General features: G+C 34.7%; 48 protein-coding genes (1 of these 48 running past the window's edge). 44 read left to right on the forward strand and 4 right to left on the reverse strand.

Features of this window, described 5'->3' with window-relative positions; translation table 11 throughout:
• Positions 1-477 precede the first annotated feature (477 nt).
• Both QQZ16_RS07630 and QQZ16_RS07635 read left to right on the forward strand, forming a co-directional pair.
• The gene (locus tag QQZ16_RS07630) at positions 478-1,797 is read left to right on the forward strand and encodes a CBS domain-containing protein (RefSeq protein WP_031534921.1); all 1,320 of its coding nucleotides are present in this window, start codon (positions 478-480) and stop codon (positions 1,795-1,797) included.
• A 15-nt stretch (positions 1,798-1,812) separates the two neighbouring features.
• Positions 1,813-2,745 (forward strand): DHH family phosphoesterase, encoded by a 933-nt coding sequence (locus QQZ16_RS07635; protein WP_284561238.1) that lies wholly within the window; start codon positions 1,813-1,815, stop codon positions 2,743-2,745.
• Between the two features lie 154 nt (positions 2,746-2,899).
• Here the strand turns inward: QQZ16_RS07635 and ytrI are convergent, their stop codons facing one another.
• Complete coding sequence (gene ytrI, locus QQZ16_RS07640; protein ID WP_284561239.1) at positions 2,900-3,409, reverse strand: sporulation membrane protein YtrI; 510 nt, start codon at positions 3,407-3,409, stop codon at positions 2,900-2,902.
• A 1-nt stretch (position 3,410) separates the two neighbouring features.
• A complete protein-coding gene (locus tag QQZ16_RS07645; RefSeq protein WP_284561240.1) occupies positions 3,411-3,743 on the reverse strand; it encodes a YtrH family sporulation protein in 333 nt (110 codons plus the stop codon).
• A gap of 535 nt (positions 3,744-4,278) precedes the next feature.
• Here QQZ16_RS07645 and dnaE point away from each other — a divergent pair.
• From dnaE to QQZ16_RS07770, 26 genes are all read left to right on the forward strand, one after another.
• Positions 4,279-7,641 carry a DNA polymerase III subunit alpha gene (dnaE, locus tag QQZ16_RS07650; RefSeq protein ID WP_284561241.1) on the forward strand — a complete coding sequence of 1,121 codons (3,363 nt, stop codon included), beginning with the start codon at positions 4,279-4,281 and terminating at the stop codon, positions 7,639-7,641.
• Between the two features lie 158 nt (positions 7,642-7,799).
• Complete coding sequence (locus QQZ16_RS07655; protein WP_284561242.1) at positions 7,800-8,420, forward strand: FadR/GntR family transcriptional regulator; 621 nt, start codon at positions 7,800-7,802, stop codon at positions 8,418-8,420.
• A 69-nt stretch (positions 8,421-8,489) separates the two neighbouring features.
• On the forward strand, positions 8,490-9,359 hold the full coding sequence (gene accD, locus QQZ16_RS07660) for an acetyl-CoA carboxylase, carboxyltransferase subunit beta (RefSeq protein ID WP_284561243.1): 870 nt from the start codon (positions 8,490-8,492) through the stop codon (positions 9,357-9,359).
• The gene (gene accA, locus QQZ16_RS07665) at positions 9,353-10,306 is read left to right on the forward strand and encodes an acetyl-CoA carboxylase carboxyl transferase subunit alpha (protein WP_284561244.1); all 954 of its coding nucleotides are present in this window, start codon (positions 9,353-9,355) and stop codon (positions 10,304-10,306) included. Before accD ends, accA begins: the two co-directional genes overlap by 7 nt.
• 546 nt (positions 10,307-10,852) lie before the next feature.
• Entirely contained in the window at positions 10,853-11,818 is a 966-nt protein-coding gene (gene pfkA, locus QQZ16_RS07670) for a 6-phosphofructokinase (protein WP_284561245.1), read from the forward strand.
• A gap of 121 nt (positions 11,819-11,939) precedes the next feature.
• On the forward strand, positions 11,940-13,700 hold the full coding sequence (gene pyk, locus QQZ16_RS07675) for a pyruvate kinase (RefSeq protein ID WP_031534903.1): 1,761 nt from the start codon (positions 11,940-11,942) through the stop codon (positions 13,698-13,700).
• Between the two features lie 366 nt (positions 13,701-14,066).
• A complete protein-coding gene (locus tag QQZ16_RS07680; protein WP_031534901.1) occupies positions 14,067-14,456 on the forward strand; it encodes an FxsA family protein in 390 nt (129 codons plus the stop codon).
• 179 nt (positions 14,457-14,635) lie between these two features.
• Positions 14,636-15,070, forward strand: a complete 435-nt coding sequence (locus QQZ16_RS23170; RefSeq protein WP_342395197.1) for a hypothetical protein — start codon at positions 14,636-14,638, stop codon at positions 15,068-15,070.
• Positions 15,071-15,103: 33 nt separating this feature from the next.
• A complete protein-coding gene (locus QQZ16_RS07685) occupies positions 15,104-16,384 on the forward strand; it encodes a sensor histidine kinase (RefSeq protein ID WP_342395198.1) in 1,281 nt (426 codons plus the stop codon).
• Positions 16,381-17,166, forward strand: coding sequence for a response regulator transcription factor (locus QQZ16_RS07690; RefSeq protein WP_284561246.1), 786 nt, complete (start codon positions 16,381-16,383; stop codon positions 17,164-17,166). Before QQZ16_RS07685 ends, QQZ16_RS07690 begins: the two co-directional genes overlap by 4 nt.
• Before the next feature lie 111 nt (positions 17,167-17,277).
• Entirely contained in the window at positions 17,278-18,597 is a 1,320-nt protein-coding gene (locus QQZ16_RS07695; protein WP_031534894.1) for an extracellular solute-binding protein, read from the forward strand.
• 206 nt (positions 18,598-18,803) lie between these two features.
• Positions 18,804-19,682: a carbohydrate ABC transporter permease gene (locus tag QQZ16_RS07700; RefSeq protein WP_284561247.1), complete on the forward strand. Its 879-nt coding sequence runs from the start codon at positions 18,804-18,806 to the stop codon at positions 19,680-19,682.
• Between the two features lie 15 nt (positions 19,683-19,697).
• Positions 19,698-20,594, forward strand: a complete 897-nt coding sequence (locus QQZ16_RS07705) for a carbohydrate ABC transporter permease (RefSeq protein WP_284561248.1) — start codon at positions 19,698-19,700, stop codon at positions 20,592-20,594.
• 19 nt (positions 20,595-20,613) lie between these two features.
• Positions 20,614-22,734, forward strand: a complete 2,121-nt coding sequence (locus QQZ16_RS07710; protein WP_284561249.1) for a glycoside hydrolase family 52 protein — start codon at positions 20,614-20,616, stop codon at positions 22,732-22,734.
• Positions 22,735-22,904: 170 nt separating this feature from the next.
• Positions 22,905-23,540: a YesL family protein gene (locus tag QQZ16_RS07715; protein ID WP_284561250.1), complete on the forward strand. Its 636-nt coding sequence runs from the start codon at positions 22,905-22,907 to the stop codon at positions 23,538-23,540.
• Between the two features lie 127 nt (positions 23,541-23,667).
• A complete protein-coding gene (locus tag QQZ16_RS07720; RefSeq protein ID WP_284561251.1) occupies positions 23,668-24,459 on the forward strand; it encodes a Nif3-like dinuclear metal center hexameric protein in 792 nt (263 codons plus the stop codon).
• Positions 24,460-24,767: 308 nt separating this feature from the next.
• Positions 24,768-25,730 carry an ABC transporter permease gene (locus QQZ16_RS07725; RefSeq protein WP_031534882.1) on the forward strand — a complete coding sequence of 321 codons (963 nt, stop codon included), beginning with the start codon at positions 24,768-24,770 and terminating at the stop codon, positions 25,728-25,730.
• A 13-nt stretch (positions 25,731-25,743) separates the two neighbouring features.
• Entirely contained in the window at positions 25,744-26,613 is an 870-nt protein-coding gene (locus QQZ16_RS07730; protein WP_031534880.1) for a carbohydrate ABC transporter permease, read from the forward strand.
• A gap of 122 nt (positions 26,614-26,735) precedes the next feature.
• Positions 26,736-28,358 carry an ABC transporter substrate-binding protein gene (locus QQZ16_RS07735; RefSeq protein WP_235251683.1) on the forward strand — a complete coding sequence of 541 codons (1,623 nt, stop codon included), beginning with the start codon at positions 26,736-26,738 and terminating at the stop codon, positions 28,356-28,358.
• 107 nt (positions 28,359-28,465) lie between these two features.
• The gene (locus QQZ16_RS07740) at positions 28,466-29,173 is read left to right on the forward strand and encodes a DUF624 domain-containing protein (protein WP_284561252.1); all 708 of its coding nucleotides are present in this window, start codon (positions 28,466-28,468) and stop codon (positions 29,171-29,173) included.
• Between the two features lie 30 nt (positions 29,174-29,203).
• Positions 29,204-29,881 (forward strand): GntR family transcriptional regulator, encoded by a 678-nt coding sequence (locus QQZ16_RS07745; protein ID WP_284561253.1) that lies wholly within the window; start codon positions 29,204-29,206, stop codon positions 29,879-29,881.
• Between the two features lie 158 nt (positions 29,882-30,039).
• Entirely contained in the window at positions 30,040-31,452 is a 1,413-nt protein-coding gene (uxaC, locus tag QQZ16_RS07750; RefSeq protein ID WP_235252677.1) for a glucuronate isomerase, read from the forward strand.
• Between the two features lie 33 nt (positions 31,453-31,485).
• Positions 31,486-32,601: a mannonate dehydratase gene (uxuA, locus tag QQZ16_RS07755; RefSeq protein ID WP_235252676.1), complete on the forward strand. Its 1,116-nt coding sequence runs from the start codon at positions 31,486-31,488 to the stop codon at positions 32,599-32,601.
• Positions 32,585-33,430, forward strand: a complete 846-nt coding sequence (locus tag QQZ16_RS07760; protein WP_235252675.1) for an SDR family oxidoreductase — start codon at positions 32,585-32,587, stop codon at positions 33,428-33,430. The genes uxuA and QQZ16_RS07760 overlap by 17 nt, the downstream gene beginning before the upstream one ends.
• Before the next feature lie 155 nt (positions 33,431-33,585).
• Positions 33,586-35,100 (forward strand): GH39 family glycosyl hydrolase, encoded by a 1,515-nt coding sequence (locus QQZ16_RS07765; protein WP_284561254.1) that lies wholly within the window; start codon positions 33,586-33,588, stop codon positions 35,098-35,100.
• Positions 35,101-35,119: 19 nt separating this feature from the next.
• Entirely contained in the window at positions 35,120-36,250 is a 1,131-nt protein-coding gene (locus QQZ16_RS07770) for a glycosyl hydrolase family 8 (RefSeq protein WP_235252673.1), read from the forward strand.
• 57 nt (positions 36,251-36,307) lie between these two features.
• On the opposite strand, the gene QQZ16_RS07775 is transcribed toward QQZ16_RS07770, so the two are convergent.
• Positions 36,308-37,483, reverse strand: a complete 1,176-nt coding sequence (locus tag QQZ16_RS07775) for an ROK family transcriptional regulator (protein WP_035415958.1) — start codon at positions 37,481-37,483, stop codon at positions 36,308-36,310.
• 355 nt (positions 37,484-37,838) lie between these two features.
• Between QQZ16_RS07775 and QQZ16_RS07780 the strand changes: the two genes are divergently transcribed.
• Positions 37,839-38,822 (forward strand): aldo/keto reductase, encoded by a 984-nt coding sequence (locus QQZ16_RS07780; RefSeq protein WP_031534859.1) that lies wholly within the window; start codon positions 37,839-37,841, stop codon positions 38,820-38,822.
• Positions 38,823-38,894: 72 nt separating this feature from the next.
• On the opposite strand, the gene ytvI is transcribed toward QQZ16_RS07780, so the two are convergent.
• On the reverse strand, positions 38,895-40,019 hold the full coding sequence (gene ytvI / locus QQZ16_RS07785) for a sporulation integral membrane protein YtvI (protein WP_031534857.1): 1,125 nt from the start codon (positions 40,017-40,019) through the stop codon (positions 38,895-38,897).
• Positions 40,020-40,212: 193 nt separating this feature from the next.
• On the opposite strand from ytvI, the gene QQZ16_RS07790 reads away from it, so the two are divergent.
• From QQZ16_RS07790 to ytxC, 15 genes are all read left to right on the forward strand, one after another.
• Positions 40,213-40,680 (forward strand): DUF441 domain-containing protein, encoded by a 468-nt coding sequence (locus tag QQZ16_RS07790; protein ID WP_031534855.1) that lies wholly within the window; start codon positions 40,213-40,215, stop codon positions 40,678-40,680.
• A 484-nt stretch (positions 40,681-41,164) separates the two neighbouring features.
• Complete coding sequence (gene citZ, locus QQZ16_RS07795) at positions 41,165-42,280, forward strand: citrate synthase (protein WP_031534853.1); 1,116 nt, start codon at positions 41,165-41,167, stop codon at positions 42,278-42,280.
• Between the two features lie 205 nt (positions 42,281-42,485).
• Positions 42,486-43,754, forward strand: a complete 1,269-nt coding sequence (icd, locus tag QQZ16_RS07800) for an NADP-dependent isocitrate dehydrogenase (RefSeq protein WP_031534851.1) — start codon at positions 42,486-42,488, stop codon at positions 43,752-43,754.
• A gap of 189 nt (positions 43,755-43,943) precedes the next feature.
• Entirely contained in the window at positions 43,944-44,879 is a 936-nt protein-coding gene (mdh, locus tag QQZ16_RS07805; RefSeq protein WP_284561255.1) for a malate dehydrogenase, read from the forward strand.
• Positions 44,880-45,111: 232 nt separating this feature from the next.
• A complete protein-coding gene (locus QQZ16_RS07810; protein ID WP_031534847.1) occupies positions 45,112-45,828 on the forward strand; it encodes a response regulator transcription factor in 717 nt (238 codons plus the stop codon).
• Positions 45,829-47,583, forward strand: a complete 1,755-nt coding sequence (pnpS, locus tag QQZ16_RS07815) for a two-component system histidine kinase PnpS (protein ID WP_284561256.1) — start codon at positions 45,829-45,831, stop codon at positions 47,581-47,583. It abuts the gene before it with no gap.
• A 1,169-nt stretch (positions 47,584-48,752) separates the two neighbouring features.
• Positions 48,753-51,377, forward strand: a complete 2,625-nt coding sequence (gene polA, locus QQZ16_RS07820; RefSeq protein WP_031534844.1) for a DNA polymerase I — start codon at positions 48,753-48,755, stop codon at positions 51,375-51,377.
• A 75-nt stretch (positions 51,378-51,452) separates the two neighbouring features.
• Positions 51,453-52,298, forward strand: a complete 846-nt coding sequence (gene mutM, locus QQZ16_RS07825) for a DNA-formamidopyrimidine glycosylase (protein ID WP_284561257.1) — start codon at positions 51,453-51,455, stop codon at positions 52,296-52,298.
• Between the two features lie 59 nt (positions 52,299-52,357).
• Positions 52,358-52,993 carry a sporulation membrane protein YtaF gene (gene ytaF / locus QQZ16_RS07830; protein WP_031534840.1) on the forward strand — a complete coding sequence of 212 codons (636 nt, stop codon included), beginning with the start codon at positions 52,358-52,360 and terminating at the stop codon, positions 52,991-52,993.
• 161 nt (positions 52,994-53,154) lie between these two features.
• The gene (gene coaE, locus QQZ16_RS07835; protein ID WP_031534838.1) at positions 53,155-53,760 is read left to right on the forward strand and encodes a dephospho-CoA kinase; all 606 of its coding nucleotides are present in this window, start codon (positions 53,155-53,157) and stop codon (positions 53,758-53,760) included.
• A 108-nt stretch (positions 53,761-53,868) separates the two neighbouring features.
• Positions 53,869-54,324, forward strand: coding sequence for a transcriptional regulator NrdR (nrdR, locus tag QQZ16_RS07840; protein WP_031534836.1), 456 nt, complete (start codon positions 53,869-53,871; stop codon positions 54,322-54,324).
• A gap of 245 nt (positions 54,325-54,569) precedes the next feature.
• On the forward strand, positions 54,570-55,988 hold the full coding sequence (locus QQZ16_RS07845; RefSeq protein WP_031534834.1) for a replication initiation and membrane attachment family protein: 1,419 nt from the start codon (positions 54,570-54,572) through the stop codon (positions 55,986-55,988).
• A gap of 15 nt (positions 55,989-56,003) precedes the next feature.
• Positions 56,004-56,933, forward strand: a complete 930-nt coding sequence (gene dnaI, locus QQZ16_RS07850) for a primosomal protein DnaI (protein WP_031534832.1) — start codon at positions 56,004-56,006, stop codon at positions 56,931-56,933.
• A 44-nt stretch (positions 56,934-56,977) separates the two neighbouring features.
• On the forward strand, positions 56,978-57,286 hold the full coding sequence (locus QQZ16_RS07855; RefSeq protein ID WP_031534830.1) for a hypothetical protein: 309 nt from the start codon (positions 56,978-56,980) through the stop codon (positions 57,284-57,286).
• Positions 57,287-57,479: 193 nt separating this feature from the next.
• Positions 57,480-57,671, forward strand: partial view of a sporulation protein YtxC gene (ytxC, locus tag QQZ16_RS07860; RefSeq protein ID WP_048717213.1) — the 5' end (the start) only. Its footprint extends 654 nt past the window's final position; the window shows 192 of its 846 coding nt (coding positions 1-192); its start codon is at positions 57,480-57,482; its stop codon lies beyond the right edge, outside the window.

The following is a 57,671-nucleotide window of genomic DNA, read 5'->3' on the forward strand; positions in this document are numbered from 1 at the left end:
AATCTCTTTTGTATATACAGTTTTTTTGCCCACGCAAAAACACCTCCGAATAATGTCACAATACTTATCTCAAGTATTGCCATTTTGGAGGTGTTTTATATTGTCTCACTATTTTAGGTTAGTCCAGTGAACCTTCTACTAGCTTTTGCTTTTTATAATAATTGTTGATTAAAGTAAAATCTTTCAATCCACACCATCCCCCCTTTAACTTCCATATATGTTGGAATGTTTTATACCGATTAGTCGAGAAGTCATTGAATACCCTAGTAGTTCACTCTATAATAAAGATATGTAAGCTTTTCAATAGTTGAATGATAATAATTTCAGATAAATAGAAAAAAAGGTATTAAAATGTCTAGTGCAAGTCGTTCTCGTCTAGCCTAAACTTCAAGAAGTTTCCTTTCCTTATCAAAAGAACAGGACTTTTTAAAGGTTAGATTGGATGCAATGCGCTGTTCTTAAAAAGAGGGTGGTAATTTGGCTACAAAACATGAGCAAATATTAAACTATATTGATGAATTACAAGTAGGAGAGAAAATCTCTGTCCGTCAAATCGCAAAAGCATTGAATGTAAGCGAAGGTACTGCTTATCGAGCAATTAAAGAGGCAGAAAATAAAGGATATGTAAGTACAATTGAAAGAGTCGGTACGATTAGAATTGAACGGAAAAAGAAAGAGAATATTGAGAAATTAACATACGCTGAAGTAGTAAATATTGTCGATGGACAAGTTCTTGGCGGAAGAGCTGGTTTACATAAAACATTGAACCGTTTTGTTATCGGAGCGATGAAATTAGATGCAATGATGCGTTACACGGGTGCTGGTAATCTTTTGATTATTGGGAATCGAGTCCGTGCACAGGAGCATGTTTTAAAAGCAGGAGCAGCGGTTTTAATAACGGGCGGATTTGATACAGAGGATCATGTGAAAAGATTAGCAGATGAATTGCAGCTGCCCATTATTTCAACAAGCTATGATACATTTACTGTTGCAGCAATGATAAATCGAGCAATCTATGATCAGCTAATAAAAAAAGAGATTGTTTTAGTGGAAGACATTTTAACGCCACTTAAAGATACAATCTATTTAAAGACAACAGATAATGTTGCATTGTGGCATCAATATAATAAAGACACTTTGCATGGACGCTTTCCAGTAGTTGATCAAAGCTTTAAAGTGCAAGGAATGATTACTTCTAAGGATATTATCGGAAAATCGATGGATATGACTATTGATAAAGTCATGACAAAGCATCCAATGACTGTTAGTGGGAAAACAAGTGTTGCTTCTTGTTCTCATATGATGGTATGGGAAGGTATCGAAGTACTACCTGTTGTAGATGAAGCAAATAAGCTAGAAGGAATCATAAGTCGACAAGATGTATTAAAGGCATTGCAAATGAACCAAAGGCAGCCTCAAATCGGGGAAACAATTGATGATATTGTAACAAAGCATGTATTGTTGGCAAAAGGGAAAAATAAGGGGGAAACTACCTTTTCCTGTGAAGTGACACCGCAAATGACAAATCATTTAGGCACTATCTCATACGGGGTTTTTACAACAATTGTATCAGAAGCAGCGAATAGAATACTAAGAGGTTTTAAAAAAGGGGATTTAGTTGTAGAAAATATGACAATCTATTTTATCAAGCCTGTTCAAATGGATAGTGTTATTGAAATTTCCCCAAAAATTCTAGAAGTTGGACGAAAATTTGGGAAGGTAGATGTGGAAGTATTTAACCATGGGATCCTTGTAGGAAAAGCGATGATGATGTGTCAATTAATTGACCGTCATTAAGGAAGGGAGAAATAAATGAAACAGCAAATACTAGATGCAATTAAAGTGTTTGATACAATCATTATTCATAGACATGTACGTCCAGATCCTGATGCATATGGATCTCAAGGGGGATTAGCTGAAATCATTAAAGCCTCTTTTCCGGAAAAAAACGTGTACACCGTAGGGAAAGAAGAAATCTCATTAAACTTTCTTAGAAGATTAGATGAGATTGATGATAGTACATTTAAAGATGCTTTAGTCATTGTATGTGATACAGCTAATCAAGAAAGAGTTTGTGACCAGCGATATCAAACAGGTAAAATGCTAATTAAGATAGATCATCATCCAAATGATGATGCATATGGGGATATTGCTTGGGTAGAGACTACAGCTAGTTCAACTAGCGAGTTGATTTATGAGCTTTATTTGTTTGGAAAAGATCAAGGATTAAAGATGAGTGATGAAGCTGCTAGGCTTCTTTATGCTGGAATTGTTGGAGATACAGGGAGATTTCTATATCCTAGCACATCAGAAAAAACATTTCATTATGCTGGAGAATTAATCAAGTATTCGTTTTCGCGTACAGATATATATGACCAAATGTACGAACTTGACCCTTCTATTGTAAAGCTGAGTGGATTTGTGCTCCAGAATTTTAATGTTCATGAAAATGGTGTTGCAAGCATGATGATTAACAAGGAGATACTAGATCAATTTCATGCTACTCCAGCACAGGCTTCTTTACTTGTTAGCAGTCTTGGAAGTGTAAAAGGTTTAAAAGCATGGGCCTTTTTCATAGAGGAGTCTGATCAAATACGAGTAAGGCTGCGTTCGAAAGGACCAGTTATTAATGGTATTGCAAAAAAGTATAATGGTGGAGGGCATCCTTTAGCTTCAGGTGCAACAATATATCATTGGGATGAAGTAGGTACAGTAATAAGAGATTTAGAGGAAGTTTGTAAATAAATTTTACTAGTAAAGAGGTGCTGTCTCATTTTTATGGAGCAGCACCTTATTTCAAAAGCTAAGTAAGTGTCGTTTTTTAGTGAACTATCTTCATTTACTTCATGAACGGAACAATTCTTTGGTAAGGAAAGGTTGCTCCTTCTCGTGCTGCTTTTTAATCGGCAAAGGTAACACTTAATTCAACATGAACTGTTGTATAGATAATCAACTCTGTTACTTTAAATTTATAGCGCTTCTTATCAGATTCTACTACTTTGTTTTCGATTGATTTTTTCAGTAATGCCCGACTTTTATATACCATATCAAGGTCTTTGGCAATAATGGTCGATAAATCTTCTTTCATCGCATCTTCCATCTCAAGGGCATTGAATGGCTTAATGTCATATTTTTCTTTATCTGTATTGTTTATTTTTACAACAATGCTTTCAACTGTCAGCTTTTCCTCGGTTGTTTTGTTTTGTGCAGCAAACTCCTCTTGCCAAATTTTCTTCTCTCTTTCTAAATCTTCAATGGTAGCTTTTTGTGTTTTAATTTCTGAACTATATCTTTCCTGCCATACGCCAAAAATAAAGACAAAAATGCACCAACTGATTATCCCGCCGATTACCATCCCGGCAAAAAAACGCTGCACTGCCTGATTTTTATAATATGGTGGAATTCTCATTTTAAATATACTCCTGCGTTATCCATTTTATAATCGTTATTCCAGTATGCGCGCCACCAAAAGCAGAGACAATTAATAAGATTTGCTTAAATAAATCCTTTGTTCCGGCATCATAAATTCCTTTTTCAATTGTATCAATCGCATCAAATGTACCACCAATTGCGGTGACGATTGCCCAGATTTTTATGATTCCAGATACACGGATGATTTCTGTGATGAGTGGTTTTCCTGTTAGAAATGCGGCGAGACCGCCTAAAAGTGCTCCACCTAATATAACGCCTAATGCAATAAAGTAACTTTCAATGAAGGTAGGGAAGAATGGCTGTTGGTTCATATGTTTACCCTCTCTATCTTTTTTAGTTTTGTCCATTGCTAAAAAGACCGCAAAGTTATTAGCAAGGACTAAAGATTGTTTGTCGTATTCATCACGCTTATTAGCAACACTTTTGAAAAATGGTAAAACCGTTATCTAGTATTCTTCTATTCTTATTACTATGGACAAACTATCAGTTTTATGAGTGTTTTTAACAACTTCCTTTTATATGTTTTAAAGGGGGGATGTTTGCATCGTTTTTTGATTATAAATCGTATCCCATTTCCTATAAATGCAATGGGAATATTTCTAAATACTCGGAAAGCTCCATAAAGAGAACATATTTTCTTTTTTTGCTGTGAACAACTATAATGAAAGGAAAAAGGTTTATTTCCCCAAACATTTTTAAGGGGAAAATGATATTTTTAAAAATTATCCTAAAAGGACGGTAACCGAAGATTTTCGGTTGAAATTCGTTCTTTTTAAAGGAATGAGCATAATAATATATTTTCTGTTAATAGGAAATTGAAAAATTTACAAGAAAAGTGGTGAATTTATGTCTTTTGTACATCTTCAGGTTTCTAGCGCATATAGTCTTTTATCTAGTACTCTTTCGATAAAAGAGTTGGTCAGCAATGCTAAATTGCAAGGGTATCATTCCATTGCTTTAACCGATCGAAATGTTATGTATGGTGCAGCTTCTTTCTATAAAGAAGCATGGAAGCAAGGAATAAAACCGATTATTGGACTAACAGTAGATGTAATAAGTGAAAGGGAAAAGGAAAATGCATATCCATTAATCTTATTAGCTAGAAATAGTCTTGGGTTTAAAAATTTATTAAAAATTACCAGTGCCATTCAAACAAAGAATCCACAAGGAATTCCGGTGAAGTGGCTAAAGCATTATGCAAAGGGCTTGATAGCCATTTCCCCAGGATTCGAGGGAGAAATGGAACAAAGTATTCTGAAGGATGATATGGAATCGGCACGAAATACATTATTGTTATGGAAGTCTATTTTTGAACCTGGCCAATGCTTCTTATCCATCCAAAGACATGGTTTAACCATTGAGGAAAAGTTCAATGAACAATTAAGGAAATTAGCTATCGAAGAAGAAGTGAAGCTTGTAGCAACAAATAATGTACTATACCTAAAGGAAGAGGATCATTTCGCTTATGAATGCTTAAAGGCAATTAAAAATTCAGAAAAGCTATCAGATTTAGAGCAAAATGAATGGAATTCCAATCAGCATTATTTAAAAAATAAAGAAGAAATGATAGAACTTTTTCATGATGTTCCAGAGATTCTTGAGAATACTTGGAATGTAGGTGAATCTTGCCAGATAGAGATGGAAGGTATACTTGCTACCTTGCCTAAATATACTGTACCTACAGGGAAAAACGCACTAAGCTATTTGAAAGAATTATGTCTTGCTGGATTAAATGAAAGATATCCAGAGCCTACTCTAGAACATAAAGCGCGGTTAGAATATGAACTTGGCATAATTGGAAAAATGAATTATAGCGATTATTTTTTAATTGTTTGGGATTTTATGAAGTACGCACGAGAAAATGGTGTTCTAACAGGTCCAGGGAGGGGATCGGCCGCTGGGTCAATCGTTGCCTATGTTTTACATATTACAGATGTAGATCCTATTAAGTATCAATTGCTTTTTGAAAGATTTCTAAATCCGGAGAGAATTTCCATGCCTGATATCGATATTGATTTTCCGGATAATAAGCGTGAAAAAGTTATTTCATACGTGAAAAATAAGTATGGAGAACTTCATGTTGCACAGATTATTACCTTTGGGACATTGGCAGCTAAAGCTGCTTTGCGAGATGTTGGCAGAGCGTTTGGTCTATCTGTAAAAGAGTTGGATGAACTTTCAAGGATGATTCCATCTAAGCTAGGAATCAATCTTAAACAGAGCTATCAAGAATCAACTCGATTGCAGCAATTTGTTGCAGCATCTCCTCGTAATAAAAAACTGTTTGATACCGCTTGTAAAATTGAAGGGCTTCCAAGGCACACTTCTACGCATGCTGCTGGCGTAGTCCTTAGTCAACAACCGCTTGTGGAAATTATTCCGATTCAGAGTGGGCATGAAGATATTTACTTAACACAGTACAGCATGGAATATTTAGAAGAACTTGGTTTATTAAAAATGGACTTTCTCGGATTGAGAAATCTTTCTTTCATGGAATCTATTCTTGAAATGATTTACAAAACAACTAAGAAAATGATTGATATAAGAAAAATACCGATTGACGATCCAGCTGTGTTCAAGCTTCTAAGTAAAGGGGAGACAACTGGGATATTTCAATTGGAGTCAGAAGGAATGCGCAATGTGTTAAAAAGGCTACAGCCAACTGATTTTGAAGACATTGTAGCCGTTAATGCGCTTTATCGTCCAGGTCCAATGGAAAATATTCCTCATTACATCAATAGAAAACATGGCAAAGAGTCGATTAACTATTATCATCCTGATTTAGAGGAAATATTAAGCAGCACATATGGAGTAATTGTTTATCAAGAGCAAATAATGCAAATTGCTTCTAAAATGGCTGGTTTTTCGCTAGGAGAGGCAGATTTGTTAAGGCGAGCTGTGAGCAAGAAACAAAAAGATATTCTAGAACAAGAAAAGATTCATTTTGTAAAAGGTGCGGCAAGGAAAGGATATCACGAGAAAACGGCGAATGAAATATATGAGTTAATAGTACGATTTGCTAATTATGGTTTTAATAGGAGCCATGCAGTGGCATATAGTATGATTGCTTATCAGCTTGCTTATTTAAAGGCGAATTATCCACTATATTTTATGGCTTCGTTACTGACATCGTCTATTGGAAATACAGGGAAAATACTTCAATATATTCAAGAATTAAAACAAATGAATATCGAAGTGGCTCCGCCATCCATTAATAAAAGTAATTACTTTTTCCGAGTTGAAAAGAACAAAATTCGTTATAGTTTAGTTGCGATAAAAGGGATTGGCACAAACGTAATGAAAGAAATACTAAAGGCAAGAAATCAGAAAAAATTTGAGGATTTATTTGATTTTTGTATTCGTGTCTCTCCAAAGACGATAAATAGAAAAGTGATGGAAATGCTAATCTACTCAGGAAGCTTTGATGAATTTGGCGTAGACCGGGCTACGCTGCTTGCTACCATTGATGTGGCAATTCAGCATGCACAGTTAGTTCATCCAGAGGATGCAGACCAAAATGATTTGTTTAGTGACGACGATTTCTTTTTTAAGCCGAAATATGTAGAAGTGGAGCCACTTAAAGTCGAGGATAAATTAGTTTTAGAAAAAGATGCATTGGGTTTTTACTTGTCAGACCACCCGGTATCTATTTATAAACAGTATCACACTTCTTTACAAACTACTCCCATTAATGAAATAGAAACAGGGAAGAAACAAAGATGTATTGTATATATAACAGAATTAAATGCAATACGTACAAAAAAAGGCGAACCAATGGCTTTTATACAGTTAAGCGATCAAAGCGGTGACATTCAAGGCGTTATATTTCCACTTGTCTTTAAAAAATATCATGAACTGCTAAAAATAGGTGAAACGGTCTATATGGAAGGGAAATGTGAAGACAGAAATGGAACGAAACAACTCGTTATTCAAATGGTTGAATCGATGGGAACGATAGTCCAATCACTTCCTAAAAAAAATCATAAGCTATTTATTAAAGTGATGAGTGAGAAAAAAATGATTGACCAAAAAGCAAAGCTTCTTACGATTATTAGGAAATATCCAGGAATTACTCCTGTTATTATTCACTATGAAGAAACAGGAAAAAATATAATTTTGAGTGAAGAATATAAAATTTCTCCAAGTAAGGAATGTATCGAAGAATTAACTGCTCTGCTTGGTACTAATCAAGTTATATTAGCTGAATAAAACTTTACAACTTTTCAAAGATAGTATATTGTTTAATAAGCTAACTGGTCAGACCACTTAGCAAAATTTTTTGGATTGGATTATTGTACTTATACTTTATTTATTTTCTAATTATATTTGCCCTATTATGGCAAGAAAGAAGTGAGTGATGACATAAGGTGAATGAATCATCTTCAAAGGAATCCAAATTATATGTGGATATCGTCAATAATTTACGAGAAATGATTGATCAGAATGGTCTTAAGCCTGGGGACAAGCTTCCATCTGAACGGGTATTAAGTGAAACGCTAGGAGCTGGAAGATCGTCTATTAGGGAAGCCTTGAGGGCATTAGAGCTACTTGGACTTATTGAAACAAGAAAAGGGGAAGGAACCTTTCTTCGTGATTTCCAAGGTCATAAACTAGTAGAACTAATCAGTACATTCATCTTGCAGAATGATAAAGCCAAGCAAGATGTTTTGGAGACGAAGAATTATATTCAATTAAACGCTCTATATATTGCGATGGAAAAAATAACAGCAGATGAAATCGAATATTTAAAACAATGGGTGAAAGCGCAAGAACGGTCAGAAAGTGAATTTTTCTTTCAGTTAATAAAAATAGCTGATAATTTTTTGGTCCATCGTTTATGGACAATTTTGAATGACTATTATCACTCCTTAAAGATTCCTACAAAAGAATGGAGGAGGGAAGATTTCCTCCTTCTTTTAGATGCATTACATGATAAGGATCAAATGAAATTATGGAGTGTGTATAGTATTTACAATAACTTTAAATGAATAATGGTGCATGGGAATGACAGGAATCCGATTCAAATCTAAATTGTTACTTATGGGGAGGTTTCCATATTGATTAAGGGGATATTTTCGAAATCGAAAAAACTTAAATATGCTACATTGCCTTCAGAATTATCGAAAAACGAACTTCCTGAAGGTATTATGACAAAATGTTCTAATTGTAAGAAAATAATGTATACACGTGAGCTACAGAAGAATTTAAAGGTTTGTTTGAATTGTGGGTATCATTTACCAATGAAAGCATATGAAAGAATGAATAGTATCCTTGATGAAGCAACTTTTATCGAACTAAATGAGGACATGAAAACAGGCAATCCGTTACAATTTCCTGGCTATGAGGATAAGATTGCTGGAGATATTAAGAAAACGAATATGAATGAAGCAGTTGTTACTGGCACTGGCGAAATAAATGGAAATAAAGTAGTGATAGCAGTAATGGATTCTTCTTTCCGAATGGGGAGTATGGGATCGGTAGTTGGAGAAAAAATAACACTTGCTATTGAAACGGCAGACGAGCTTTCTGTACCGTTTATCATTTTTACTGCTTCAGGTGGAGCAAGAATGCAAGAAGGCGTATTAAGTTTGATGCAAATGGCTAAAACGAGTACCGCATTAAAACGATTTAGTGATAATGGTGGTTTATATATAACGATTATGACACATCCAACGACAGGAGGAGTTTCTGCAAGCTTCGCCTCGCTTGGTGATTATAATTTTGCTGAACCAGGAGCATTAATTGGTTTTGCAGGACGTCGAATTATTGAGCAAACAATTGGAGAAGAACTTCCTGAGGATTTTCAAACAGCAGAGTTTTTACTAAAGCATGGTCAATTAGATGCAGTCATACCTAGATTAGAGTTAAAAGAAAAGCTTAGCTTAGTGCTGGAAATGCATCAAACTGGTGGTGATTTAGAGTGGTAGGATTAGATTTTGATAAGCCGATAAATGATTTGAAAGATAAAATTAAAGAGTTGAAAGATTTCTCGGAAAATGCAAATGTTGATTTAAGTACAGAAATTGAAAAATTGGAGCTTCGCTTAAAAAAACTTGAAAATGATATCTATGATAATATGAAGCCATGGGATAGGGTTCAGATTGCTAGACATCCAAATAGACCAACGACTCTAGATTATATCTCTCATTTATTTACAGATTTTATCGAGTTGCATGGCGATAGAGGATTTGGAGATGATGAGGCAATTGTTGGCGGAATTGCAAAATATAAAGGTTTGCCTGTAACAATTGTTGGTCATCAAAGAGGGAAGGATACAAAAGAAAATATTCGTAGGAATTTTGGAATGCCCCACCCAGAAGGATATCGAAAAGCGCTTCGTTTGATGAAGCAAGCGGATAAGTTTAATCGTCCCATTATTTGTTTTATTGACACAAAAGGTGCATATCCAGGTAAAGCAGCCGAAGAAAGAGGGCAAAGTGAAGCTATTGCAAAAAATTTATTTGAAATGGCATCCATGCAAGTCCCAATTGTTTGTATCGTAATTGGGGAAGGTGGTAGTGGTGGAGCATTAGCTCTTGGTGTTGGTAACCATATCCATATGCTGGAGAATTCCACTTACTCGGTTATTACTCCTGAGGGTGCAGCATCTATTTTATGGAAAGATGCTGGACAGGCAAAACAAGCTGCTGAAAAAATGAAAATTACTGCTCCAGACTTAAAAGGATTAGGTATTATCGATTCGATTATAAGAGAAGTAAAAGGTGGAGCACATCATGATATAAAAGAACAAGCGGTACAAATCGATGAGGTTTTATATGCATCTCTGAAAGAATTAAAAGGGATGACAAAGGAAGAACTTGTGAATCATCGTTATGATAAGTTCAAAAATATCGGAGCATATAAAAATAGTTAAAAAACGCTAATAACAAGAATTAAGACTGTAGACATAAAGAAAAACTGTCTACAGTCTTTTTGATGAAACTATTTAGAATTTACGCTTTCTGTTATATGTAAGATAAAACTAGTGAAAGCTAGACATAACTTTACAATAAAGTGACGAAAACATATACATAAAAAATAATGAAATGTGTATGATAAAACTGTTTAAATGATTTTGTTCCTATGGTTTAAAGTGATAGAAATAGGGAAAGATCAAAAATACGTATTATTATAAAACGATTTCAATTTGCTGATTATTCCGTCTTTTATTTTTTTCATAGTTTAAGTTGAGATGCGCGATTCTTCATGATATGGTAGTATTGTTTAATGGAGAATTGGATACAAATATCGGGAATTAATAGAGAATAAACATTTTCTATTAATTTTACAAAAGTTAGCATTACATAAAATTATATATGTAAATTTTGTGAAAAATGTTGCAGACAGATAATTTGTTATATAATAGTATATGTATGTTATGCTACATAATTTATTTGTTAAGAAATTATGAGGTGAGGAAATGACAGTTAAAAGAATTGGTGTATTAACAAGTGGCGGTGACGCACCTGGAATGAACGCTGCCGTTAGAGCAGTAGTTCGTAAAGCGATTTTTCATGGAGTAGAAGTATATGGAGTTATTGGTGGTTATGCGGGACTAATTAGCGGCAACTTCAAAAAGTTAGAAGTTGGTTCTGTTGGCGATATAATTCATCGTGGTGGAACATTCCTTTTCTCTGCACGTTGTGAAGAATTCAAAACAAAAGAAGGACAACAAAAAGGAATTGAGCAATTAAAAAAACATAATATTGATGGTCTTGTTGTTATTGGCGGAGACGGATCTTATATGGGTGCGAAGGCGCTTACAGAACAAGGTTATCCTTGTGTAGGCGTTCCTGGTACAATTGATAACGATATACCTGGAACAGAATTTACCATTGGCTTTGATACGGCACTAAACACAGTTATTGATGCAATTGATAAAATCCGTGATACTGCAACTTCTCATGAAAGAACATTTATTATTGAAGTTATGGGAAGAAATGCTGGCGATATCGCATTATGGGCTGGTTTAGCTGGTGGTGCTGAAACAATTCTTATCCCTGAAGAAGGCTTTAATTTAGAAGAGATTGTTGGCAGATTGAAAAAGGGGCAAGAACGCGGCAAAAAACATAGTATTATTGTCGTTGCTGAAGGTGTTGCAAGTGGTGTCGAAATTGGTAAATTAATTGAAGAAAATACCGATTTCGATACACGTGTATCTGTATTAGGTCATATGCAGCGTGGTGGTTCCCCTACTGCTCAAGACCGTGTATTAGCGAGCCGTCTAGGTGCTTATGCAGTTGAGCTTCTTGTAGAAGGTAAAGGTGGACGAGCTGTAGGTATCGAAAAAAATCAACTGGTTGATTATGATATCATTGAAGCTTTAGCGCGTAAACATACGATTGATAGTAATTTATATCACTTGTCAAAAGAATTATCTATTTAATAAATTGATAGGAATTTATGATTATCTCGTCTATTTCATTGTACAGATAACTCATAAATTCCTAAAATGCTGTGAAATTAGCTATTATTTTTTTACTATTATTTATCGGAGGTAATTATTAATGCGTAAAACAAAGATTGTATGTACTATTGGTCCTGCAAGTGAAAGCGTGGAAAAATTAACGCAATTAATGGAAGCTGGAATGAATGTTGCTCGCCTTAACTTTTCCCATGGCGATTTTGAAGAACATGGTGCAAGAATAAAGAATATTCGTGAAGCAGCAGAGATTACTGGAAACAATATTGCGATCCTTTTAGATACGAAAGGTCCAGAAATCAGAACAAATAACATGAAAGACGGCGCAATTGAATTAGTTGCTGGAAATGATATCATCGTTTCAATGACAGAAGTGGAAGGTACTACAGAAAAATTCTCTGTTACTTATGAAGGATTAATTGATGATGTGGACCCAGGTAGCAAAATTCTATTGGATGACGGCTTAATTGGTCTAGAAGTAACGAAAATAGACAAAACAGCTGGTGAAATACATACAAAAATCTTAAATTCAGGAACATTAAAAAACAAAAAAGGTGTAAACGTTCCTGGAGTAGCTGTAAAGCTTCCTGGTATGACTGAAAAAGATGCAAATGATATTCGTTTTGGTATTGAACAAGGAATTGATTTTATCGCAGCATCCTTTGTACGCCGTGCATCTGATGTTTTAGAAATTAAACAATTATTAGAAGATAACAATGCTTCTCATATCCATATTATTCCTAAGATTGAAAACCAAGAAGGTGTGGATAATATTGATGAAATTTTAGAGGTTTCTGATGGATTAATGGTTGCCCGTGGTGATTTAGGAGTAGAAATCCCTGCTGAGGAAGTACCATTAGTACAAAAATTATTAATTAAAAAATGTAATACTTTAGGGAAACCTGTTATTACTGCAACACAAATGTTAGATTCTATGCAACGTAATCCACGTCCTACTCGCGCAGAAGCAAGTGACGTAGCAAATGCAATCTTTGATGGCACAGATGCAATTATGCTATCAGGTGAAACAGCTGCAGGATCCTACCCAGTAGAAGCTGTACAAACAATGAATAATATTGCTTCAAGAGCAGAAGAAGCATTAAATTATAAAGAAATATTATCGAAACGCAGCAAAGATTCTGAGCATTCCATTACGGATTCAATCGGACAATCTGTTGCCCATACAGCATTAAATTTAGAAGTAAAAGCAGTAATTACACCAACTGGTAGCGGTCACACTGCAAGAATGATTTCTAAATACCGTCCAGAAGCTCCAATTGTCGCTGTAACATATGATGCAAGTATTCAAAGACAATTAGCGCTAGTTTGGGGAGTATATCCACGCTTAAGCCAAAAATCAGAATCAACAGATGAAATGCTAGATGTAGCAGTTCAAGAAGGTGTTAACAGCTCTATTGTTACACATGGTGATTTAGTAGTTATTACAGCAGGTCTTCCTGTTGGAGAAGCAGGTACAACAAACATCATGAAAATTCATGTAATTGGAGATGTTCTTGCTAAAGGACAAGGAATTGGCCGTAAGACAGCATTTGGTAAAGCTGTAATCGCTACTACTGCTAAAGAAGCGCTAGATAAAGTTAATTTTGGTTCGATTCTTGTGACAAATGCAACAGATCGCGATATGGTGCCTGCATTAGAAAAATGTAGTGCAGTAATTGTGGAAGAAGGCGGCTTAACAAGCCATGCAGCTGTTGTAGGCTTAAACATTGGGATCCCTGTTATCGTTGGAGTAGAAAACGCAACAAGTATCTTAAAGGATGGACAAGATATAACTGTTGATTCCCGTAGTGGTTATGTTTATAGCGGACATGCTAGCGTACTATAAAAAATGATTAAAAGAAGAATATCCTTGCTATAAGGCAAGGGATATTCTTCTTTTTTTCTAGTTAGAAAAGGTTAAGCAATTTGATGATAGCCACGATAGTAGTTAGAAAAAAGGTAGTGTTCAAGGAAAGGAAGAAAGCTACATTGGCAACGGAAATGAAAAATAGCTTTTCATAATATTCACCGAAAAATGGAAACAGAGCACCTCCATGCCCCCTCCGCCAAACCACCTATAAAAATAATGCTAAAGATAAATTAAAAGATATTACCATAAATAAACAGTGGGACGAAAGGCGGTCTACTATCCTCAGCAAAGGAAAAAAGGTATAATATAAGTAGGTAGACAAGAGAAGGGCGGTGACAATTTTTGCGAAATTTTTTCATTAGCTTGCTGTTATTGCCAATAATAGAGCTTATAATCTTTCTCTTAGCAGGAAATTTAATTGGAATACCAGAAACTTTATTTGTTGTAATAGGAACAGGAATTCTTGGAGCTATATTATTAAAGAAACAGGGATTAAAGGCAATTCGTAATGTGCAGGTTCAATTAAATCAAGGGATCATGCCTGGAGACGCTATACTAGATAGCTTTTGTGTTTTAATTGGGGGATTACTATTACTTTTCCCAGGATTTTTAACAGATATTGTAGGAGCTATTATGTTAATTCCTCCTACAAGAAGAATCGTAAAGCTACTCTTAATGAGGGGCATACAAAGAAAGTTGCAAAAGAAAAATAGAGTAACGATTATTCAATAAGTATAGACAAAAAGGAATAAATAATGATATATAGTAATAAAGAAAGAGTCTGACTTCTTACAAAAGAATGGAACAGACTCTCTTTTTTTGCAACTAATGTTTATTTGTATAACGAATAAACAAAGTTTGTGATTATTTGGTATAATAATGGTGCAAATAAAGAGAAAGGCGATAAATAGATGTTCAATTTATTAAGAAAATGGAATACATTAAGAAATCAAATCTTGTTTGTTTTTTTATCTGTTATGATAGTCGTTCTTTTATTTGTTAGTATATTGATATTTAATCAGGTATCTTCATTATTAGAAAATAATGCTGAAAAACAAATACAGCAAGTGGCAGTCGAAGCAAATGGCAGAATCGAAACCTTATATGAACAATTAAATATGGCATCAAAGCTTGTAGCCACTAATGATAAAGTACAAAAGCTTTTGACGGAAGAATATGATCAAAAACATGTAGCTTTTCAAGAGAAACAAGATTTGATGGGGACGGTTAATACAATAACCGCTAATTCAGATGGCATTTTTTCCTTTCAATTATTTACTAGGAATCATACACGAATTTTGCCTCTGGATAATGCTAATCTAATGACTAGTCTCGATACAAGATAGGTGAAGAAGGCGGATGACGCAAAAGGAAGCCTTGTGTGGATCGGCGAGGATCCCAATGACAGCAATTATTTTCTGGTTATCAGAAGGGTAAACCTTATTAATCGAAGTTTTGCAAATGGGGGATATTTACTTTTTAGTATTTATGGAAATTATTTTAAGTTTGCAAATCAAGCGCTTACAGGTGAAATAAATCAATATTTTATGCTTTTAGACGAATTAAATAAACCGATTATTACAAATTTTGAGCAATCAAGTGAGTCAATTGTGGAGAGGGATAAAAAAATTGTTCAAATTAATGAAAGGGATTACATGATTACCAAGAATTTTTCCAATGTAACTGGTTGGACGGTTCTCATCCTAACGCCGTTCAGTACGTTAACAAAAGGGATAACGGTGGTAAGAACAAGTATCCTCTTAGCTGGCTTTATTGGATTATTAATATATTTCATCTGCTCATTTTTTCTATCCAATATTATTACTAGACCCATTATTCGGCTAACAAATACGATGAGATTTGCAAGCGAAGGCTCTTTGCCATCGACACCTAATATCTCTTCTGTAAATGAAATAAACGAATTAAACAGTACATATAATCAGCTTGTAAAAGAAACCAATCATTTGATCACAATGGTATATCAAAAGGAAATAATTCGGAGCCGTAGTGAATTAAGAGCACTGCAAGCTCAGATTAATCCTCATTTTTTATTTAATACTTTAGATGCCCTTCATTGGACATTAGAAGAGAAAGAGGAGGAAGAGCTGGCAGAACTTGTTGTTACGATGTCTAATTTATTTCGATATACAATCTCTCGTTCCTCAGAGGAGGAGTGGGTACGTATAAAAGATGAAATAGAACATATAGAGGACTACATGGAAATAATGAAAATGCGATTTGGAGAGCAGTTAAAATGGCATATAAAGCTACCTCAAGCATTTGAAGAAGTACGAATTCCTAAATTTTTAATACAGCCATTAGTTGAAAATGCTGTATTACATGGAGCAGAAAATAAGCTTGGACAATGTACGGTTGATGTTATTGTTGAACAAGCAGAGGAGAATAACCGAATAAGAGTTAGTGTTAGAGATGATGGAATTGGCATCAATGCGTCTAAATTAAAAAGTATTAAAGAATCAATGGAAAAAGGAGGCATAACCTCTGCAGCAGGCAAGGGAATGGCTCTTTCTAATGTATACAAAAGGCTTGCACTCTATTATCAGGATAGGCAACAAAAGGGAATAATAATGGAAAGTAGTGAAAATAAAGGAACATTAATTTCTTTTGAAATTCCAAAAGATGGAGGGATGTCTGAATGAATACAAAAACAATATTAATTGTTGATGATGAGCCAAGATCGAGGGAAGGGATAAAAAAAACATTAGAGAATTGGTCTAACGGGCAATATCAAATATTATTGGCAGCCAATGCCGAAGCTGCAATTGACACCATGAAAAAGCAAAAAATAAACATCCTCATAACAGATATTCGAATGTCGAGAATTACTGGTATAATGATGTTAAAAACGATGAAAAATCAAGAACATCAACCTGTAGTTATTGTTATCTCTGCCTATTCTGAATTTGAGTATGCCCAAGAAGCACTTCGATTAGGTGTTATCAATTATTTACTTAAGCCAATAAGTAAAAAGAAACTAATAGAAGCAGTGGAAGATGCTATTACGATTGATAAAAATAGAGAAAGAGCCAATATAATCTCAAAAGTTGTTGATGACAAGTTAATTGATGCCACCGTAACGAATGAATCGGCCCGAGAACCAATACAGAAGGCATTGCAATATATTGATAAGCATTTAAAAGAAGATTTAAACCAACGTGAAGTAGCTGACCATGTTTTTTTAAATCCAAGTTATTTTAGCGTGTTGTTCAAAGAAGAAATTCATTTAACATTTAGTGAATATATAACGAGAAGGAGAATTCAGCATGCTAAAAATCTACTTATGTCAACAAAGCTTTCCATTGCTGATATTGCAGAAGAATCAGGATATAAAACCCCTAAATATTTTATAAAAATTTTTAAGGAATTAGAAGGAATAACACCGAGTGCCTATCGAAAAACCAATGTTGAAAGGGCTTTCTAAAAATAGTTGAACTTTTTCTAATCACTGTTACCTTTTTTCGGAAATCCAATAATGATAGACTTTAATTGTAAGAAAGAAATAAATAAATAGAATGTATAGGGGGTAGTTTTAATGTTTAATAGAAAAGCAATGTCAGCCTTATTATCGGTTGCTTTATTAATGGTTTTAGTTTTAGCAGGGTGTTCTTCATCCACTTCTTCTAATAATGAAAGCGCTTCAGATGATGATGGTAAAACAGTTATTAAATTTATGCATTTGTGGCCAGAAGGAAGTTCAAAAGCTCAGTTCACAATTGTAAACGATATCATTAAGCAATATGAAAAAGACCATCCAGATGTGAAAATACAAACGGAAATTTTAGGAAATGAGCAATATAAAGATAAAATTAAAGTATTATCTGCTTCTAATGAGCTTCCAGATGTTGGAGTTACATGGGCAGCAGGATACATGCAGCCATTTGTTAAGGGTGGAATGTTCGCATCATTAGATGATGTCATTGATAGCAATTTTAAAGATCAATTTGTAGCAGGTACAACAGAAGCCTTTGCTATGGATGGTAAAACATATGGACTTCCACTTGAATTAAACATTACACCTGTATATTACAATAAAGAAATCTTTGAAAAATATAATTTAGAAGTTCCTGAAACATATGATGAGTTCCTGAATGTTGTGAAAACACTAGTAGATAATGATGTTACTCCAATAACTTTAGGTAATAAAGATCGTTGGACTGGTTCTATGTGGTATATGTACCTAGCAGATAGAATTGGTGGACCAGAAGTATTAACAAATGCGATTAATCGCAGTGGAAGCTTTGAGGATCCAGCACTTGTTCAAGCTGCTGAAGAAATTAATAAATTAGTAGATATGGGTGGATTTGTAAAAGGATTTAACGGATTATCCAATGATGAGGCAAAAGGATACTTTATGAATGAGCAAGCAGCTATGTATTTAATGGCTACTTGGGAGTTGCCAAACTATACAACAAGCCCAGATGTTACACAAGAATTTAAAGACAAAGTTGGATACTTTAAATTCCCAACTTATGAAGGCGGTAAAGGCGATATTAACAGCTTTGTAGGTGGTCCTGGTGTTGGACTGTTTGTTTCTGAAAAATCTAAAGTAAAAGAAGAAGCGAAAGATTTTGTAGCATATCTAGTCCAAGAATGGGGCAAAAACTCTGTTAAAGATGCTGGCGTTATCCCGGCAACTGTTGTGGATACTTCCAATATTGATCTTGACCCAATGTACATTGATATTTTAAATGATCTAGGAGAAGCATCGAACTTAACATTATATGCTGACGTTCAAATGAGCTCAAGTGTTGCTCAAGTTCATTTAGATATGATTCAATCACTATTTGGCGGTCAGGCAACACCAAAAGAATTTACAGCAAAACAAGAAGAAGCGTTAGCTGAAGAAGAATAACAAATAATGAGTGGAATCTATCATAAGGAAAAAGATGGATTCCACTATTTAAAAATAATCATTTAATTATGATATTGACATTATTGATTTTAAGAGAAGGCTTTGTTGAACGATAATATTGGTTTGATGAAAAAAATCACATTAGAATACCCAATATTATCATTTGACAAAGCCCTTACAAATCAATAAGGAGGGAGAGCAGAAAAATGAAAAATGTGATGTCGAATAAATGGGTAATCACTCTGTATGTGCTCCCTGCACTGTTGCTCATTTTAATTTTAATCTATATTCCTATTGTATTAACAGGATATTATGGCTTAATGGATTGGGACGGTATAGGGGCTAAGACCTTTATTGGGCTAGATAATTATATAGAGCTCATGAAAGATAAAATGTTCTGGACTAGTACGTATCATTCGGTTTTATTAGCAGTATTTTCTGCAATAAGCCTAGTAGCATATTTAGTAATCTCGTTAATTTTAGCAAGTAAGATTAAGGGAGCAGGACTTTTACGCAAAATTTATTTAATTCCAATGCTATTATCCTCTGTAGCAATTGCTCAGTTATGGTTAAAAATTTTCGATCCAACAAATGGAATGCTGAACAAGCTTTTGGAAATGTTTGGAGTGGAAAATACACCGATTTGGCTTGCAGATCCTAATTTGGTCCTATATTCGATATTCATTCCAATTGTATGGCAATATGCAGGATTTTATATCATTATTTATTATGCAGCTTTAAAAGGGGTGCCAGATGAAATTATGGAGGCAGCTAAAATCGACGGAGCTACCCCGTTACAAATCGCTTACAAAATAAAGCTCCCACTGATTGCTCCAGTAATAAAAGTAACGATAGTACTAGCAATTGTAGGTTCATTAAAATACTTTGATTTAATCTATGTAATGACTGGCGGCGGACCTAATGGTGCTAGTGAAGTAATGGCATCTTATATGTATAAGGAAGCATTTAAAACATATAATTTTGGCTATGGTAGTGCTATTGGCTTTGCGTTATTAATAATCTGCTTAGTGATGACATGGGTGATACAAAAATTAACAGCATCAATAGAAGATGCTCAGTATTAAAGGAGAGAGAGGATCATGAGTGAAGTAGTTGTACAAAAAAATAATAAAACTAATTTATCCACATCTCCTAAAACAAGAGGATCAATTGGAAGTAAAATAGGATACGGAATTTTGTATCTAGTACTAGGAATAATTGCCCTTTTTCAAATATATCCATTAATTTGGTTATTCTTCTTTTCTTTAAAAACGAATCAAGAAGTATTTGGCTTATCTCCATTTGCTCTTCCAAAAGATCCACAATGGGGGAACTATGTAAAAGTATGGACACAAGGGAATATAAGCCAATATTTCTTTAATAGTGTGTGGATTACTATTGTCGCAGTAGTTTTAACTGTAATTCTAGCAAGCTTTGTTACTTTTGCAATAACAAGAATGCATTGGAAACTAAGTAAACTTGTTCTTGGATTGTTTATGGTTGGAATTATGATTCCATTGCATTCCACCTTAATTCCTTTATTTAGTTTCTTTAATCAATTACAACTAATCGATAATCCGATTTCAATCATCTTATCGTATACAGCGTTTAACCTACCGCTTACCATCATGATTTTATTAGGATTCTATCAAGCATTGCCACGTGAACTGGAAGAAGCAGCTGTAATGGATGGTTGTTCGATCCATCGCATATTCTTTCAAATCACGCTACCAATGACAACTCCTGTTATGGCAACAGTTGTTATTATCAATATGATCTATAACTGGAATGAATTCGTATTCGTTAATACGTTCATTAGTTCTGATAAATGGAAGACTTTAACCGTTGGTGTTAATAATTTCGTAGGTCAATATTTAACAGATTGGGGAGCTATTGGAGCTACCTTAATGATAAGTATTATTCCAATTTTAATTGCTTTCATCATCCTAAGTAATAAGATTGTCGAAGGATTAGCTGCCGGCTCTGTAAAAGGATAAAAAGGAGGAAATAATCACGATGCCAAAAAATTTATTTTTTAATGCTCATCATTCTCCAATAGGAGCGTTCTCCAGCTTTACGCTAGGATTTCCTGGTGATGGTGGTGGATTAGATTTAGAATTAGGTCGTTCTCCAAAGCAAAATATTTATATTGGAGCTGAATCTTTAGATAATGAAGGGACATATGAAGCTTTTCCGTTCTTTGCATACCAAGCCGATGATGAAAGTAAGCGATATGATATTGAAAATATGGATCCAGATCCAGATAAGCCTAATATAATTTTTCCTATCTCTAAAGATAAAATAAAACGTAATTTTCAACTTGGAACAGATACATGGGAATCTGAGGATCTATCTTTTACTATTTACTCCCAAGTAGAAGGTGTTCCAGATCCAAAAGCTGCAGATGAAGAAGAATTGAAAAGTACTATTTTGCCAGCTGTACTTGCTGAATTGACAGTAGATAATACAAACGGAACAAGAAATAGACGCGCTTTTTTCGGCTATCAGGGGAGTGATCCTTATTCATCGATGCGAAGAGTCGATGATACAATGGATGGCTTTGCAGGTATTGGTCAAGGCAGATTGACTGCTATTGTATCCAACAATCCTGATGTAAAATCAGCAATGCACTTTAGTTTGGAAAATATTCTAACAACTCCTGAAGAAGAGAATTGGACATTTGGATTAGGACCTTTAGGAGCGCTTGTTATGGATGTCCCAGCAGGAGAAAAAAGAACATACCAATTTGCCATCTGTTTTTATAGAGGTGGGATTGTAACTGCAGGAATGGATACTTCTTATTACTATACAAACTTCTTTAATAATATCGAGTCAGTTGCTGAATATGCGCTTGGAAATTTTGATCTACTTGCAGACAGATCGAAAAATGCGAATGAAAAAATAACTAGTACAAATCATTTATCGGAAGATCAAAAATTTATGTTGATTCACTCGATTCGCAGCTATTATGGATCTACACAATTGTTAGATTATAATGGTGAACCCTTCTGGGTAGTGAATGAGGGGGAATATCGAATGATGAATACATTTGATTTAACGGTTGATCAAATTTTCTTTGAGCTAAGAATGAACCCATGGACAGTAAAAAATGAATTAGATATGTTTGTCCAACGATTTAGTTATCAAGATACTGTTCGTTTTCCCAATGATGATACAGAATATCCTGGTGGGATAAGTTTTACCCATGATATGGGTGTAGCAAATACAATTTCTCGTCCGCAATACTCATCCTATGAGTTGTATGGACTTGATGGTTGCTTCTCGCATATGACCCATGAACAGCTAGTAAACTGGGTGTTATGTGCTGCCCTTTATGTTCATCATACAGGCGATCAAAAATGGTTGGATGCAAATCTGGAGATAGTGGAACAATGTTTTAAAAGTATATTAAACAGAGACCATCCAGAACCTGATAAGCGTAATGGTTTAATGGGACTAGATTCTTCAAGGGTAATGGGCGGTGCGGAAATTACCACTTATGACAGTCTTGACGTGTCGTTAGGGCAAGCGCGAAACAATATTTATCTTGCGGGAAAAATATGGGCTTCCTATATTGCACTGGAAAAAATATTTACGGAAAATGAAAGAGAAGATTTAGCTAAGCTTGCAGGTGAGCAAGCAGAAACATGCGCAGCAACCATTGTCGAGCATGTTACCGAAGATGGGTATATTCCAGCTGTCATTGGAGAAGGAAATGACTCGAAAATTATCCCTGCAATAGAAGGACTGATTTTCCCATACTTTACAAATTGTAAAGATGCGTTAGATGAACATGGACGATATGGTGTCTATATTCAGGCATTAAAGACACATCTTGAAACAGTGTTAACAGAAGGTGTTTGTCTATTTGAGGATGGAGGATGGAAAATCTCCTCTACAAGTAATAATTCATGGCTAAGCAAAATTTACTTATGCCAATTTATCGCTCGAGAAATTCTAGACTGGGAATGGGATGAAAAAGGGGCAAAAGCAGATGCTGCACATGTAGAATGGCTAACACACCCTGAGTTATCCGTTTGGAGCTGGAGCGATCAAATAATAGCAGGTGAAATCGCAGGAAGTAAATACTATCCACGGGGAGTAACTAGCATCTTGTGGTTGGAGGAACAGCATTAAAAGTAACTATGGTGAAAAAAGCATTCCTAGAAAAAGGGGAATGGGAGCTTAAGTAGCCCCATTTCCTTTATTACAGTTATTTGCCAGAGAGATTTACTCTTAGTTTGCAAGAAAGATAAAAAAGATTAGGTAGAAAGTTAGCAGGAAAGAAGAAAGTAGAGGGGAATTGCATGTCAACAAAACCAATGGGAAAATTATATACAATCTGTGAATGGATTATGAAGCTGGCCTATATTAATTTACTATGGATTATGTTTCTGTTAAGTGGATTAATTGTATTCGGTTTTATGCCTGCGACAGTAGCTTTATTTACTGTTGTTCGAAAATGGTTTATGAAAGAAACCGAGATACCCATCTGGAAAACATTCTTCTCTGTCTATAAAAGTGAATTTATCAAAAGTAATGGTTTTGGCATGGTATTTGCAATGGCTGGAGCGATGTTGTATCTAGATTACTATCTAATTTTAAATCTAGAGGGAATAATCAGTATTATATCAACAAGTATCGTATTACTAATTTCTTGCTTGTATATTATTACACTTTTATTCTTCTTTCCTGTATATGTCCATTTTCAATTAAAATTCATCGAGTATTTTAAATATTCTTTTTTTCTAGGAATTTTAAATATCCATTTATTGATTCTAGTAATTCTTGGAGTAGCTGCAGATATTTTTCTATTAATTTATTTACCTGGTCTTCTACCATTTTTCAGTGGTGTTTCGATAGCTTGTATACTAATGTCAGGTGGTCTACTCATTTTTCAGCGATTGCCAAACCAGAAAACAAACAAGATCATCACGGAATAAGTAGAGTTTGAGACGAAATTTATCGTGAAAGAAAAATTTATAGAAAAACTTGTAAAAAAACAGTTTGTATATTGAATGAACGAACTTAATCATGGTATAATTTGATTAACTTGATGGGGGAGATAGAATGACGAATATTCAAAGAGTAATTGAAAAGTTAATCGAACCTGCAAGAAGATTTGAATCAACTACTGATATATTAGTAAAAGGTTCAGCTAATGTTGATGTTGAAGGAATTGTAATCGCATTCATGGTTACGCAAGAAGTATTAGAAAAAGCAATTTCTATTGGAGCAAATATGGTTATTACACATGAAGGTCCCTTTTATAGTCATGATAATTGGAAAGAGGCATATGCTGAAGATCCAATTTGTAATGCAAAACTCCAAGTAATAGAAGAAGCAAATATTAATATTTTTCGCTTTCATGATTACTTTCATCGCTACACTCCAGATGGAATTATGGTCGGTTTGATTCGAAAGCTTGAATGGGAGAAATATGTTGAAGAGAACCATCCTACTGCAACTATTTTAACCATTCCAAAGAAATCGGTTATGGAGATAGCAATGTATGTAAAGGAAAAGCTTGGCGCTCCTTTTGTTAAAGTTGTTGGTGATCAGTTAATGGAATGCATAAGAATCGGAGTGCTGGCAGGTTATCGAGGTGGAGGAGAATTAGTCATTCCTTTATTTCAGAATCAACACCTAGATTTAGTTATAGCAGGTGAAGGTCCAGAATGGGAAGCTCCAGAATATGTAAGGGACGCTATCCACCAAGGAGAAAAAAAGGCACTTATTATGATTGGTCATGCAGTTAGCGAAGAACCTGGAATGGAGTACCTCCAATCATTAGTTCAAGAATACTTTCCACATATTCCAGTTCATTACTTCAAAGAAAAGCCATTGTATCAAATTTATTAAATGTTTTAAGTAATAATAGTTTTTTTAGGTATACTACCATACTAGTATTTTTCTGAAAAATACAATCTTATCACTCTCAATCACTTCATTCAATTGTTTCATCTCAAATTTTCTATAACATTATATCCTTTTACATAATAGCATTTCATAATTTGTAACAGGACTTCTAAAATTCGTAAAAGTAAGCGCTTTATCAAGAAAGTGTATTTGCTTCATCTTCGTAAGATGAAGCTTTATAATAGTCAAATACTTCTTAAAGAATTTGTATATGACTAAAAAGTTACTAATACCTGAAATGGGGGGTCCTAATGGAAACTGAAGTAGTTCATTCACAGGTAAAGACTATTAGTAAGCCAAAAAGAAATAAATTTAAGACTTTGAAGATTGCTATACGAAAAGATTGGCAGCTTTATTCTTTGTTAATATTGCCAATCATCTATTTATTAATCTTTAAGTATGGTCCTATGTTTGGGAATGTTATCGCTTTCAGAAGGTATATGCCAGGCGGTAAGATTTATGGCGAGCAATGGGTCGGCTTGTATTATTTTCAAATGTTTATTGAAGATCCAGTTTTTTGGAATGTATTTAAAAATACATTTATTTTAGGTGGATTAACACTGCTATTTTGTTTTCCAATGCCGATTATTTTTGCTCTTCTTTTAAATGAAGTGAAGTCAAAAAAATTCAAAAAGTTTGTACAGACTGCTTCTTATTTACCGCATTTTTTATCTATCGTTATAATTGCTGGGATGGTTTTACAATTAACCGCATTAAACGGTTCGATCAATGCCATAGTAGAATTTTTCACAGGAGATAAAATAAGCTTTATTCAAAGTCCAGAATGGTTTAGGACCATTTATGTTACATCAGAAGTATGGCAAGGAATGGGATGGGGAGCCATTCTTTACTTGGCAGCCTTAACAACTATTGATGAATCCCTCTATGAAGCAGCGAAAATAGATGGTGCAAATCGTTGGAAACAAACACTGCATATTACGATTCCTGGTATCTTACCGACAATTGTTACCCTATTAATTCTAAACATAGGAAGCTTTCTAGCAGTTGGCTTTGAAAAAATCTTATTGATCTATAATCCTTTAACATATGAAACTTCCGATGTTCTTTCTACTTATCTATACCGGGTTGGTCTAGAGTCTAATAATTTCAGTTATGCTGCAGCTATTGGATTATTTGAATCTATCATTGGATTAATACTTGTTTTAACGGCTAATAGTATTTCAAGAAAACTTACAGAAAGAAGTTTATGGTAGGAGGGGAGACTAGATGAAAGAATCGAAGCAGTATAAAATTTTTAAGGTCTTTAATGTTTGTATTCTATTAGTAATCATTTTTTGTACGTTATATCCGTTCATAAATGTTGTGGCACAGTCATTTAGTAGTGAGTCCTATATTAATTCAGGACAGGTAAATTTATTGCCAAAAGGTTTTAATGTAGATACCTATCAAAAAGTTCTTAGTGATGATATGTTCTGGATAAATTATAAAAATACAGTTGTTTATACAATAGTGGGGACAATCATATCCATGTTTTTAACAACTATATTTGCATATGCACTTTCAAAAAGAAGATTGGTTGGCCGCAGGTTTTTAACAGTGTTTGCCGTTTTTACCATGTTCTTTAACGGAGGCTTGATTCCAAACTATGTATTAATCAATGCATTGGGCTTCGGTAATACGATGTGGGCAATTGTTATCCCTGGAGCAATTAGTATTTACAATATGCTAATAATGAAATCCTTTTTTGAAAATATGCCTGAAGAATTAGAAGAGGCAGCTTCTATTGATGGTTTAAACACATACGGTATTTTATTAAAAATAGTTTTGCCGCTAAGTAAAGCGGTAATTGCCACAATGGTATTATTCTATGCGGTTGCATATTGGAATTCTTGGTTTAGTGCTTTCATTTATTTAGATAAAAAAGAATTATTTCCAGTAACAATTTACTTAAGAAATATGATTGCAGGGGCAACAAGCGCTATGTCAGCAGGAGCAACGTCGGCAGACAACTTAACACAGATTTCCGCCAACATTAAAGCCGTAACAATGGTTTTAACCATTTTACCAATACTGTCTGTTTATCCATTTGTACAAAAATACTTTGTTTCTGGTGTCATGCTCGGCTCTGTTAAGTAGTAAAACAGGGTCGCTAGTAACTGGAATTCAGCGTAGTTATTTTTCGAAGAAGTGTTAACCATTTGCCATATCTTGAGAAAAAAACCTACGCTTTTCCTATATATATAAGGGGAGGAAATACCATGAAGAAAAGTTTAAAAAAGGTTGGGTTATTTCTAAGTTTATGTATGTTTGTACTTATTACAGCTGCGTGTTCTGATGATGATGCGGCAAGCACAGAAGTATCTACAAAAGGAGCTATGGAATCGTACTCGGTTGGAGACACATTTAAAGCTACAGAACCATTTGAATTACCAATCTTATATATGGAACAGTCTACATATCCATACGATAAAGATTGGCTACTATGGGATAAAATAACAGAAATTACGAATGTTACCTTAGAGCCAACAATCGTACCTTTGAGTGATTATACGCAAAAAAGAAGTTTGTTGATTAGTTCAGGTGAAGCACCATTATTAATTCCAAAAACATATCCTGGCGAAGAAACTGCGTTTGTTTCTTCAGGCGCTGCACTTCCGGTAAGCGATTACATTGATAAAATGCCTCATTTAAAAGATAAAATAGAAAAATGGAACCTAGAAGAAGAGATAGATACTTTACGACAACAGGATGGAAAGTTTTATGTCCTTCCAGGTTTGCATGAAGAAGTTTGGCCAGATTATACATTGATCGTTAGAACAGATGTCTTTGAAGAAAATAATATTGATATACCAACAACTTGGGATGAACTATATGTAGCAATGAAGAAGTTAAAAGAAATCTATCCAGACTCTATTCCGTTCTCCGATCGTTTTAAGTTTGATAGTACCCTAAATATTGCTGCAACAGGCTTTGGAACAAAGGCAGGATGGGGATTTGGAAATGGATTGTCTTATATAGAGGAACAAGATGAATTTGTTTATGCACCTACTACAGACGAATACAAAGAATTAGTAACTTATTTTCATAAACTAGTAGACGAAGGGCTGTTAGATGAAGAGAGTTTCACACAGACTGATGAACAGGCAACGCAAAAATTTGTAACTGGAAAGTCCTTTATTATCAATGGTAACTCACAAACTATTAATTTACACCGCACAGATATGGATAAAACATTAGGAAAAGGAAATTATTCTATTTCAAAAATAACCGTTCCTGGTGGTCCTGCAGGTCAATTAATGGCAGGTTCTCGATTAGAAAATGGTGTTATGATTTCTTCAAAAATAAAGGAAAGTGAATATTTTGAAGCAATTCTGCAGTTTGTTGACTGGTTATATTACAGTGATGAGGGTCAAGAATTCGCTAAATGGGGAGTGGAAGGAACAACATTTACAAAAGAAGATGGAGTAAGAACATTAACGGAAGACGTCACTTATAACGGTTTAAATCCAGAAGGAACAAAAGATTTACGTGTGGATTATGGATTCTCAAATGGGGTTTTTGCATATGGGGGAACAACAGACTTACTTCAATCTATGATGAGTGAAGAGGAAATTAAATTCCAAAACGATATGAAAGCAGTGAAAACAACAATTCCAGCAGAACCAATTATTCCGTATTCTGTAGAAGATAGAGAAAGAGCTACTTTACAAAGCACACCTTTAAAAGACTATACGACACAAAACACATTAAAGTTTATTTTAGGTACACGTGATTTAAGTGAATATGATGCTTTTATTAAGGAGCTAAAAAGTCAAGGGTTAGATCAATATGTAGAAACAGCAAATAAAACATACCAAGAATATAAGAAGAATAATAAATAATAGATGAAGAATTGATGAGGTATCCTATACCGACTAGCAATAAGGATACCTTATCCTATATATTTTTTCATTAGGACATTTCTTTATTCTGAAAGAAGGTGAAAGGCATGGAACATAAAAAAGAGTTTGGACAAGGGATCTTATTTACATTCAGCAATTACGTATATTGGATATTATTAACCAATATTTATTTTGTAGCAACAAATGCAATATTCATTTTTTTCTTTATGACATTAACACCAACGTTCTCTAATATCGGTTTGTATGTTCTTGCATTAATTCCATCTGGTCCTGCTATATCAGGATTACTTTATTCCATGGAGAAATTAGTGAGAACGAAGGAACTGTCACCCACTGCGGACTTTTTCTATGGCTATCGATCAAATTTAAAAGGCACGTTTTTCACCTGGACAATAATCCTTGCCGTATACTTTGTTTTACTCATCGATTTACAATACCTCCGAATAACAGTAACTCCAGTCAATCAAATGATTTTTATCGTATTGCTTGTACTTACTCTTATTTGGACAATGCTTAGTATCAATATGTTAATGATCAATGCAAGGTTTACTTTTCGGATAAGAGATTTAGTAAAGTTATCTGCCTTTTATCAGTTTACTAAATTTAAAGAAACGATAGGCAATATATTGATATTATTTTTAGTTGCTTTTGTAACAGTATTTACGACTGATTTTTTAGTGATTTTTATTGCAAGTTTGATTGCGATGGGGATGACATTTAATTCTAAGGCGATGTTAGGTCATATTGAAAGTAATTTTCTAAAGAAGACAGGAAACAGTGATACAAGTGTATAGGATTCATAATTCAAACGAAGGAGAATAAAAATGTTAACTACGCAAGGAGTGAGGGTTTCTTCAAGAGATTACTCCTATAATATTTTAAAAGAAAAAATTATGAGTTTGGAATTAGAACCAGGTACGAAGATATCTGAAAAAGAAATTGCAGATGAGCTTAATGTAAGCAGAACTCCTGTTAGAGAAGCATTTATGAAGCTAGCACAAGAGGAATTGCTTGATATTATCCCTCAATATGGAACGGTTGTATCAAGAATAAATTTAGAGCATGTAGAAGAAGGTCGCTTTATTAGAGAAATGGTGGAAAAGGAAATTGTTATACTGGTCAGTAAGGATTTTCCAGAAGTATTTCGTTTTCGATTAGAAAGTAATATTAGAATGCAAGAACTTTGTATGGAACAAAATAATTTTCAAAAAATATTTGAACTAGATGAGGAATTTCACCAATTATTATTTGCTGCCTGTCGAAAAGAACGAACATGGAATATGCTTCAGCTTCTAAATAGTCATTTTAAGCGATTACGACTCCTCAGATTTTCTAGTGATACAAATTGGGAAATAATCATTAATCAACATAAGTCCCTTTATCAACTTATTACGAATAAGGAAGGAGAAAAGGCAAGTGAAATAATGGAGAAACATCTTCGGCTAGCCTTTTTAGAACAGCATGTTTTAAAGGAAAAGTATCCAAATTACTTTATTGGCTAAAAAATATTTAAGCATTGTTTAGTAGGGAAAGAAAATTTCTATTTTATCTATTTAGATAGGTAGAGGATACATTTTCAAGGTGAAGATATGGATTATCCAAAGAAAAACCACTAACTGTTTTTTATTTCTTATATTCAGGTAAGGAGAGAGGGAGAGTGTTGATGAAAGTAATAGAAGAAGATTTTTTATTACAAAATGAATCTGCAATAATTCTATATCATGAATATAGTAAGTCCATGCCAATAATTGATTATCATTGCCACTTAAGTCCAAAAGAAATAGCAGAAAATAAATCCTTCGATAATATTAGTGAGCTATGGTTAGCAGGAGATCATTATAAATGGAGAGCAATGCGATACTTCGGAATAGAGGAGGACTATATAACTGGGAAGGCAAGTAATTATGAGAAGTTCCAAGCTTGGGCAAAAGTTCTTCCTTATTGCATAGGAAATCCTTTATATCATTGGTCCCAATTAGAATTAAAGCGATATTTTCAGATTGACACTGTATTGAATGAAGATACTTGCAATGAAATCTGGAATATTTGTAATGAGAAGCTTAAGCAAAAAGAATATACTGCCCAAGGATTTATTGCTAAATCTAATGTCGAAATGATTGGGACAACAGATGATCCTTTAGATGATTTAGAATATCACAGCATGATAAAGGAAAATTCTGAGATTAAAACAAAGGTTCTTCCTTCATTTCGACCTGATTCTTTACTTGAAATTAATCAAGAATCGTTCCTTTCTTATATAAGAAATTTGGGAAAGAAAACAAATACTAGCATTACAGATTACGAGGTTTTTCTAAAAGCGATTAGAAAACGTATTGATTATTTTCATCTAAAAGGATGTAGAATTGCTGATCATGGGTTGGAAGAATTGCCATATGAAGAATGCACGTTAGGAGAGGCAAGTCGCATTTTTCTAGCAAAGCTTGAAGGAGCAACCATTTCTAAACAAGAGGAAAATAAGTTTAAAACGTATACATTCCTATACCTTGGACAGTTATATTCTTCCTTAGGCTGGGTGATGCAACTGCATATTGGAGCAAAGAGAAATAATAATAATCGTATGCTTCAGTCATTGGGTGCTAATACAGGCTATGATTCCATTAATGATTTTACCTTAGCAAGACCGCTTAACCAATTTTTAAATAGCTTGGATAAAGATAATCAATTGCCAAAAACAATCCTATATTCGTTGAACCCTAATCATGGTCCAATCATTGCCTCAGCCGCAGGAAACTTTCAAGCAGCAGGGGTGAAGGGGAAAATACAAAGTGGAGCCGCATGGTGGTTTAATGATCATAAAGATGGAATGATAAATCAAATGAAAGATTTAGCCAATATAGGGATTTTGTCAACATTCATTGGAATGTTAACAGATTCGAGAAGTTTTTTATCCTACACCCGGCATGAGTATTTTAGAAGAATTCTTTGTAATATGCTAGGGAGCTGGATAGAAAATGGAGAGGTACCAAAAGATTATGATTTTATTGGAAAATTAGTTCAGGATATTTCCTATTTTAATGCAAAAAATTATTTTGAGATTAATAGAGATAATTGATAAAAAGAGATGACTTTCTAGGAGGAATCATAAGTGAAGGTAGCATTTAGATGGTTTGGTAGAGAAGATGATAGTGTTTCATTAGAGCATATTAGACAAATACCTGGAATAGATGGGGTAGTTGGAGCATTGTTTGATATTCCAGTTGGAGAGGTTTGGCCAGAAGATAGAATTATGGAGTTAAAGGAAGAAATCAATAGAAATGGTATGAGTTTAGAAGTTATTGAGAGTGTTAATATTCATGAAGACATTAAACTTGGACTTCCATCAAGAGAAAAATATATTGAAAATTATAAACAAACGATTCGTAATCTAGCAAAAGCTGGAGTGAAGGTTATCTGCTATAATTTTATGCCGATTTTTGATTGGACGCGTTCAGATCTAGCAAAGGAACTTCCTGATGGGTCGACTGTTTTAGCATATGAAAAGGGGAAAATAGAATCGATTGAACCAATGGCTTTAACTGAGCAAATGGAGAACTTATCAAATGGATACTCATTGCCAGGGTGGGAACCGGAAAGACTTAAATCCATTAAGTATCTATTTCAATTATATAAAAATGTAACAGAAGAAGATCTATTTAACCATCTTCAGTATTTCTTAGAACAAATCATTCCAGTTGCAGAAGAATGTGATATAAAAATGGCTATCCACCCAGATGATCCGCCATGGTCTGTTTTTGGTTTGCCTAGGATCGTTCATTCAAAGGTAAATTTAGACAAAATTATTAAGTTAGTAGATAGTCCATCTAATGGTTTAACAATATGCTCGGGTTCTTTAGGAGCAAATCCTAATAATGATATTCCTGATATATTACGACATTTTTTGAAAAAAGAACGTGTACCTTTTGTGCATATTCGGAATATCAAAATTGCAGAAAATGGAGATTTCGAGGAAACATCCCATAGAAGTACGGAAAATGGCACGGTTGATTTATATGAAATAGTTAAGACGCTACATGATTATGAATTTAAAGGTTATTTCAGACCAGATCACGGTAGAATGATTTGGGGAGAAAAGGCAAGACCTGGTTATGGTCTTTATGATCGAGCTTTAGGAATAATGTATATATTAGGAATTTGGGATAGTTTAGAAAAAGGCGAAGGAATCAAACAGAAAGGGGAAGACAAAAATGTTGCCTTTAATTGAAAATCTATCAGGGAAAGTTGCAGTTATTACTGGCGGTGGAGGAGTACTATGTAGTTGTATGGCAAAGGAGTTAGCTAGACAAGGTGTAAAAGTAGCACTGCTTAATCGTACGTATGAAAAAGCTCAAAAGGTAGCAGAAGAAATAAATATCGCAGGTGGAACAGCTATTGCAGTTGCGTGTGATGTAGTCGATGTCCATAGTGTAAAAGAAGCAGAGAAAATTGTATACGAAACTTTTGGGAACTGTGACATTTTAATTAATGGAGCGGGAGGAAATCATCCAAAGGGGGTTACATCAGAGGAAATTCTTCGTATGGAAGATTTAGATAAAGAAGGGATTACGAGTTTCTTCGATTTAACAATTGAGGGATTTTCATTTGTATTTAATCTAAATATTATCGGAACATTAATTCCTACACAAATATTTTCTAAGCAAATGCTTGGAAAAAGTGGGACTGTCATAAATATCTCTTCTATGAGCGCGCCAAGTCCAATGACAAAAGTACCTGCCTATAGTGCAGCAAAAGCGGGGATTGAAAATTTTACCAAATGGCTTGCTGTTCATATGGCTGAAACCGGTATCAGAGTAAATGCTATTGCTCCTGGCTTCTTTCTTACGAAGCAAAATGAAGGGTTGCTCAAAAACTCTGATGGCACTTATACAGACCGTACGAAAAAAATACTGGCACATACACCAGTAAGAAGATTAGGAAGACCAGAGGATTTATTGGGCACCTTATTGTGGCTAGTTAATGAAGAAACAAGTGGTTTTGTTACCGGAATCAGCGTTCCAGTTGATGGAGGGTTTATGGCTTACTCAGGAGTTTAACTGCTGAAGCTCTTAAAACAATATTTCCTGGGGAATTTCGACATTTACAAAAGATTGAAACTATCCTGAAGAGTAAAAATAAAATGAAAAGAATGATATTTTACTAGAAAATATTTCTGAAAATGTATGTGAACAAAAGAATAGGAGAGAAGGAAATGAAACCTATTATTGTAGCAGCAAAAGGAAAGGGAAAGTTAACAGAAAATTGGAAGTACTGTATCGGAACAGGAAGGCTGGGATTGGCTCTTCAGAAAGAATATCTTGATCATTTAAAAATAATCCAGGAGAAAATAGGTTTTAAATATATAAGAGGGCATGGGCTGCTTTCTGATGATGTTGGTATTTATCGGGAAATGAAGATAGGAGAGGAAGTAAAGGTATTTTATAATTTTACTTATATTGATCGTATCTTTGATTCCTTTCTTGATTTGAATCTACGCCCGTTCATTGAATTAGGTTTTATGCCGGAATTGTTAGCTTCTGGTGATCAAACAATTTTTTATTGGAAAGGAAATGTTACACCGCCGAAAGATTATCAAAAATGGAGTGATTTAGTTACAGCGGTAGTAGAGCATTTTATCGAAAGATATGGATTAGAGGAAGTAAAAAAATGGCCATTTGAGGTTTGGAATGAGCCTAACTTAGTGAATTTTTGGAAGGACGCAGATAAGCAAGAATATTTTAAACTATATAAAGTAACGGCATTAGCAATAAAAGCTGTGAACCAGGATTTACAGGTTGGAGGTCCGGCAATATGCGGGGGAGCAGATGAGTGGATTGTTGATTTCTTGGAATTTTGTCATAAAGAAGAAGTGCCAGTCGATTTTGTCAGCCGTCATGCCTATACATCGCAAAGTCCTAAGAAAGTGACTCCCGATTACTATTATCAAGACCTAGTGGATAATACGGACATGCTTCAACAATTTGAGGAAGTACGTGGTCTAATTAAAAAATCAGCCTTTTCTGATTTACCATTCCATATTACAGAATATAATACGTCGTACAGTCCCATTAATCCAGTGCATGATACACCACTAAATGCTGCTTATCTTGCACGCATATTGAGTGAGGGAGGAGATTATGTAGACTCATTTTCCTATTGGACATTTAGTGATGTTTTTGAGGAGTCTGATATACCGAAGGCACCATTCCATGGAGGGTTTGGGTTAATAGCCCTTCATTCCATCCCAAAGCCTACCTTTCATTTATTTGCCTTTTTCAACAGGCTTGGTGAGGAAATGCTCTATCGCGATGATCAAATGATTATTACTCGAAAAGAAAATGGATCTATTGCCCTTGTAGCTTGGAATACTGTGATGGAAAAAGGGGAGGGCTTTGAAAAAGATTTATTGATACAAATACCTGTTAGCAGCGACCAATACTTTCTTAAGCGGCAAAGTGTCGATGAACACCATGCTAATCCTTGGAAAGTGTGGAAAGAAATGGGGAGACCTCGTTTTCCAGACAAACAGTCAATTGAAACATTAAGAGAAGCTTCTATACCAAAGCTTATGACGGCAAAAATAAATAAAGAGGAAGAGGGCTATTTAAAGCTTGCTATTACATTATCTAAAAATGAAGTAACGCTAATAGAATTAAATGAAATGAAAGATGAAACAGAAACATATAAAGGAATCGATGATAGTCTGATAACTTCCTATACGTCTTAAAAAAGGAGTGATTGTTTAAATGAGTGGTGCATTTAAAACAGGGAAATACCGAAATGTATTTAAAGAGTTGGGTTATACAGATCATGCTATTCAGACAAAATTAGAAGTTGCGTGGACTCAAATTTTTTATGGAGATAATGACACTAGAATATATTTTCCTTCTAGTGATGGTGGTTACTTATTAGATACAGGTAATCTGGATGTTAGAACGGAAGGTATGTCCTATGGAATGATGATTTCTGTCCAGTTAGATAAAAAAGAGGAATTTGACCGAATATGGAATTGGACAAAGAAGCATATGTACATGCATACTGGTGAAAATGCTGGCTATTTTGCCTGGTCTTGCAATCCAGATGGAACAAAGCGGGCGTATGGTCCAGCTCCAGATGGAGAAGAGTATTTTGCACTTGCTCTATTTTTTGCAGCACATCGATGGGGAGATGGGGAAGAACCTTTCAACTATAGTCAGCAAGCAAGAAGCTTATTACGAACCTGCCTACATAAGGGGGAAAATGGAGACGGGAACCCAATGTGGAATTTAGACAATAAGTTAATAAAGTTTGTCCCTAATTGTGAATTTACCGATCCGTCCTATCATCTACCTCATTTCTATGAGCTTTTTGCTAGCTGGGCATTTCCGGAAGATCGAGGATTTTGGAAGGAAGCTGCCAAGGCAAGTCGTGAATATTTGGAACTTTCTTGCCATCCAGAAACAGGGCTCTCCCCTGAATATGCCTTTTATGATGGGACACCAAATAATGAAAAAGGCTACGGCCATTTTTATAGTGATTCCTATCGTGTTGCTGGGAATATTGGTCTTGATTATGAATGGTTTAGAGGAAGTGAATGGGAAAGGAAAACGGCTAATAAAATTCAGAACTTTTTCGCAGAAATCGATCCTGAAGATTACAGAAGATATACTATTGATGGAGTTCCTTTTTCTGAGAAATCACTTCATCCAATTGGGTTAATTGCAACAAATGCAATGGCTTCTTTAGCAGCAGAAGGCCCGAATGCGAAACGAATGGTTGAATTATTTTGGAATACACCGATCCGAAAAGGGGATAGGCGTTATTATGATAATTGTTTATACTTTTTTAGTTTACTGGCTTTAAGTGGTAATTTCCGAATTTGGAATCCTGCAGAATAAGGACTAAAGATTATTCATACTTGTAAAAAAATTTTGATTAAATCTACGAAAATAGCATTAATCCGGTTGCACCATAAACCTTAGAAAGTTCTCTGTGGTAAAAGCAGCAGACCCTAGCGCAGAAGAGGAAAAATCGATATCTGAAAAATGGATAGCAAGTTCCGATTGATGAAAGGGTAAAGTATGATTACTTATCATTTTTTTCACGCGTGGCTCTATCCATTTTTTTGCTAAGGTTAGACGATTGCCAATAATAACTTGCTCTGGATTAAAGGTATGAATGATATTAATTATTCCAGCTCCTAAATGATCACCAACATCATTCAATAGATTGATTGCTAGCTCATTTCCTTGGTTGGCAAGTTCAATCAAATCATTTAAATGGACTTGATCTGTATCCCCATGCTTCCATTCGGAGGCTTTCGTTAATAGATATTGCTCCGATGCATATAGCTCCCAACAGCCAATATTACCACATCGACATTTCATTCCATCCTTTTGAATGGTCATATGGCCTATTTCTCCAGAATAACCATTGCTTCCTTTATACAATTCTCCGTCCATAATAATTCCAGCGCCAATACCAATTCCCGCACTTACATAGATAAGATTTTGATAAGGTTGGCCGAGACCAAATTGCTTCTCTCCATATGCTCCTGCGTTTGCTTCGTTTTCAACTAAGACTGGCAGATTAAATAATTCTTCTAAAGGCTTTTTTAGGGAAACATTATGCCATCCAAGATTTGGAGCAAGCAGAATATCGCCTTCCATGTTAATAATGCCAGGTGCTCCAATACCAATCCCGATTACACCATAAGGAGACTCAGGAGCAATGTCCATTAAAGTAGTAATTATATTTTTAATAATCTGTAGTGTATCTTCAAAGGTTAAATTTACATACTTTTCATTGATTCGGTGGATGATCTTTCCTTGTAAATCAGTTAAGATTCCTAATATGTAATTGACACCTAGGTCGATACCAATCGAATAACCAGCATGTTCATTTAATAGTAACATGACAGGTCTTCTGCCCCCACTCGATTCTCCATGACCAGATTCATAAATTAATTGTTTGTCTAGTAACTCAGATACTAAGGAGGAAACAGTTCCTTTTGTTAAACCTGTTTGTTGAGCTATTTCAGCTCGGGAAATAGGAGCAGTGTTCTTAATTAAATTTAAACAGAGTGATTTATTCTCTTTTTTAACTAGTTGTTGATTCCAAGTGACATGCATAGCTATTCCTACTCTCCTTCTCATAATGATGGAATTATGTGTTTGTTGGGTTAATTTTCTACATACTCCGAATCTTGCTTTGGGTCTTAGTATAATTGATTAATTATACTATATTTTCTTTATGAACCAAACCGAAAGAGAATTTGTTTATAGTCTTTTAAGAAAAATCCAAGAGGATGTATAGAAAGTTAGTTTATTTAATATACAAACTTAGGGTTGGTTGTTATAATTTCTCTAAGAGCACTTATTTTTTAGAAATAGGAGAAGTACTGTATAGCTACCGCTTCCTTTATAATAGAATAAGGCTCAATAAATATTTGCGTAAGTATTCATAGCTAATGGAGGTGCTCACAAATTGAATTACAGAGATTTAGGAAACACAGGGCTAAAAATCAGTGAAGTAAGTTTCGGTACATGGGCAATTGGTGGTTCATGGGGAAAGGTTGATGACAGTGAAGCATTAAAATCCTTAGACTTGGCGATTGAAAAAGGGGTAAACTTTTTTGATACAGCTGATGTTTATGGTGAAGGACATAGTGAAGAATTACTTGCAAAGGCAACGAAGGGAAAAGAGGATCAAATTCATATTGCGACTAAATTTTGTCGTGGCGGCGATATTTTTGCAAAGGAAACATACTCTTTGGAAAGTGTTCGCAAATATTGTGAAAATAGCTTAAAACGACTAAATAGAGAAGCAATTGATTTATATCAAATCCATTGTCCGCCAACAGATATTTTAAAAGGTGGTCAAGTATTTGAAGTACTTGATAAATTGCAGCAAGAAGGAAAAATTCGCAACTATGGGGTAAGTGTTGAAACAGTGGAAGAGGGGCTAATATGTTTGCAAAATCCAAATGTAAAAGCTTTACAAGTAATATTTAATATTTTTCGTCAAAAACCACTGGAGGAATTGATTCCTGAAGCCGAGAAAAAGGGTGTCGGAATTCTTGTTCGACTTCCGTTGGCAAGTGGATTACTTACTGGGAAATTCACGAAAGCGCATACTTTCGCTGAAGATGATCATCGAAAGTTTAATGAAAATGGAGAAGCTTTTAATGTAGGGGAAACATTTGCAGGTCTTGGCTTTGCAAAAGGTGTAGAGTTAGCGGATGAACTATCTTGGATTGCAAATGGTCGAGAGTCAATGGCTACAGCTGCATTACGATGGATCTTGGATCAACAAGGGATATCTTGTGTAATCCCTGGATTTAAAAATCGTCAGCAAATTGTTGAAAACTTAAAGGCTTTAGAAGAAAAAACATTTCATACCGAGGAATTACAAACTTTAAGAACTTTTTATGAAGAAAAAGTTAAAAATGCCATTCGAGGGCCTTACTAAATACTAAAGACAAGTTTGCAAAGAAAAAGAGCTGTGAATCATTTGATATTCACGGCTCTTTTTTCAGTTCCCTTATTTTGGTATCTCACTTTCCCCTTTAATAAATCTCCAGATGTCATGAAATACATTTACTCTATGTAAGGTAGTGATAATGACGAGAGAGACTGGACCAATGATCAGGCCAATAAAACCAAAAAGCTTGAAACCAACAAACAAGGAAATTAATGTTGCTAATGGGTCTAACCCAATGTTGGATGAGAGAATTTTTGGCTCCATAATTTGTCGTTGGACAAGCACGATAGTATAAAGCACGGATAACCCAATTGCGAGGACAATTTGCCCTGTGATAATTTCATAAATAATCCAAGGAACAAATATTAATCCTGTACCTAAATAGGGGATAATATCTACTATTCCAGTTAATAGCGCTATCGTAATAGCATAATCTACTCGGAGGATTAATAGGCCGATTAAAATAATAACGGTTGTGATGGAAACAAGTGTTAATTGAGCTTTTAAAAATCCGAACAATGCTTTCTTTAATTCAAAGAATACAGTTTTTCCACTAATTAGCCATTTAGAAGGAAAGAATTTTCCAAACTTTAAAGATAAACGAACCCAGTCTTTACTAATAAAAAATGTTGCCAATAAAGAAAATATTAGGACACTTGCTGCATTAGGAAACCAGGACAGGATAATGGGAATATTGAGAAAAATTGATTGTAAAAAATCTCCCATAACATTGCCAACTTGTTCACCAACTTTATTTATATTTGACATAATGGTATCCTGTTGGCCTGTTTCGAGATTATCAAAGGTTTGCGATATTTTATTATATAATGGGATGATTTGTCCTGCGAATAAATCTTCTATATATCGAATGATGATATCAATATGTTTTGGTACTACCTCTCCTAAATATGCTGTGCCTGCAACTATTTCTGCGATTAATAATGAAAGTAATCCAGCAAAAACAGATAAAATGAGTAGAATGCTTACAATAACCGCAAAAGCTCTTGGTAATTTACACGTAAATTGCAGGAAATTTACGAGTGGATTCATTAGAAAAGCAATAAGAAAGCCTATAATAAAAGGGTAGGTGACTTTGGATAAATAAAAGATGCTTACAAATAATAGGATGGTAGCAATAAGTACTACCATAAATCGAATCGTACGATACAAATAAGTCAAATTCAACGTTAGTCCTCCCATTTTTAGTATAATAAATAGTGGTCACTTTATTTATTAAGAATAAGAATAGAAATATATTCCTTTTGTCATTCATATTTTCTATACTTATGCTTTTTTAATCGGAAATCCTGCTTTTTATTATAAAATAATAAGTCGGATGGAAAATTTCAGCATAATTTTTTTAAAAGGAGAATTATCCATGTTTTTATTTAGCCAACCATATTTATTTTTATATTTGCTTTTGGCAATTGCACTTGTTGCCAAAAACAATTCTTTAATTATTGCCGTTGTTTTTTTGTTAGTATTAAAACTGATTGGAATAGATAATAAGCTTTTTTCTTTGATTCAATCTAAAGGAATTAATTGGGGAGTAACGATTATTACTATTGCTGTTCTTGTACCAATTGCAACAGGAGATATTGGCTTTAAAGATCTATCTGCAACATTTAAATCACCTTATGCTTGGATTGCGCTGATTTCTGGAATTATGGTAGCATTACTAGCAAAAGGCGGAGTAAATTTATTAGCCGATTCTCCTGAGATTACGACAGCGCTGGTTCTTGGGACTATTTTGTCTGTGGCTGTCTTTAATGGGGTAGCAGTAGGACCGTTAATTGGAGCAGGAATAGCTTATGCTGCAATTAAAGTGGTAGAGTGGATAACATAATCCACTCTACCGGCAGACAGTTGATTGGGATTTATGGTATAATTCAAGAATAAAAGAATATAGTGTAAAAGGGAATCAGAAAAAAATTTTTTTACTATATCTACAGTTTTTAAGTATAAAATATGAGACATTTTAACGTTTTTTGTTTATAATGAGTATGTAGTTACAATTATCTCATCTATAAGTACCAAAATCGTTTATTTTTTTATTTGAAAATGTAAGCATTTTCAAATATAGAATACTCACTTTAATGTTTAACGAAAAAACTCCCCCATCTTTTTTAAAATAAATCCGGATTACATTTTTAATTGATTTTTAGGTACATATTCAGTTAATCTAACAAAATAGTGAACATTTACTTTAGAGTGTATTCCATTGCTTTGGTTTTACAGATTTTAACAATATTGGTAACTACGATAGATACAATATGGGAGTTTGAAAGATTTGTACTACTAAAAAGAAAAAGTGTGAAGGAGAGATATGTATGGCTGTTACAAAAGGGCTTGAGGGGATTATTGCTACAACATCTTCTATCAGTTCCATTATAGATGATTCACTCGCTTATGTTGGTTATGATATTGATGTGTTAGCAGAGAATTCCAGTTTTGAAGAAGTTGTATATTTATTATGGCATCAAAAGCTACCAAATGATAGCGAATTGGCAGAACTAAAACAAGAATTAGCAGATAATGCTGAATTACCTATCTCTTTGATTGAACAAATGAAACTAATCCCGTTAGATAAGGTACACCCAATGGCTGTACTTCGCTCAAGTGTATCTTTATTAGGAGCTTATGATGAAAGCGCAGATAGCATGGATTCTGAATCAAACTATTTCAAGGCTGTAAGGCTTCAAGCGAAAATTCCAACTATCGTAACAGCTTTTTCAAGGTTAAGGAAAGGGCTTGATCCAATTTCTCCAAGAAAGGATTTAGGATTTGCCGCTAATTTCCTTTATATGCTAACTGGAAAGGAACCTGAAGCAATTGCGATAGAGGCTTTTAATAAAGCACTTGTTCTTCATGCAGATCATGAGTTAAATGCCTCAACTTTTACAGCTAGAGTATGTGTCGCTACTTTATCGGATGTATACTCAGGGGTTACGTCGGCAATTGGTGCGTTAAAAGGGCCACTTCATGGTGGGGCGAACGAAGCTGTTATGAAGATGTTGAAAGAAATCGGAAGTATCGAAAATGTAGAGCCATATATTAGAGAAAAGATGGCGAAAAAAGAAAAGATAATGGGATTTGGTCATCGTGTATATCGAAAGGGCGATCCTCGTGCGAAGCATTTAAAGGAAATGGCAAGAAAATTAACGCAGTTAACAGGGGAGCCTCAACTATATGATATGAGTATTAAAATTGAGAGCCTGTTAAAAGAAGAAAAAAATCTAGTGCCAAATGTAGACTTCTTTTCTGCATCTGTTTATCATAGTTTAGGTATTGACCATGATTTATTTACGCCAATTTTTGCTGTAAGCAGGGTTTCAGGTTGGCTTGCTCACATTCTTGAGCAGTATGAGAATAATCGTCTTATTAGACCAAGAGCAGATTATGTTGGTCCTGAACGCTTAGAATATGTACCAGTTCATCAACGTTAAAAAGGATATAATTCCCCATAGAGTAAAAGGATGATATATACTTAGTGTTGTAGAGTTTAATAAAAGGATTAACGTTTACTTAATTTTATTCGTCAGAATAGTAAATATAATCAGCTTTTATAAGCTTGTTATAATAAATTATTTCATTCTTTTTCCAATTGATTGCATTGGAAAAGGAAACTATTTTTTACGGAGGGATAGAAGCATGCAAGGAGAAAAAATTACAGTAGTAGATGGAGTATTAAATGTACCAGCAAATCCAATTGTTCCTTATATTGAAGGAGATGGAATTGGCCCAGATATTTGGGCAGCGTCATCAAGAGTAATAGATGCTGCTGTTGAAAAAGCATACAATGGAGAAAAGAAAATTGTTTGGAAAGAAGTGTTAGCTGGGGAAAAAGCATTTAATGAAACTGGAGAATGGTTACCTTCTGAAACATTAGATGTTATTAAAGAATATTTAATTGCTATTAAAGGACCATTAACTACACCAGTTGGCGGAGGTATTCGTTCTTTAAACGTTGCTCTACGCCAAGAATTAGATCTTTTTGTTTGTTTACGCCCAGTAAGATGGTTTGAAGGCGTACCATCTCCAGTAAAAAGACCTCAAGATACAGATATGGTTATCTTCCGTGAAAATACAGAAGATATTTATGCTGGAATTGAGTATGAAAAAGGTTCTGAGGCTGTTTCTAAATTAATTAACTTTTTACAACAAGAAATGGGAGTTAATAAAATTCGATTTCCTGAAACATCTGGAATTGGAATTAAACCAGTTTCTGAAGAAGGAACAAGCCGTTTAGTAAGAGCTGCGATTAATTATGCGATTAAAGAAGGTCGTAAATCTGTAACTCTAGTACATAAAGGTAATATTATGAAATATACAGAAGGTGCATTTAAAAACTGGGGTTATGAGTTAGCAGAAAAAGAATTTGGGGAAAAAGTATTTACTTGGGCTCAATATGATCGTATCAAAGAAGAGCAAGGATCTGATGCTGCTAATAAAGCACAGGCAGAGGCAGAAGCAGCAGGAAAGATTATTATCAAAGATTCTATTGCAGATATCTTCCTTCAACAAATTCTTACTCGTCCAAAAGAGTTTGATGTAGTGGCGACAATGAACCTAAATGGGGATTATATCTCTGATGCATTAGCGGCACAGGTTGGTGGAATCGGTATTGCACCTGGTGCAAATATAAATTATGAAACAGGCCATGCAATTTTTGAAGCAACACATGGAACTGCTCCAAAATATGCTGGTTTAGATAAAGTAAATCCATCTTCTGTTATTCTCTCAGGGGTTCTAATGCTTGAACATTTAGGATGGACAGAAGCAGCACAATTAGTAATTCAATCTGTGGAAAATACAATTGCTTCTAAAGTTGTTACCTATGACTTTGCTCGTTTGATGGAGGGCGCAACGGAAGTGAAATGCTCAGAATTCGGTGATGAATTAATTAAGAACATGGGTTAATAACAAATAGAAGAAGAGATAGTCTCATCTCTTCTTCCTTTTTGTCTAATATAGCAGTTTGGTGTATTGGATTAGAATGGGATAAGCTAATATGAAATAGTGTTACTAGATTTGAGTAAAAGGGGACTCTGCCTAGTAAATTGCCTATTAGTGGCTCATGCATTCTTGGTCTAATAAGGGGGATATTATATGGTTAAGCGCAAGAAAATTTCAATCATTGGTGGTGGATTTACGGGATCCACAACAGCATTTCTACTTGCTCAAAAAGAGCTTGGAGATATTGTTTTATTAGATGTTCCGCGAAATGAAAATGCAACTAAAGGTAAAGCCTTAGATATGTTTGAAGCGAGTCCTGTACAAGGGTTTGATGCAAATATTATTGGAACATCCGATTATAAGGATACTGGAGATTCTGATATTGTCATTATTACAGCTGGTATGGCAAGAAAACCAGGTATGAGTAGAGATGATCTTGTACAGACAAATCAATCCATTATGATATCAGTAACGAGGGAAATAGTGAAATATTCCCCTAATTGTATCATTATTGTACTTACGAATCCTGTTGATGCAATGACTTATACAGTCTATAAGGAATCAGGTTTTCCGAAAAATAGGGTGATTGGTCAGTCAGGTGTCTTAGATACCGCTCGTTTTCGAAGCTTTGTTGCGATGGAGCTAAACCTTTCTGTTAAAGATATTACAGGAATTGTATTAGGAGGACACGGAGATGATATGGTTCCGCTTATACGCTATTCGTATGCAGGTGGAATCCCGTTAGAATCGCTCATTCCGAAGCATAGATTGGAAGAGATTATTGAAAGAACAAGAAATGGTGGTGCCGAAATCGTAAATCTACTTGGGAATGGAAGCGCTTATTATGCTCCGGCGGCTTCATTAGTGGATATGTGTGAGGCAATTATGAAAAGTCAAAGACGAGTTCTTCCAACCATTGCTTATTTAGAAGGAGAGTACGGGTATAACGATCTTTATCTAGGTGTCCCTACGATTTTGGGCGGTAATGGAATCGAACAAATTATAGAACTTGATTTAACAGAAGATGAAAAAGCAGCATTAGAAAAATCTGTTCATTCCGTTCGTCATGTAATGACAGTATTAAATTGAATAAATGAGAAAAATCGGTCGAACATAAAAGTTAGCCGATTTTTTTATGGAGTTAATTAAGTTACAAGCCTAGTTTTTCTAATAGTATCATTGTTATAGCCTGCGCGTTTAAATCAATACTTCCTTTTGGAAATAGTAACGAAATGTTTTTTCCATTTTCGCTACACAATATATTATAATGTAAATAGGTATAAGGGGACTTAAGGGGAATTAACATATTTGGAGGCTGTATATGAAGAAAAAGGTATTAGTTGTAGATGATGAACAATCTATCGTAACTTTACTAAAGTATAATTTGCAACAGGCGGGGTATGATGTATTGACTGCCATGGACGGAGAAGAAGGATTGAATCTAGCTTTAACTGCTAATCCAGATGTCATCCTACTTGATTTAATGTTGCCAAAAAAAGATGGGATGGATGTTTGTAAAGAACTACGCCAACAGAAAGTGTTAACTCCTATATTAATGTTAACAGCAAAAGATGATGAGTTCGATAAAGTATTAGGACTTGAGCTTGGTGCAGATGATTATATGACCAAACCTTTTAGTCCGAGAGAGGTTATCGCCCGTATAAAAGCTGTTTTAAGAAGAACTCAGATGCAAGTGCCAACATCATCTAATGAAGTAAACACAGATGAGGATGAAGGTATTAAAATTGCAGAGTTGAAAGTCCTTCCTAATTATTATGAAGCCTATTTTAAAGGGGAATTATTAGAATTAACGCCTAAAGAATTTGAGCTATTATTATATCTTGTAAAAAACAAAGGCAGAGTTTTAACAAGAGACCAGCTGTTAAGTGCAGTTTGGAACTATGACTTTGTAGGCGATACAAGAATTGTAGATGTACATATTAGTCATTTACGAGAGAAAATTGAAGAAAATACAAAAAAACCTATATATATTAAAACAATTCGTGGTTTAGGCTATAAATTAGAGGAACCAAAGTAAATGAAGAGTTTTAAATCCCGATTAATGGCTAGTGTTTTATTTACTATTTTTATCGTGTTTTTATTTGTTGCTATTTTTATTGAGTCTTATAATAAGAAAACCTTTATGGATTCTTTTGATCACCGCCTAGAAAGAGAAGCTACATTAATAGCAAATCAAATAATGAATAACGGTAGGATTTTAAAAGTTAATAATGATTTAATAATCGAATATAGCGAAGCATTAGAGTTACAGATTACGATTATTAATGAATCTGGCGAGATATTGTTCAATGTGGGAGAGCTGCAGACAGATGAAGAATATGAAAATCAAATGCAGGCTTTGTTATTAAATGAAAAAGTAAATGCCGTTGCGATTGATGGTAACCCTAACTTTCATTTTTACCAACTGGAGCTTTCTGATGAAGAAGGCGGCCAAGGTTATTTGCTAATAGGGGCAAAAGTAGACGAGATAGAAAATGCATACCAACATATCAATTGGATTATTTTTTCTTCGTTTGTATTTTCATTCATAGTAATTTATCTAGTTGGTTATAAATTAATTTATCGTTACACAAGGCCAATTGAGTCGGCTACCAAAGTTGCTGTTGATTTGGCAAATGGCAATTATCATGCTAGAACATATGAAGATCGAGTAGATGAGACAGGGATTCTTAGTTCTTCTCTTAATAAGGTTGCCAAAGATATGCAAGAAATGGTAAAAGCACAAGAAATACAAGAAGATCGTTTAGGTACTTTGATTGAGAGTATTAGTAGTGGCCTTCTTTTAATAGATAGCAGAGGGTATATTAATTTAATCAATAAATCCTATAAAGATATTTTCTCTGTTCGTTCAGCTGACTATCTTTATAAACAATATTATAAAGTTATTCCATATAGACAAGTTACAGATCTTGCGGAAGAAATTTTTATGACAGAACATAAAGTTATTCGAGACATGACACTTGAAATTAAAAATGAGAAAAAGAGCTTTCAGGTTTATGGAGTTCCCATTATTGGGACAAATGATAGGTGGATGGGGATTTTGCTCGTTTTTAATGATATTACGGAGTTGAAGAAGCTAGAACAAGTTCGGAAAGACTTTGTAGCCAATGTTTCACACGAGTTAAAAACGCCTATTACTTCTATTAAGGGATTTTCTGAAACACTTCTTGATGGGGCGATGGAAGATAAAGAGACGCTGGAAGAATTTTTGCGAATTATTTTAAAAGAGAGCCATCGATTACAGACTTTAATTCAAGATCTTCTAGATTTATCAAAATTAGAACAACATCACTTCTCTTTAAATAAAGACGAGTTTAATTTGGTGGAAATTTTAAATAAGGCAACAAAAATGCTAGAAGGTCGAGCAGAGGCGAAAAATATAAAACTGAAATTTCCTCAATCAAATGAAATTATCCAGATTCAAGGAGATAGAAGTCGGTTAACTCAAGTCTTTTTAAATTTAATCACAAATGCTGTGATTTATACTCCAAACGATGGCGAAATCAACGTCTATGTTGTGGAAAAGAAAAAGAAAATTGAAGTTAGAATTCAAGATACAGGAATTGGAATCGATTCGGCAGAAATTCCAAGAATATTTGAGCGCTTTTATCGCGTAGATAAAGCAAGAAGTAGAAATTCTGGCGGAACAGGGCTAGGTCTTGCAATTGTTAAGCATTTAGTTGAATTACATAGAGGAACGATTCATGTGGAAAGTGAAATGGGTGTAGGAACTACCTTCACGGTTATTTTGCACAAGGAATTTCCATTTTAAGGACAGGGGATACTGACATCGGTATCCTCTTTTTTCTAAATCTAGCACATTTTCCTATGGTATCAGCGCCAGTTCACACGGCGCTAAACGGTGCCTTCCGCTTTTCTCTGTCTAGCTTCAGTGCCTATCGGTTAGCAAACTTCCGACTATCTCCCTACGATAAGTCAACATCGACTCACTGCCGTTCCTCGTGTTTCCTTTATCTCAGTCGAGAGTCTCCAGTTTGTACACCGAAAAAACAGGCCCTTCCGCTTTTCATTGTCTAGCTCCAGTCACCAGCGCCAGATGAACTTCACGATTGTCTCTACGATAAGTCAACATCGAATCACTATCGTTCTTCGTGTTTCCTTTATCTCAAGAAAATCGCTCCAGTTCACACGGCGCTAAACGGTGCCTTCCGCTTTTCACTGTCTAGCTCCAGTGCCTATCGGTTAGCAAACTTCCGACTATCTCCCTACGATAAGTCAACATCGACTCACTGCCGTTCCTCGTGTTTCCTTTATCTCAGTCGAGAGTCTCCAGTTTGTACACCGAAAAAACAGGCCCTTCCGCTTTTCATTGTCTAGCTCCAGTCACCAGCGCCAGATGAACTTCACGATTGTCTCTACGATAAGTCAACATCGATTCACTATCGTTCTTCGTGTTTCCTTTATCTCAAGAAAATCGCTCCAGTTCACACGGCGCTAAACGGTGCCTTCCGCTTTTCTCTCTTTACATTGTTTTTACATTTGGTTTATGGTGGGTTTACACTTTGTTGATACAATAATTTGTGAAGTCCCCCTTATCCATTTGGTTAAGGACTTAAGCTGAAAGCTACCCCGCTTTTGGCTTCCCCTGTGTAAAATTAGTCTTGGAAGAGGGAAGAATTGGTTCTCGCTCGTTAGTAGAATAGATAGTTTTCTCCAATTCAAGACCATGTCAATATACCTAAAATGTTTTTATTAAAGTTGTAAAAATAGCAGAGATAGTTGGTAAAAGGTGTTTGTTCCACGTTTATTTCGTCGATGAATGAAATAAATATAAGCGTAGGAAGGAACCTCTTTTTCAGCAATCTCTGCCTTTTTACATTTATGTATATGTCATGTAAAATAAATAGTATTGAGCCATGTAACAATCATCGTTTTTTTTACGAGATAACATAACACATAAATAGGATGGAGGAGGATTTCTTGAAAAAGAAATTAATATTAATAGACGGTAATAGTATTGCCTATCGCGCGTTTTTCGCTTTACCGCTTTTAAATAACGATAAAGGTGTACATACAAATGCTGTTTACGGTTTTACCATGATGTTAATGAAAATTTTAGAAGAAGAGAAGCCAACACATGTTTTAGTAGCCTTTGATGCAGGAAAAACAACTTTCCGACATAAAACATTTAGTGAATATAAGGGAGGGCGTCAGAAGACACCACCAGAATTGTCAGAGCAATTCCCTTATATAAGAGAGCTATTGAAATCCTATGGTATCCATCATTACGAATTAGAAAACTATGAAGCAGATGATATTATTGGAACTCTTTCTCTTCAAGGAGAAAAGGATGGGTTTGAAGTGGTTGTTATTTCTGGTGACAAAGATTTAACACAATTGAGCTCAGATAAGACAACTGTTTATATCACAAGAAAAGGGATAACAGATATGGAATCCTATACGCCTGAACATGTTCAGGAAAAATACGGTCTAACTCCAGATCGTATTATTGATATGAAAGGCTTAATGGGAGATAGTTCAGATAATATTCCTGGTGTTCCTGGGGTAGGAGAAAAAACAGCAATTAAATTGTTGAAGGAATTTGATTCATTAGAAAAATTGGTAGAGTCTATTGACCAAGTAAGTGGTAAGAAGCTGAAAGAAAAGCTAGAAGAATTTAAGGATCAAGCTTTAATGAGCAAAGAACTAGCTACTATTACAAGAAAAGCTCCTCTAACAATAACTTTGGAAGATACAGAATTTCCTGGAATGCAAATAGAAAAGCTAAAAGAAATGTTCAAGGAGCTTGGATTTAACTCTTTACTCGAAAAATTAGGAGAAACACCTGAACAAGAGGAACTAGTGTTAGAAGATATAAATTTTGAAACGGTTGAAAATATTACAGAAGCTATTTTTTCTGATATAAATATAATGTATGTCGAAGTATTGGAGGATAACTATCATTATGCCCCAATCTTAGGTATCTCTTTATTAAATGACACAGGAGCATACTATCTACCGATCAATCAAGCTTTAGTATCGTCTGCTTTCAAAGCATGGGCAGAAGATGAAAACAAAGAAAAGATTGTTTATGATGCTAAAAGATCGGAAGTGTCTTTACGACATCAAGGGATTCATTTAAAAGGAATTACGTTTGATGTTCTTATTGCTGCATATTTAGCAGATCCTTCTGCAACGATTGAAGATGTTGCTTCTGTTGCTAAAAAATATGGCTATCTTAACTTACAATCAGATGAAGCTTTCTATGGAAAAGGAGCAAAAAGAAAGGTTCCAGATCAAGAATTCTTATCTGATCACATCGTAAGAAAAGCATTCGCTATGCAGGCTATACAAGAGAAAATGGAAGATGAATTAAGAAAGAATGACCAAGAAGCACTATTTTATGATTTAGAAATGCCATTAAGCCTAGTGCTAGCTGATATGGAGTCAACGGGAGTGAAAGTGGATGTTGATCGCTTGAAAGCAATGGGAGAAGAGCTTTCCGAAAGACTGAAAGAAATTGAAGGGCGAATTTATGAGCTTGCAGGTGAAACCTTTAATATTAACTCTCCGAAGCAGCTCGGTGTTATTTTATTTGAAAAGCTTGGCTTGCCAGTTGTGAAAAAAACGAAGACAGGATATTCAACCTCTGCTGATGTGTTGGAACAGCTTGCAAGTTCACATGAAGTAATTAGAGAAATCCTTGAATATAGACAGCTTGGTAAATTACAGTCAACCTATATAGAAGGCTTGCAAAAAGTGGTACATAATGGAAGAATTCATACAAGATTTAATCAAGTATTGACACAAACAGGTCGTTTAAGCTCTATTGATCCTAACCTTCAAAATATTCCAATTCGGTTAGAAGAAGGAAGAAAAATTAGACAAGCATTTGTACCGACAGAAAAGGATTGGGTTATTTTTGCTGCTGACTATAGCCAAATCGAGTTACGTGTTCTTGCTCATATTGCCAATGACGAGAAATTAATAGAAGCATTCAGAGAAGACCATGATATCCACACAGAAACAGCTATGTCCGTTTTTCATGTAGAAGCAGATGCGGTCACTTCTAATATGCGAAGACATGCAAAAGCGGTTAACTTTGGAATTGTATATGGTATTAGTGACTATGGGTTATCGCAAAGCTTGCACATTACGAGAAAAGAAGCAGCCAAGTTTATTGAACGCTATTTAGAAAGCTATCCAGGAGTAAGGAGTTATATGGAAGAAATTGTGGCAGATGCAAAACAAAAAGGATATGTCTCAACATTGCTTCATAGAAGAAGGTATTTAGCTGATATCACAAGCAGAAACTTTAATCTTCGAAGCTTTGCCGAGAGAACAGCAATGAATACACCAATACAAGGCAGTGCCGCTGACATTATAAAAAAAGCGATGATTGAAATGGCAAAACGTTTAGAAGAAGAAGGATTACAGGCTAAATTATTATTACAAGTGCACGATGAATTAATCTTTGAGGCTCCAAAAGAAGAAATCGAGAAGTTGAAAGAAATAGTTCCAGATGTAATGGAACATGCAGTTGAATTAAGTGTTCCTTTAAAAGTGGATTACTCTTATGGACCAACTTGGTATGATGCGAAGTAATAAATGATTATTTTATAATATTGGTGAGAAGTAAAGAATCATGAGCAATTTTCTCAAGGAAATGAGGTATATGAGGTGCCAGAATTACCAGAAGTTGAGACGGTACGTAAAACGTTAAAACAATTAACGCAAAATAAAGTAATTAAGGAAGTTGTTGTGTCATGGGCAAAAATGATTAAAAAACCAGAAAATGTAGAAGAGTTTTCCGATGCATTAATTGGTCAAACCATCCTTGATGTAAAAAGACGAGGCAAATTCATTTTAATTGAAACAAATGATTTTACGATTGTTTCGCATTTGCGAATGGAAGGCAAATACGGTGTGTTTCAAGCTGGTGAACCCGTTGATAAACATACCCATGTTATTTTCTTTTTTGAAGATGGTTCTGAATTAAGATATAAGGATGTACGTAAATTTGGAACAATGCATTTATTTAAAAAGGGTGAGGAATTAAATGCCATGCCACTGTCTCAATTAGGTCCTGAACCATTTGATGCTGATTTTACGATTGCTAATTTTACAGAGCGATTATTAAAAACCAGCCGAAGCATAAAAACGGCATTATTGGATCAAAAAATTGTCGTTGGTTTAGGCAATATTTACGTAGATGAAGCATTGTTTCGAAGTGGCATTCATCCAGAGCGATTAGCAAATTCGTTAAAATCTGCCGAAATGGAGAAACTATATAAAGAGATTATTGCTACTTTATCGGAAGCTGTTGAAAAGGGTGGTAGTACGATTCGTTCTTATGTAAACACACAAGGGCAAATAGGAATGTTCCAGCTTGAACTATATGTATATGGCCGAAAAGGGCAAGACTGTAAAGTATGTGGACATACATTAGAAAGAATTATTGTCGGAGGAAGAGGAACTGTTTTTTGTCCTAATTGTCAAAAAAATAAAACAATAAATCTAAATTAACATTGGATGGGCTCTTTCCATATAGTATATTACTATTGATTTGGAAGGAGCTTATCTTTATGGCCCAGGTGTTTTCTCTTTTATTAATAGCAATCGCTGTTAGCATCGATAGCTTTAGTGTTGGGTTTACTTATGGTCTGCGAAAAATGAAAATGCCCTTAAATTCTATCCTTATTATCGCCTGTTGTTCCGGTCTGACACTGCTTACAGCAATGTTGGTAGGTCATGTTATTTCAAGGATATTCTCCCCCTCGTTTGCAGAGAGTTTAGGTGGCATTATATTAATAATATTAGGTGGATGGATTCTTTACCAATATTTTAAGCCAAGCAAGGAAAAGGAAGTATTAACAGAAGAAAAGAATATTATTAATTTTGAAATAAAATCTTTAGGTATCGTTATAAATATATTGAAGAAACCTTTGTCAGCCGACTTTGATAAATCGGGAACAATTACAGGGGTAGAAGCAGTTATGTTAGGCTTTGCTCTGTCTTTAGATGCCTTTGGCGCAGGAATTGGAGCTTCCATGCTAGGACTTCCTCCACTTTTTTTAACACTTTCCGTTATCTTTATGAGTACATCCTTTGTTTCGTTAGGGATTTATCTAGGTAAATTTCTGTCAGAAAAAAGTTATATGGATAAATTTTCTTTTATCCCAGGGATTATTTTAATTATTATTGGGATATTTAAACTCTAAATCGCTTGAAAAAATTAGAGAATAGGTTATATTTTCTAAGGTGGTGACCCTCCTTGGCGAATCGCCTTAGGAATTTCACCTATCTATTGCTTTATATATTTACAAAAGTGTTTGTTCATTTAATTTTGTTACATACTAAATTTAATAAGGCAGGTATTGTCATGACATTAATAGTAGGCTTAACAGGGGGGATTGCGAGCGGCAAATCGACAATATCCTCCTATTATCAATCATTGCATATTCCGATTATTGACGCTGATATCGAGTCTAGATTAGCTGTTGAAATAGGAGAACCAGCATATGTAGAAATTGTTGCTCATTTTGGTAAGGATATTCTTCATCAAGATGGTACTTTAAATCGCCAAAAGCTTGGAGAAATTATTTTTTCGAATGAAGGGGAACGGGATGTGCTTAATAGTATCGTTCATCCTGATGTAAGAAGGAGAATGGATGAAAAGCAAAGACAAGCCGTTAAGATGGGCGAAAAAATCGTAATTTTAGATATCCCATTACTATTTGAAAATAAATTAAACACAATGGTTGATCGAACTATTTTAGTATATGTAGATCGAGATATCCAAATAGCAAGGTTAAGGAACAGAAATAATTTAAGCTATGAGCAGGCAGTTAATAGAATAAATGCGCAGATGCCTTTGCTGGAGAAAAAAGCTCTTGCTGATGAAGTAATTAATAATAATGGGACAATCGAAAATTCATTACAGCAAGCGAAGAATATTTTGGAAAAGTGGCATGTTTTTCCTATCTGACATTAGGTTATAGGTGAAATTTAATATAATTACTTGTACAAGCCTTTAATTTTATATAATATGAAGATAAGTATATACATGGAACAAAGAATTCGGAGCTGATATGAAATGAGATGTCCTACCTGTCAACATAATAACACCCGTGTTCTTGATTCACGACCAGTTGATGAATATAAATCGATTCGTAGAAGAAGAGAGTGTGAAGCCTGTGGCAATCGATTTACAACTTTTGAAAAAGTAGAAGAGATTCCTTTGATTGTAGTGAAGAAAGAAGGAACACGTGAAGAATTTAGTAAGGATAAAATATTGCGTGGTTTAATTAGAGCATGTGAGAAGAGACCGGTTGCATTAAAACAACTGGAGGAAATTACTGCAGAAGTAGAGAAAGAGCTTCGAAGTAATGTTGCCTCAGAGATAAAGAGTGAAATAATTGGAGAAATGGTAATGGATCGCTTAGCAAAAGTTGACGAAGTGGCATATGTACGGTTTGCTTCTGTTTATCGCCAGTTTAAAGATATAAATGTGTTTATTGACGAACTTAAAGAATTAATCAAAAAAGACTAGCGAATTTTATCCCTCTCTATACGGACCATAAGACTCTCTCCTTTTGCTTAGGAGAATACGAGGAGTAAAGTTGGGAGATTGTTGTCCATAAAGATCCGATTGGTTCAACTATGGATGGGGGGAAAAACTCATTAATGAGTTTCACTTTATGGAAATGATTACTAAGGGAGCTGAAGATTTCTTTGGCTCTTTTTTGCCTTTCAACTCCTTTGATGGAAATAGAATGTAAGGAAGGGGGACTTAATATGTCTCAGCACTGGCAAGACCTACTTCCCGTCGACAGATATCGAGTAGCTGTGAATGGACTCTTAAGTGATTATGATCGAAAAACAATCACATTCTTGTATCAACCATTAATTGGGACACAGTGTTTAGCTTTATACATGACTTTATGGGCTGAAGTAGAAGAAAATCGCTTGTGGTCCATGACAAATACACATCATAGCTTAATGAATTTCATGAGCTGTGGTTTAAATGATATATATGAAGCAAGACTAAAGCTAGAGGGAATTGGTCTTTTAAAAACGTATTTAAAGAAGGAGGATGGCAATCGCTCGTTTATTTATGAATTGCAGCCACCTTTATCGCCAGCACAATATTTTCTCGACGGAATGTTAAATGTTTATTTATATCGAAAAATTGGAAAAGCACAATATAGCAGATTGAAGAAATTCTTTTCCGATGAAAAAATTGTTGATCCAAGTTTTCAGCTTGTAACAAAAGGTTTTCAAGAGGTATTTATGTCTGATCATGGAAGTGCTGTTCGGGCAATACATGAATTAGAGGATGAAGAAGAGACTGACCAAACCTATATTGGAAGAGAAGAGCAGACTGGAATTCAAATTACGAAGGTGGATTTTGATTTTGAACTACTCTATGCAGGAATACACGATTCTTTACTTTCGAAAAAAGCCTTTACCAAAAAGGTGAAGGAAGCGATACAAAATCTTGCCTTTATCTATGGAATTGACCCCATTCAAATGAAGAATATCGTTATCAGTGCAATTAATCAACAGGATGAGATTGATATGGAAGAATTAAGAATAGCTGCTCGTGATTGGTATCAATTTCAGCATAACGATTTGCTGCCAATGTTAGTTGACCGAAAACAGCCGCAGAAAGATTATTCGTCTATGGATGCACCAAAATCAAAAGAGGAAGAATTAATCTATTATTTAGATCATACTTCTCCTCGTGAAGTATTAAAAGATATTTCAGGAGGTGCTGAACCATCTAAAACGGATTTGCAAATAATCGAAGAAATTATGTTTTCACAAAAGCTCTTACCTGGAGTAATAAATGTGCTTATTCAATATGTTATGCTAAAAACAGATATGAAATTAACGAAAGGTTATATAGAAAAGATAGCTGGTCAATGGGTAAGAAAGAATATTCGTACGGTGAAGGATGCAATGGATTTAGCGAAAAAGGAACATAAGCAATATATGGAATGGGCGCAAGGTAAAAAAAATCAACAATCAAAGTCAACTCGTCGCAAAGCAATTCGTACAGAAAAAATTCCAGAATGGTTTGGACAACAAGATCAGGGGAATGAAGAAGCAAATAAAACAGCAGAACAGAATCAAGATAATGCAGCAAGCGACAAAGACTTGGAGCAGAAGAAAAGAGAGCTGGAAGAACGCATAAAAAAATTAAAAAAATAGGTGGTGAATCAAAGGGTGGAAAGGATTAATGATACGTTAAAGAAGTTTGGGGCAGGTAATAATTTTCAGGAACGTTACCGTGCGATGAAACAGGAAGTACTTACACACCCTGATGTGAGAGCCTTTTTACGCGAGCATGAAGATGAGTTGACTTCCAATGCGGTAGATGTGGGAATGATGAAATTATATGAATATGCTAATCAAAGCAAGGCTTGTAATAAGTGCCCAAGCCTTCAAGGTTGTGTGAATATGATGCAGGGTTATCATCCGAGTCTAGTTGTTATCAGGGGGAATATTGAGATTCAATATGACCGCTGCCCAAGGAAGCTCCAAGAGGATAACCAAAAGAAAAAAGAAAAATTAATCCAAAGTTTATATGTGCCCAAGGACATTTTAGAAGCATCTTTTGACAGGCTGGACATAGAAGGAGAAAGAATGGAAGCGGTAGATGCAGCTATTCGATTTGTAGAGGAGTATAAACCTGGTCAAAGACAAAAGGGAATATACTTTTACGGTGAATTTGGAGTGGGTAAATCCTATATTTTAGGATCCATTGCAAACGAACTTTCTCAAAAGCAAATTTCTTCTATGATCGTATATGTTCCTGAATTATTTAGGGAAATGAAAAGCTCGATTGCTAATAGTACATTAAATGACAAAATCGAAAGCATCAAAAGGGAGCCGATTTTAATGCTGGATGATATTGGTGCAGAAACAATGTCTAGTTGGATTCGAGACGAGGTATTAGGACCAATCTTACAGTTTAGGATGTTAGAGAATTTACCGACTTTATTTACATCTAATTTTGACTTTAGTGGACTAGAGCATCATCTTACCTACTCTCAAAGAGGAGAAGAGGAAAAGATGAAAGCAATGAGAGTAATGGAAAGAATTCGTTACTTATCTACACCGATTCATGTAAAAGGTAAAAATAAGCGGATATAAAAAATTTATACTAGATGTTTATAAGTGTAAGGAGTAGTGTTGAGTTGACGGAAATTTCGAATGCAGAAAAATTACTGATAAAGCGTTATAATCAATTTCTTTTCTTTGTATCCATCACTATTTTGCTATTGTTAATCCCATTTTTTCTCTCGTTTTATAGCCCGGGAATTTATAAAATAATCTTGGCATTATTGGTATTCGGATTAACTTATACGTATGTTACAAAAAATAGAAGGTTACTTGCATACGTAAGAAATCTTTGCGAAAAACGATCCATTTCTTTACAAGTGATGTATATAAGATACATTATTGTGTATGTCATTATAGTAGGAGCAATCGTATTCTTTTTGTGAATTTGGATATTACGAACGAAGACAGACTAATTAAAAGTCTGTCTATTTTTTTAGAAAAGGCAATTCCTATATATTGTAAGCATATATTACGATAACGGACATACTCCGATGATTTTCCTTATTTTATAGTCTATTTTCTCTCTATCCCCCATATATATGGAATCGAGGACTTCTTTATAAAGGGGGGATACGGTTGATCGAAATTCAATTTCAATCTGAAAAAGATGCAAAGAAATTTTTGCGTTTAATGAATAAACAGGTAAAACCTGCTGAGTCGATTGAAAGAATAAGTGATGACAATAGTGGAAATGTCGTTAAAATAGATGGAAGCAGTCAGGTAGTGCAAAAATGCTTAACTGCTTTTATCTTGCATATTAAAACAGAT

Origin of the sequence: Bacillus sp. T2.9-1, from assembly GCF_950097965.1 — a bacterium.
Taxonomy (GTDB): Bacteria; Bacillota; Bacilli; order Bacillales; family Cytobacillaceae; genus Niallia; species Niallia hominis.

Bases quoted from the DNA above. Each gene is read 5' to 3' on its own strand.
- QQZ16_RS07635 (WP_284561238.1), top strand. From the start codon at position 1,813: ATGAAACAGCAAATACTAGATGCAATTAAAGTGTTTGATACAATCATT.
- ytrI (WP_284561239.1), bottom strand. From the start codon at position 3,409: ATGAGAATTCCACCATATTATAAAAATCAGGCAGTGCAGCGTTTTTTT.
- QQZ16_RS07645 (WP_284561240.1), bottom strand. From the start codon at position 3,743: ATGAACCAACAGCCATTCTTCCCTACCTTCATTGAAAGTTACTTTATT.
- dnaE (WP_284561241.1), top strand. From the start codon at position 4,279: ATGTCTTTTGTACATCTTCAGGTTTCTAGCGCATATAGTCTTTTATCT.
- pfkA (WP_284561245.1), top strand. From the start codon at position 10,853: ATGACAGTTAAAAGAATTGGTGTATTAACAAGTGGCGGTGACGCACCT.
- pyk (WP_031534903.1), top strand. From the start codon at position 11,940: ATGCGTAAAACAAAGATTGTATGTACTATTGGTCCTGCAAGTGAAAGC.
- QQZ16_RS23170 (WP_342395197.1), top strand. From the start codon at position 14,636: ATGTTCAATTTATTAAGAAAATGGAATACATTAAGAAATCAAATCTTG.
- QQZ16_RS07690 (WP_284561246.1), top strand. From the start codon at position 16,381: ATGAATACAAAAACAATATTAATTGTTGATGATGAGCCAAGATCGAGG.
- QQZ16_RS07695 (WP_031534894.1), top strand. From the start codon at position 17,278: ATGTTTAATAGAAAAGCAATGTCAGCCTTATTATCGGTTGCTTTATTA.
- QQZ16_RS07700 (WP_284561247.1), top strand. From the start codon at position 18,804: ATGAAAAATGTGATGTCGAATAAATGGGTAATCACTCTGTATGTGCTC.
- QQZ16_RS07705 (WP_284561248.1), top strand. From the start codon at position 19,698: ATGAGTGAAGTAGTTGTACAAAAAAATAATAAAACTAATTTATCCACA.
- QQZ16_RS07710 (WP_284561249.1), top strand. From the start codon at position 20,614: ATGCCAAAAAATTTATTTTTTAATGCTCATCATTCTCCAATAGGAGCG.
- QQZ16_RS07715 (WP_284561250.1), top strand. From the start codon at position 22,905: ATGTCAACAAAACCAATGGGAAAATTATATACAATCTGTGAATGGATT.
- QQZ16_RS07720 (WP_284561251.1), top strand. From the start codon at position 23,668: ATGACGAATATTCAAAGAGTAATTGAAAAGTTAATCGAACCTGCAAGA.
- QQZ16_RS07725 (WP_031534882.1), top strand. From the start codon at position 24,768: ATGGAAACTGAAGTAGTTCATTCACAGGTAAAGACTATTAGTAAGCCA.
- QQZ16_RS07730 (WP_031534880.1), top strand. From the start codon at position 25,744: ATGAAAGAATCGAAGCAGTATAAAATTTTTAAGGTCTTTAATGTTTGT.
- QQZ16_RS07735 (WP_235251683.1), top strand. From the start codon at position 26,736: ATGAAGAAAAGTTTAAAAAAGGTTGGGTTATTTCTAAGTTTATGTATG.
- QQZ16_RS07740 (WP_284561252.1), top strand. From the start codon at position 28,466: ATGGAACATAAAAAAGAGTTTGGACAAGGGATCTTATTTACATTCAGC.
- QQZ16_RS07745 (WP_284561253.1), top strand. From the start codon at position 29,204: ATGTTAACTACGCAAGGAGTGAGGGTTTCTTCAAGAGATTACTCCTAT.
- QQZ16_RS07760 (WP_235252675.1), top strand. From the start codon at position 32,585: ATGTTGCCTTTAATTGAAAATCTATCAGGGAAAGTTGCAGTTATTACT.
- QQZ16_RS07765 (WP_284561254.1), top strand. From the start codon at position 33,586: ATGAAACCTATTATTGTAGCAGCAAAAGGAAAGGGAAAGTTAACAGAA.
- QQZ16_RS07770 (WP_235252673.1), top strand. From the start codon at position 35,120: ATGAGTGGTGCATTTAAAACAGGGAAATACCGAAATGTATTTAAAGAG.
- QQZ16_RS07775 (WP_035415958.1), bottom strand. From the start codon at position 37,483: ATGCATGTCACTTGGAATCAACAACTAGTTAAAAAAGAGAATAAATCA.
- QQZ16_RS07790 (WP_031534855.1), top strand. From the start codon at position 40,213: ATGTTTTTATTTAGCCAACCATATTTATTTTTATATTTGCTTTTGGCA.
- citZ (WP_031534853.1), top strand. From the start codon at position 41,165: ATGGCTGTTACAAAAGGGCTTGAGGGGATTATTGCTACAACATCTTCT.
- icd (WP_031534851.1), top strand. From the start codon at position 42,486: ATGCAAGGAGAAAAAATTACAGTAGTAGATGGAGTATTAAATGTACCA.
- mdh (WP_284561255.1), top strand. From the start codon at position 43,944: ATGGTTAAGCGCAAGAAAATTTCAATCATTGGTGGTGGATTTACGGGA.
- QQZ16_RS07810 (WP_031534847.1), top strand. From the start codon at position 45,112: ATGAAGAAAAAGGTATTAGTTGTAGATGATGAACAATCTATCGTAACT.
- pnpS (WP_284561256.1), top strand. From the start codon at position 45,829: ATGAAGAGTTTTAAATCCCGATTAATGGCTAGTGTTTTATTTACTATT.
- ytaF (WP_031534840.1), top strand. From the start codon at position 52,358: ATGGCCCAGGTGTTTTCTCTTTTATTAATAGCAATCGCTGTTAGCATC.
- coaE (WP_031534838.1), top strand. From the start codon at position 53,155: ATGACATTAATAGTAGGCTTAACAGGGGGGATTGCGAGCGGCAAATCG.
- nrdR (WP_031534836.1), top strand. From the start codon at position 53,869: ATGAGATGTCCTACCTGTCAACATAATAACACCCGTGTTCTTGATTCA.
- QQZ16_RS07845 (WP_031534834.1), top strand. From the start codon at position 54,570: ATGTCTCAGCACTGGCAAGACCTACTTCCCGTCGACAGATATCGAGTA.